The sequence below is a fragment of the Myxococcus xanthus genome (assembly GCF_013116825.1).
In the GTDB taxonomy this organism is placed as follows: Bacteria; Myxococcota; Myxococcia; order Myxococcales; family Myxococcaceae; genus Myxococcus; species Myxococcus xanthus_B.
In genome coordinates this window covers 1-55,810 of sequence record NZ_JABFNS010000001.1, presented here as the reverse complement: position 1 = coordinate 55,810, position 55,810 = coordinate 1, and the positions used below count along the sequence as shown (strand labels likewise).

Here is a 55,810-nt window from a genome sequence, read left to right as displayed (position 1 = left end):
CCAGGGCGACGCACTGGCGCTCCCCTTCGACGGCGCGTTCGACGTCGTCACCAGCTTCGGCGCCTTCGGTCACATCCTCGAAGAGGACGAGCCAACGCTCGTGAAAGGCATCGCCCGCGCGCTGCGCCCCGGGGGCCGCTTCCTCTTCGTCACCGCGCACCCGCCGTCGAAGCTCCGCCCGGGCTACTGGATGGCCAAGGGCTTCAACGCCGCCATGCGCGCGCGCAACGCGCTGTGGAAGCCGCCCTTCGTCATGTACTACCTGACGTTCCTGGTGCCCCGGGCCCGCGCGCTGCTCGAAGCGGAAGGCTTCACCGTCGAGGTGCGCGACGGCCTGATGCCGGAGCCCTTCTCCGTGCTGAGCACCGTCATCGCCACCAGGCGCTGAGCCAGGCTCAGGGCGCGGCGTAGTCCACGGCCGTCACCGTATACTCCACGGGGCCGCGGGGGCGCTCCACCACCACGGACTCACCCACCTCCTTGCCCAGCAGGGCCCGGGCCAGGGGCGACTCCACGCTCAGCCGCCCCGCCTTCACGTCGGACTCGTCCGGCCCAACGATGCGGTAGCGCACCAGGCCGCCGTCCTCGTCCTCCAGCTCCACCCTTGCGCCGAAGAAGACGCGGCCGGCCTGAGAGGCGTCGGGCTCCACCACCCGCACATCCTCCAGCACCGCCGCCAGCTCCAGCACGCGCCGCTCGCGCTCCTTGCGGCGCACGCCCGCCTCCAGCTCCGTGAATTCACCCGCCTTGGGGTCCGGCCCCTGCGCCGCCGCCAGCTCCTCCTGGAGCGCCCGGTACCCCTCCGGGGTGATGTAGCGCTTCTCCCCGGAGGAGGCGCGCGGGCGCACGGGCATCACGCTGTCGTCGCCCGAGTCCTCCTTCGTGAATGCCTTCGACATGCGGTCCTCTGTCACGAAGCGGGCACGTCCGCCGGTTCACATGCGCGTGCGCGGAGTCGGCCGTTAAGCTGCGCCCCCTTCCACGACCTCGCAAGGGTGAAGCCATGACAGGACAGACGCAGCTCATCGGCAAGCAGGGACAGGCACTGGCGGGCTATCTGAGTGAAGCCCCGAAGGGCGACGCGCCCGGAGCGGTGGTGCTCATCCATGAGTACTGGGGCCTCAACGGGCACATGCGCGACGTGGCGGACCGGCTGGCGCGAGAGGGCTTCACCGTCTTCGCGGTGGACCTCTACGAAGGCCGCGTGACGAAGGACGCCAACGAGGCCAACGCGATGCTGAAGGCGATGGCCTGGGACAAGGCCGCGGCGGACCTGCGCGCCGCGGTGGAGGCGCTGCGCGCGCGAAAGCCCGGCGCCAAGGTGGCCATCATGGGCTTCTGCATGGGCGGCGCGCTGACGCTGCTGGCCGCGGCGAATGAGCCGGGGCTCGACGCCGCCGTGCCCTTCTACGGCATCCCCCCGGAGGAGGCCGCGGACGTGTCACGCATCCGCGCGCCGGTGCTCGGGCACTACGCGAACAATGACGAATGGTGCTCGCCGGAGCGAGTGGACGCGCTGGAGAAGAAGCTGAAGGGCGGCGGCGTCCCCATGGAGATTCACCGCTACGACGCACAGCACGCCTTCTTCAATGACACGCGTCCGGAGGTCTACTCACCGGACAACGCCGCGAAGGCGTGGCAGCGCACCGTGGACTTCCTCCACGCGAAGCTCGGCTGAGCCTCGCGCGGAAGAGCGAACGGACTCAGTTGCCGGTTTCAGGCGCCGCGGCGGAATCCTCCGCCGCCGGCGTCTCCGGCACGGCGGGAGCCTCGGGCGTCGCGGGAGCAGCAGAGGCCTCCGACGCCTCGGGCGCGGCGGCATCCGTCGCGGGCACCACCTGCAGGCGGTAGCTCCGAACGCCCCTGGGCAGCACGACCTCCACCAGGGGGTTCTCCTTCAGCAGCGCCGGCGTCACGTCGAAGGACACGCGGCCGTCCTCGTCCGTGACGTAGGACTCGCGCGAACGGGAGTCCTCACCCCAGAGCACCTTGGCGCCCTTCACGGGCTGGTTGGTGTCCGAGTCCAGGACGATGAGGTCCACCAGGGAGCCGGCCGTCACCGAGGAGCCCGCGGGCTGGACGACGTCGCGATAGAACGGACGCTGCACGACGCAGGCGGCCAGCAGGGAGGAAGAGGCAAGGGCAAGGGTCAGCAGTTTGCGGCGAAAGCTCATGGAGAATTCCGTACGGGCAGAGATGAGGGTGCTGCCGGGCGCGGCAGCATAGCCGGAGGCCACCGTCCGCCAAGTCCGGCGCGCATCTTCGGGCCCCTCGACTCGGGTATCCAGGGACTCCGCGAGTATTCCGGAGGGAGGATTCCAGGGCCCGGCAGGTGGCCCGCCCCCCGATGCGGCCAGCGGCCCTTCCGCGCACCCGCTGGCGTCACAAACTCATGGCCATCAGGCACACGTTGATTTGCCCCCGAGGGAGGTAGCCAGACATGCCCGAGCGCTTCATGACGCAGGACCCGGAGAAGGCCCTTGCCGGTCCCAAGCCGCGCTACGAGTACATCCGCCGGGAGATTCCCGCGGACCTGACCTTCAAGCCAGACACCATCAATCCGGTCCACAACCGGTTCATCGTGAGCACGCTGGTGATGGCGTTCATCAGCCTGGCCCTGTTCTTCCTGCCCATGTTCAACGGGCTCCTGGCCGGCACCTTCGGCGGCTTCCACGCCCGAAGGCTGCCGCGCGCGCTCGGCGCGGCCGCCCTCTCCGCCATCGCGGTGCCCGCCGCCCTCGCCTTCTTCCTCTTCATCGGCTCGGCGACCCAGGGCCACATCTTCTATGGCCTGGGCTTCTGGGGGTACACGGCGCTCTACGTCATCGGCCTCTTCATCGGCGCCGTGACGGGGGCCATCAGCCACCCGTTCTGGACGAGCTACGAAATCGGCGAGCCCGCCTCTGTCAGCGCACCTCGAACCCAAGTGCCAGACGCCGCTCCGCCGAGCCGGCCAACCACGTAGACGGCGACAGGGCCTCCCAGTGGGGCGTGGGCGCTATCGCCCCCTCCCACCGGACCTGCGCGCGGGGCGTGAGGAGCACGCCGAAGGGCCCCGCGCGCCCCAGCCACACCTCCAACTGGAGCGCCGCGCCCGCCTCGTGGGTGAAGTGTGTGTCCCCCAGCCTCCAGGTGGGCGCGTAGGCCGCCTCCAGCCGCACCGCGTTGGCACCCGAGCCGAACAGCCCCATCCGATGCGCCAGTGACAAGCGCGGCCCCGCGGCCGGCGTCAGCACATCCCGGTTCCAGTGCACCGCGGCCAGGCCGCCCACGCCCACCGTGGTGAAGCGCGAGAAGCGCGCGTCCTCGTCCAGCACCATCAACGCCTCCGCCTGCACGGACGCGCGATAGCGCAGCAGGCGCGCGTCGCTCGACGCCACGCGGGCCTCGGCCCCCCAGCCGAGCGAATCCCAGAAGGAGTCCCGGAACGGGGGAAGCTCGCGCAGCAGCGTGCGGTAGCCCAACAGCGTCAGGTCCGAGGCCACCACCTTGGGCAGCCCCCAGCGCGGCAGGAGAAACAGCTCGCCATCGAGCACCCGCAGCTCACTGCTCGGCTGGAAGCCGTGGAGCCGCGCATCGCCCAGCGCCTCGGCCATGCCCGCGGTGCGCAGCCCCACCAGGGTCCGGGCCGCGGCCCCTTCGGGAAAGTCCACGCCCAGGGCCACCATCACGCGCCCCGCTCCGGACTCCCGCAGCGCGCCTTCCGCCCAGGCCGTCTCCGCCGCCACCTTGCGGCGCCGGTCCTCGTGCAGGAAGGCCACCGGGTCCACGGTCGCCAGCAAGCCGTCATTGAGCGCGCCCTGCACGTCGGTGGCACGGTGGAAGGTGGCCTCGGTTCGCTCGGCCCACACCAGCGTCCGCAGCTCCTCGGGCGTGGGTGGGCGGCGCTCCGCGGAGGCCAGCGCGTCCTTCAGCAAGGTGGCGCGGTCCAACACCGCGAGCCTCCGCTGGAGCGCGTCCTCGGTCTCGAAGACGCGCTGACGCTCGGCCGTGCCGGCCCTTGCCGAGCCCGCCACCGACGCCTTCATCGCGAGCAGCCGCTCGCGCTCGATTCGCAGGCGCTCGCCGTCGGCGCGGTCCACCGCGGCGCGCTCCACCCGCACCGCGTGCGCCACGTAGGCATGCAGGTGCGCGCGGACCGTGTCACGGGACGCGGTCTTCGCCGAGTGCATCAGCGCGGCCACCACTCCGGGCAGGTCGTCATAGGCCAGGGCGCGGACCCGTGGCTCCGGCGACTCCAACCGGGCATGCACGCCCCGGAGACGCGCGAGTTCATCTGCGCCGACATGTCCGGCCAGCGCGTCCAGCGCCTCCTGCTGTGCCGAGCGCGCACGCACCGCGCGGTCCCCGGTGGACTCGAGTGCATCCGGGATGTGCTCCAGGAGGGAGGACGTCTCGCCCCCAGGCTCCTCCACCTGCACCCGGGCCAGGGTGTCCAGCGTGGCGGTGGGCAGGACCCACAGCGTGCCGGGAGCACGCAGCTGCCGCCCCCCCTCCAGCGCGCCGTTGAGCAGGAAGACGAGCGCGCTCGCGCAGTTGTCCGTGAAGAAGTAGTAGCCCATGTACCCACGGCGCTCGAGCTCCCACACCCGCTCCAGCATCCGGGCTTCCTCGCCGGGCTTCAGGCGCAGGCGGAAGCGGCGGATGGAGCGCTGCTCCAGCTCCAGCGCCTCGTGGGACAGGTCGCCCATCGTCCCCGTGAGGAAGACGGTGTCGTAGGCCCCCGTCATTCCCTTCACCACGTAGCCCAGGCCCTTGGACTCCATCCCTGTCAGCGCGACCAGTTGCACCACCCGTTCGAAGGTGGGCCCCCGTGGGACTTCGCCCTCGTTCCACACCGGGCGCAGCAGCAGGTGTCCGAAGAGGGACTCCGGCTGACGGCCCGTGGAGGCCACCAGCAGCACCTCGAAGTGCGACAGGGACTCCTGCTCCGCCCAGGCCTCGAAGGCGGGGCAGTCACCGCGCGGCGGCAGCGCGCCCAAGCCCGACGCTTCCAACTGCTCCGTCAGCGCACGGGCCTTGGAGAACTCCTGGCAGCGGACGTGGTCATCCACCGGCAGCGCGTCCGCGCGCAGGGACTCCACGGGCACGAGCAGTTCCTCGGCGAACGTCACCCAATCCAACGAGGCGCTGCGCTGCCCCATGGCGCGGCTGAAGGCTCCGGCGTAGCGAAGGCGGACCTCCTCCTTCCACACCAGGGGCCGCTCGAAGGGCTTCAGCCAACCCGATATCCGGCGCCAGGCCGGGGTGCCGCTCCAGCCCTTCGCGTCATCCCAGCGCTGCATCACCGCGTGCACCACCGCGCGCCGGCGCCACAACCGCTCCGCCTCCGCGTCCGTCAGTCGAGACAGACGCAGCGTGGCCCGGCGTTCCTCCGATGGGACGTACTGGTAGAGGTGGAACCGCGCGCGGCCCTCCGTCCAGTCGGGACGCTGGGGGGAGCCATCGCCCAGGCCCAGCGGCGCCGCCTCCGGGTGCAGCACCAGTTCCAGGGGTCCACCGGGCGGACGCCGCATCGCCGGGGGCAGCGCCTCCAGCCCCGCCTCCACCTCCGTCACCAGGTCCGCGTCGGCCGCCGCGGCGCCCCGCAGGACCACGCCCGCCTGTTCGAGCGCGTGGACGCGCGCGGACAGGGCATCTTCGGCGTGCACCGGCAGCGCGAAGACGAGCGCGAGCAGCCGCAGCCAGCGCATCAGTGCGCCACCGTCGCGGTGCCCTCCTGGACCTGCGCCGCGAGGAACGCGCGGCGATCTTCCTCCAGCCGCGGCTCGGCCCGCGCCAGCTCGCCCACCCGCTCCAGCCACGCGAGCGCGCGGTCCGGCGTGAGGGTGTTCGCCTCGGCCATCTCGAGCAGCTCCTTCCGGTTCGCGCGCAGCACGCGCCCGAAGAGGCCCAGGTGCTCACGCCGGATGCGCGCCGCCGCCGCCAGGTCCTCCACCGTCGGCCCCGCGCCCAGGGCGAGGTCCTCACGAAGCTGGTGCGTGCGCGCCCGCAGGTACACCTGGGCGGCGCGGCCCGCCTCTTTCGGAGACACCCCTCGGCGCCGCGCCCCCGCGGCATACGCCTGCCAGATGATGATGCCGAGCCCCACCACCAGCGCGGCCACCGTCACCGAGGACGCCACGTCGTTGTTGTTCGACTGACTGCTGTTGTTGCTGCGGGAGCGCGACGCCTCACCGTCCGCCTTCTCCGTTCCCGCGGAGCCCTCGCTCGTGCCGCCTTCCTCGGAGCTTCGAGAGGCGACCTCCGTGGACTCATTGTCGCTCGACTCGGAGTGGCTCGTGCCCTCTTCACCCGAGCCGCTCGACTCCGACTGGCTGGAGCCCTCTCCACTGGAACCGCTCGACTCCGACTGGCTGGAGTCGCCCGAGCCCTCCGACGACGCACCTGAATCCGACTGGCTCGATTCACCCGAGCCTTCGGACGAAGCGGCGGAATCGGACCCCTCGGAGGAAGCGGCGGAGTCGGAGCCCTCTGAAGCGCTCATGCCGCCTCCAGGCCCCAACGCCGCGGGCGCCCTGCATCCGGAGACCGTCATCACCACTGCCATGCACAACGCGCGCTTCACGGACTTCTTCGCCTTCATCGAACGCATTTCCAGGTGTCCATCCGTTCTTCACGTGGGCCGGCCGTCGCACGGTGGAACAATCCATTGGCAGCCTAGCCAGCAGCGTGCCGAGCGGAAGGATGTTGCGATTTCACGCCTTTGCGCACGACACCACGCGGCATGCCGCGAAGCCCACGAACCGAAGGTGCGTTACGCGCTACGCGCTCGGTGAGCACCTTTCCCAGGAACAGCCACGGAGTAAGCCATGACCCTGGGACTCGCGATTCTCGGACTCTTCACGGCGCTGCTATCCATGGCGGCCATCTTCCCCGTCCAGGAGCCAAAGTGGTTCGGCTTTGGCGTCATGGCGGCCGCCTTCTGCGCCCTGGGCGGTGCTTTCAGTCCGCCCCACCTGCGCACGGCCATGCCCTGGGGCGTGGGCACGGCGCTCGCCATCTGGGCCCTGGTGGGCCTGGGCACGGGCGCCATCAGCGCCTGGCTGGGCTGGGCCGCACTGGCCCTGGGCATGGCCTACCTGGGCCTGGGCATGCTTCATTTCCTGAGCAGGGTGGTGCCCTCCGGGCGCCTGCCTCGCTTCCTGCATGTCCCATGAGGTCTGGTGGGCCCACAAAGGCAGCCATCCTCGTGGGTTGGAGCGCGGGCGCGAGGCGTGTGGGAAAGGAGCGGCGCACCGGGTACCCGAAACCGAGCGCCCGGCGCGCGCTCACAGTTCACCGCGGCGGCCCTCCCCCCGGGGGCCGACATGGGAGTGTTCCGCCACTGCCCCATGTCCGGCTATTGGGGAAATCCCTGGGTCAATAAAAACCCACAACCTTTGAAAGCCAAGAAGTCCCCGTAGGGACAATTCTGAACGTTCAAGACGTGCGTGAAGAAAGGGCAAGGACTGGGCGCAAACCCTGACGGGCGTATACTTCCAAAACCGTGATTCGTTTGAATTCCGAGGAGCAAGGCCTGCTGACGGACCTTGAGGCAATGCTCGTGGAGGCCGAGCCCGGGACAGAATCCCTGCCCCCGGTGCTAGGCGCTTTACGAGAGGCTTTGCGGGCCGAGCGCGCCGTCGCCTATGGCGTGGACGTGGGCCCTGAGCGCTACCACGCCAGCTACGCCCATTGCGCGGGCTTCCCACTCCCCGCCACGACAGTGCACGCGGCCATCGAGAACCAGGTGTCTGCCTGGGGAGAGCCTTGGGGCTGGTTCAATCCCGCCCGGCCCGAGCCTGCTCAGCGCAACCGCGCGCTGCATTTCCGCTCGCTGGCGGAAACCGAGACGGCCCACCAGCTGCCGCTGCATGACTTGTCAGCCAGCGAAGTGGGACGCCGGCTGGGCATGAGCGAGGAATCGCTGGAGAGCACCCGGGAGCGCATCAGCGCCCGCTCCGCGGCGATATTCCGGCAGCTCGGCGTGGAGAACATGCAATGGCTGCGCACGCTCGTCTGTGATGGGCCGGTGCTCCTGGGCTGGGTGGGCCTGGCCCGCGCCGAGCCCTTCACGGAGCGCGAGCAGCGCCTGCTCCAGGCCCTGACGCCCGCGCTCCAGCGGCGGCTGACCATGGAGACGCGGCTGCGCGAGTCGGGCCTGATGTCCACGGCGCTGCAGGTCGCCATGGAGGCGCTGGGGCGCGCCGCCTGGATTGTCAGCTCCAGTGGCCGCGTGGTGCACGCCAACAACGCCGGCCGAGCGCGGCTGGAACGGCATGACCCGGAGCTGATGGAGTCCCTGCGCCGCGGCGCCCAGGGCAATCCCTGCTCCGGCCCGCTGACCATGACGCCGCTGCTCACCACCGGCCTGCCACCGCACTACCTGGCCATCGACACCGGCACCGCGTCCAGCGCCGCCGCGCGCGTGCAGGCACTGTCGGCGCGCTGGTCGCTCACCGCGCGCGAGTCCGAGGTGCTGACGCACATCATCCAGGGCGAAACGAACAAGTCCATCGCCGGCCGGCTGGGCTGCGCCGAGCGCACGGTGGAAGTCCACGTCACGCATCTGCTGAGCAAGGCACAGGTGGAGAGCCGCTCGGCGCTCATCGCCCGGTTCTTCCAGAGCTCGTGAGCAAGACGTCATCCATCCAGGCCGCGCTCGCGCGGGCCACCGAGGCCGCGGAGGAGGCGCCGCGCTCCGTCCCGGCGGAGGACCATGTCTGGCGACGGCGGCTCGTCATGGGGGACCCGCAAGCCGGCCTGGACCAGGTCCTGGCCATCCTGGCGCACCACGGACTGCTGACCGGCGAGGGCTGGCTTCGCTCCGACGTGCAGCTCATCTCGGTGGGCGACCACTTCGACTGGGGCAAGCCCCCCGAGCGTGAGTCCGCCGCCGCCAGTGGGCTGGCGCTGGTGGCGTGGCTGGCCGCCCACCCGGCGACCCAGGCGGTGATGCTGCTGGGCAACCACGACCTGGCGCGAGTGGGTGAGCTGGCCGGCTTCACGGATGCGCGCTTCGCCGAGGCCCAGGCCGAAGCGGATCGCATCTACCAGGACGGCGTGACGGACGAAGCGGCGGAGCAGGCGTTCCTCGCGCGCTGGCCCGAAGTTCCTTCCGCGGAGCTGGTGGCCCGCGACTTCGGCAACTTCCGCGCGGCGCAGCGCACCTGGATGGAGCACCTGCTGCGGGCGAAGCGCTTCCGCGTGGCCCATGCCGCGGCCCCCGACCTGCTGGTGCTGCACGCGGGCGTCACGCAGGAGGACCTGGACGTGACGCGCCTGCCTCCCGCCCAACGCGAGGACGCGAACCAGGTGGCGGCGGCGCTGAACGCGGCCCTGGATGCGGCGGTGGCGGGCTGGACTCGGGGCCCGCTCGTCATTCCGGGACTGCACCACCCAGGCGACGCGGCCCAGGGCGAGGGCACGGGCATCTTCTACCAGCGCCCCAGCCTGCTGCCCGAGGACGCCGAGCGCGTCCGCGGCACGCCCCGGCGCCGCTTCGACCCGAGGCGGCTGCCCACGGGCCTGACGCAGGTGGTGGGCCATACACGCGACAAGCGAAGCCGCGCGATGCTGGGGATGCCACCCACCGGCGCCCGCGACGGTGTGCTGCGGCATCTCGTCACGGATGGAACGCGCGTGGACTACGCCCACGGCGCGCCGCCTCCACCAGCACCCGGCACCGCGATGCTGGTGTTCACCGACGGAGCCATGCGCGAGTGCCAGGCCCCGGACTACGAGCTGTTCGACCTGGACACCCGCGCGGCGGCTACCGCGCCGAGGCCTGAAGACCGCTGAGCTTCTTCTCCAGTCCGGCCACCGTGCGCGGCGACACCTGCGAGGCGGGCAGCGACTTCGCGAAGGTGATGGCCTCTTCCAGCGTCTTCTCGGCAGACGCCGTGTCCTGGCGCGCCACGAGGATGTCCGCGCGGCCCGACAACACCGACAACCGCCGCGCGCCCTGGACGCGCGCCAGCGCACGGTCGCTGGCGGCGAGCGCGTCATCCAGCCGGCCGACGAGCCGGTACAACGTCGAAAGGCGCGCGGGCGGGTTGTAGTCCTGGGGCAGGTCCTTCTCGCTCTGCTCGAGCGCGGGAATCGCCCGGGCGGGCGTCTCCAGCTTCATGGCCGCGAGCATGCGGTGCGAGTCGAACACCGTCCTCGCCTGGGGATTGGGCGCCTTCGCGGCCTCGGCCTCCAGGAACGCCAGCCACTCCTCAGACAGGGCCTTCACGGCCGCCATGTCCTTCGCCACCTCGCGCGCCTGCACGCGCACCTCGTACAGGCCGGAGCGGTCATCCGCGGACATCTCGATGGCCGGGGGCGCCAGGGCCTCGGCCACCCTGGCCTCCAGGCCGCCGCGCAGCTCCGCCCCCGCCGCGTGGTCCTCCGGCAGCGACAACACGCAGTACATGCCCAAGAGAGCGCCATTGGCCCAGGACAGCGAGCGGGGCGTCTTCGGGAGCTCCTCCAGCGCCTTGCGCGCGCACGCCTCGTGCTGCTTCGCGCCGTACATCGCCGTCAGCAGCGACTCCACCGCGCGGCCCCGGCGGGACCAGTCCGCGGGCGCCTCGGCCAGGGCCTCCACGAGCGTCTCCGCGGCTTCGGCCGAACGCCCCTCCGCGTAGAGCATGTCCCCGCGAGCCAGCAGGGCCTCGGCGCCGGTGACGCCGCCCTTGTACGCGCGCTCACCGTCCTCGAAGAGCTTCTCCAACTGCGCCACGGTGGCGCTGCCGGCGAAGCGCAGCAGGGCCTTCTCCTGGCGCGGGTCGATGACGTACAGCGTGGGCCAGAACTCCACCGGGTACTTCTCCTGGAACGCCGCGTTCGACGTCAGGTCGGTGTTCACCTCCAGCCACACGAAGCGGTCCGCGTGCCGGGCCAGCGACGCGTCGGACAGGACGTAGGCCTTCATCGACCGGCACGTGTGACACCAGGGCGCCCAGACGTCGACGAAGAGGGGGAGCCCTTTCGCCTGGGCCTCGGCGAGCGCGCGGGCGTAGTCATCCTCGATGAAGGGCAACGGGCCCTTGGCGTGAGACACGGCGGCCGCGGGGGCATTCGTATTCGCGGCGGTGCAGGCGACGAGCCCCGACAGGAGCAGGCAGGCGGCGAGAAGGCGCATGGGACCACCCTACCGCGCTCCCCCCGCTCTGTCCCCGGCCGACACCTGATGGGACAAGTGCCTGGGCACGGGGCGTCCCGCGTGCTGTGGTGCGAGGACTTCTGGTGATGAGAGACCCGTATACCCTGCGCACCTGCCTCGCGTCCGCCCTGGACGCCCTGCCCGCGCCCGAGCGCTTCCCGGACGCCTCGGATGCCGAGCTCGCGCGCCGTCTGGCCGAACGCCTGCGCCGCGACCTGCTCCCCCGCCTGGGCTCCGCGGACGCCCCCCTGCTGCTGGTGGCCATCGCCGGCCCCAACAACGTGGGCAAGTCCACGCTCTTCAACTCGCTGGTGGGCGCGGCGCTGTCCCCCGCGAGGCCCGAGGGCGGGCTCACGAAGCAGTGCCTGGCGGCGGCCCACCCGGAGACCTGGACCGGGCCGCTGAAGGACTTCCTGACGCGGCGCTATGACATCGTGCCCGTGGCCTCCGGCGACGCGGCGCCCGTGGACCAGGCGGGGCCTCCGGGCCGACTGTACCTGACGCTGTCGGACGCGGTGCCTCGCGGGCTGCTCGTCATGGACACGCCGGACTTCGACAGCGTGTACCGCGACAACCGCGAGCGCGCGGAGGCGTTGCTCGTCACCGTGGACGTGCTGGCGTTCGTGGTGAGCCGGCAGACGTACCAGAACGCCGCGCTGGTGGACTTCCTGCGCGCCGCCGTGGGGCATGGGCGGCCGTACCTGCTCGTCTATAACGAGGCCACGCGCGAGGAGGTGGCCCGTGGGCACCTGGACAAGCTCGCCGAGGACGTGGGCCACCCCGCGTTGGCCCGCTACCTGGCGCCGCACCAGCCCGACGTGGAGGCGGGACTGAAGCCCCTGGCCACGGCCCCCCTGGACGGGAAGCCCGCGCTGGGGGCGCTGCTGGGACAGGCCGAACACGCGCGCGAGCTGAAGGCCCGGGCGCTGGAAGCCTCGCTCGCGGATGCGCGCGCGGAGATGGAGGCCGTGTCGCGTGCGGCCTCGGAGGCGGCGCGGGAGCCCGACCGGCTCCGCAAGCGACTGCGCCACGAGTTGGACGTGGTGGGGGCGCACGCGGCGCTGAAGGCCGTGCCCGCGGACGTGCTCATCGACGCCTTCCGCGACGAACTGGATGCGCGCAGTCAGTTCCACAAGTGGGTGCGCCTGCCCTTCCGGGGGCTGGCCACGGCGCTCACCTTCGTCACCCGCAAGGTGCGCGAGTCCTTCACCGCGCCCGAGGCCCCGGGCGCGGACACGCCGACCCACGCGGTGGACGAGTCACTGAAGGACGGGGTGCGGCGGCTGGTGGATGCCTTCGCTCCGGAAGTGGCCGCGTGGCGTGCAGACGCGCAGACGCGGACGAAGCTGGAGGAAGCCTTCGGTCCGGTGACGCTGACGAAGCTGGAGGAGCCGCTGGGCTTCGAGCCCCTGCACGCGCACGCGGCGGACCGGGCCACGCTGTATGCGTACTGCCGGGAGTTGGTCTCCGCGGAGCTCCAGGGCGGCATGCGGGAGGAGATTCTCCAGACACTGACGACGCTGGTGTACTCCGTGCCGTCAGGCGCGGCGGCGGCGGTGACGGTGGCCACGGGCGGCATGGGCCATGACGCGGTCGTCTGGGCGGGCACGCTGCTGTCCACCCCGCTGATGGAGCGCTTCGTGGACCTGCTGGGCGCCCAGGTGCGGGCTCGCGTCACGAAGAAGTGGGCGGACGCCCACGGCGCGACCCTGTCGAAGGCCCTGGAGACGCGGTACTTCTCCGACATCCTGAAGCAGCTCGACGGGCTGGCCAGCGACTGGAACCAGACGGCGGCCCGCCTGGACGAGGCCCGGACAGGCCTGTCCTGACAGGCCGTGTGCCCCGAGCGTACCCAGCGACGCTGACACTCCGCATCAGCCGGGGCTGGACCTGCGGACACCGGCGCGCCATGACGCCTCGGCGAGGGAACAAGCCTCCTGGCACGCTGTCACTCCGTCCGTGCGTGCCCGGCGGCAATACGCCATGCTGAGTGTCTCATGAACGGCTCGGACCCAGCCGGACTGGGCTCCCCACCTCTCGTCCTGTCCTTCCGCCACCTGCTGACCGACGCCGTCAGCACGTTCCTGGACGAAGCACGCATGTCCTGCGCGCTGACGGCGGACGCCATCGGAGAGCTCATCGTCACCCTGTCGCGCTATCGCGAGGAGGGAGCCCCGCTGTTTCCCATGGCCTTCGTGGGAGACGACCTGGGACAGATGCTCGAACACCTGGGCGGGCATGACCCGATTGCCATCGGCATCGGGCCGCGTTCGCGCGCCACCATCCAGCGCGCGCTCAAGCAGTGCGCGCCGCTGGGCCAGGGGCGCTGGTGGGCCCTGTACCTGCTGCGCGTCCCGGAGGGCTTCGCCTACGGCGTCTTCCGGACGGACCCCTTCCCACTGGCGGAGACGCCGCTGGAGCGGCTGCGCCGCGTGGAGGACAAGGGCGCGGGCGTCGTGGGCGTGCTTCAGCTCGCCGACAACATCTTGGAGCTGCGCTCGGGCGGAGGGCTGTGCCGGCACGTGTACCTGTCCGGCGCCAGGGTGGAGTCAGCCTCGCCTCCAGAGGTGATGGATGAGCTGGCGGACGTCGTCACGGCCGGCGTCACCACGCCCAGTCGCGAGCGCGCGCGAGGGTTCTTCCGCCGGGTGCTCTTCGAAGTGATGCAGGGCTCCCACGGCGCGCTCGTGGCGGTGCTGCCCCGGGAGCGCGCGGGCTCCACGCTGTTCGTGGACGGCATCATCCTGCCCCGTCCGCTGGACATCGTGGCGTTGCTGGAGCGCTACCACGCGGACCCCACCGACAGCGCGGGCACCGCCGTGCGCGCCGCCGCGCAGTTGCTGCGGGGGATGATGGCCACGGATGGCATCACCGTGCTCCGCGCGGATGGCTGCATCGTGGGCTACAACATCTTCGTGCGGCATCCGGAGACATTGGCCAGCCAGCCGTCTGTGGTTGGCGGCGCTCGGCGGCGGACCTTCGAGGTGCTGTGCGCGGCCCTGGGCACGGAACTCACCGCCGCGTTCATCCGCTCCCAGGATGGGGACGTGAGCTGCAAACGGGCCTGAGCGCCCCAATCTCCGCCAGTGACGAATGTCCGTCCTGCGGCTCCGCCGAACTCACGAGAGCAGAGCGCTCAGGGAAGCCACCAGCAGCCTCCCCCCCAAGAAATCCCCTCACGCCGTCACAGCGCCATCTCAACCCCTCACAATGTCCACCACGACAACAATGGCGCTCGCAGTCCCCAATGCCATCGCCGCGCGTCTCGAAGGAGCCCCCATGACATGCACGAACGGGTATGATTGCCCCGGCCGCATCTGTGACATGACTCCCGGCATGGGCGTGCGCTTCAATCTCAATCAAAGCCAGTGACTCGGAGCCATCACAAAGAGTGAATCCACTGACACGGCCTTTCCTGGGCCGAGCATGTACGGTCGCGGTTCCTCTCGCAGGCAACGGGCACCCATGATGCTCTAGCGCCATGAACTTCGTTTTTGTCGGCACCAGCGCGGGCGCACGGGGCACGGAAACCCACCTGGTTTCCATGGTCCGTGCGCTGGCTCAGGCAGACCATCAGGTCGCCACTGTAGCCCGACCGAACAGCTTCATCAGCCGGGAGCTGATGGCGAGCGGACTCCCCGTAGAGCCGGGGATTTTCCGCAACGCAGCGGACGTCCGCGGCGTGAGAGGCGTGCTGCGAGCAAGCCGGCGCGTCAGGCCCGATTGGCTGGTCGGCAGCTTCGGGCACGAGTACTGGCCATTACTCACCCTTGGCCGGTTGACTGGGACTCGCGTCGCACTGTTCCGCCACCTCAACAGCCGCCTCAAACCGGCATCTCGAGTGCTCCTCCCCCGCTGGGCCGACCGCTTCATCGCGGTCTCCGAGTCGATGCGGGCGGACCTCGTACGGCAAGGGGTGGCTCCGGAGAGGATTCAGCTGCTCTACAACCCTCTGGACGTGGAGCATTTCCGTCCGGACGCCTCTCTGCGGACGAAGACACGCCAAGCGCTGGGCATCGGAGAGACGGAGGTGCTCGTCGGCTTCGCGGGCGCCCTGAAGAGGGAAAAGGGTGCCTTTAGTCTGGTGCAGTCCTTCAACCAGGCGATGGCGCAACGACCGGCGCTCCGGGCCCTTTGGGTCGGCGAAGAAACGGCACATGCACGGCTGCGGGAGTCCATCTCCCCGGAACTCCAGGCACGGCATCTCCTCCGAGGATGGACGCGCGACATGAGACCACTCTACGCCGCCATGGACGCCGTCGCCGTCCCATCGGAATGGATGGAGCCGTTCGGGCGGGTGTCCATCGAAGCCCAGGCCTGTGGCGTTCCGGTCCTGGCAAGCCGCATTGGCGGCCTCCCAGAGACCTTGAGCGATAGTGAGAGCGGGTGGCTGATTGCCCCCGGCGACGTGGCGGCCTGGCGCGACGCCCTCACCGCCTTCTGCGACCTTCCTCCTGCACGCAGGAAGGAGATGGGCACCGCGGGAACTCGCTTCGTCCGCGAGCGCTTCTCCCTGGAGCGCATCGCTGCTGAGTTCATCACGATGCTGGAGAGCCCCACGCTCACGCTCCTCCCCAGGTGACGACACAGAGCGCGCTCCACTCTGTTTTTTCTGACTATCCACAGTGCCAGGGCGACACACTGACTCTCCGCCGTTGAGCGGCCTCCGAAGGACCCGCGACGTCGTAGCGGAAAGCCGCACGTTGCCGGAATTGCGGTTGTGGGAGATATCCCGCATTGTTGCGGGGCTTTGAAATCGCCCGTGTCCCGCATCGCGCGTACCGCGCTCACTGTCCTGACGGTGTGCCTCGCGGCATCGACCGCCTGGGGCCAGAAGTTGCCCGATGTCGTCATCCAAGGGCCCCCCATCGCCCCCGCACTCGCTGGTGATGGGCAAGGCCTGTGCGTGGCGTCCAATGTGTGGACGCGCCCCTTGAATGAGTTTCCGCAGTCACGCGGAACGTACATCGACGGAATCAACGGGTTCCTCGAAGAACCCGCCAGCAGGCTGAGCCGTGTCACAACGGTGCTGCGTACGCCCTTCGACCTGTCCAACAACCTCAATGACGGACGCACGCTGAGCTATGGCGACTTCGCCAACCAGGTCACGGCCCCCGGATGCTCGACTGGCGGATGCACCTTCAACGTCATCGAGGACAACGACGCCTTCACGCCGTTCGCGTCGCGATTTCGCGGTTACCTGAACGTCACCGCGGATCTAGCAGGTCAGCCGATTCACTTCGGCCTTTACGCAGATGATGGCATCAGCCTCGTCATCTACGACCGCAGCCAGGGTTATCAGGTCATCAACCGGCCACCGATGCTCGGGTTCCCAACTTGGCGAACCACCAACAGCGTCACATTCAACGCGCCCGGGCTCTACGCAGTAGAAGCCCTTTATACACAGGTCGGCGAGCACGCAGCCCTTGAGATGTCGATGCACACGGGCGCATTCACTGACTTCGAGCGCGCCGCGAACCAGCCGCCCGTCATCAACCTCTTCAGCTCCGACTTCCAACTCCTCCGTCCCGCGCAGTTCTTCCAGACGGAGAACGGCATCCTCTCCTTCGAAGGCCAGCCCGACCGCTGCGAGCAGTGCAACCGCGGCAACGCGAACTCGCCCGGCAACGGAGGCTGCGGCTCCTTCTTCCACTGCAACGCCGCGGCACTCTGTGCACCTTGCGACTCCTCGCTCTTCTGCGGCGAGTACTGCTCCCCCTGCGGCGAGTCCGCACCCCACTGCGCCAACGTCAACGGCCGCACCCAGTGCGTGCAGTGCACCGAGGACAGCCAGTGCCCGAACGGCCGCTGCGACCTCGAAACCAACCAGTGCACCGGCTGCAACGAAGACAGCGACTGCGCCACGGGCGCCTGTGACACCGAAACATTCACATGTGTCGAGTGCAACGACGACAGCCAGTGCACCAACGGCGAGGTCTGCGCCACCGACCTCCACGAGTGCCGCGAGTGCACGCAAGACGCCCACTGCCCTCAGGGCGAGTCCTGCACCAACAACGTGTGCTCGCCCTGCGCCACCAATGATTCATGCGCCGGCAACTCCTGCAACTGCTGCCCCAGCGGCACCCAGTGCGCGGCGCTGACTCCCGGTGCCAAGCCGACCTGCGTGGAGTGCACCACCAGCAGCCAGTGCGCCGCCGGCCAACAGTGCGACACCGCCAACGGCCGCTGCGTGGACAGCGTGCCTTCGTGCAACACGGCCGACAGCTGCGGCCCTGGCTGCGTGAAGTGCCCCGGCGAGCGCCCCTACTGCCTCGACGGCGAAGTCTGCGTCCAGTGTCGCAACGACTTGGAGTGCGGCGACGGCCAGTTCTGCCTCAGTGGCGAATGCGCGTCCTGCACCACGGACAAGCACTGCGGCCCCCGCTGTGGCGCCTGCGATGGTGACACCCCCTTCTGCCTCTCCAACGGCACCGCGCAGGGCAGCACCTGTGTGGGCTGCACGGATGACGGGGACTGCGGCAGCGGCGTGTGCAACCCCACCACGCGCACGTGTGAGAACTCGGGCGCGTGCGCGGTGACGTGCGAGCCGGGCACGGTCTGCGACGGCACCTCCTGCGTGGAGTGCTTCGCGGATGCCCACTGCCCCTGCGGCGGCTCCTGCGACACCGCGACCAACACCTGCTCCACCGCCTGCTCCGACAGCGGAGACTGCCTGGGCGTGGAGCACTGCTCCGCGAAGACGATGGAGTGCGAGCGCGGCCGCCGCAAGCCGGGCACCGAGCCCCAAGGCGGCGCCTTCTGCTGCGGCACCACCGCCGACGCCACGCCTGCTGGAAGCACCACCTTCCTGCTGCTGCTCGCCGCGGGCCTCACGTTCCTCCGCCCCCGGCGCCCTGCTCGATGAAGCCCTCGCACCTGTTCCTCATCGTGGCGCTGGGGGTGTCCACCGCCGCCACCGCGCAGCCGGACGCGCGCTTCAACGTGCAGCTCTTCCGTCCGTCCGGCGCGCCCCAGGACCTGGTCGTGGTGCAGCAGTCGCGTCCGCTGTCACACCTGTCCGTCTCGGCCGGGCCGTACCTCAGCTACTCGCTCAACCCCCTGTCGCTGATTCCCGAGGGCGGGGACCTGAGCAAGATCAACCTGGTCGGCAACCGCCTTCAACTGGACGTCATGGCCACCGTGGGCCTCTTCGACTGGGCCGAGGTCGGCGTGGACATGCCGCTCATCCTCGCCCAGGGCGGCGCCAACCTGGAGGTCATCGGCACCGAGGGGAGCGTGGAGAGCTTCGTGCTCGGTGACCTCCGGCTCACCGGCAAGGTGGCCATCCCGGGCCTGCGCCGGCCCGCCGAGGGCAAGGGCTGGGGCGGCGCGGTGACGCTCAACGTGAGCTTCCCCACCGGCGCCCAGGACGCCTTCGCCGGAGACGGCGAGCTGACCTGGGCCCCGGGGCTGGTGTTGGACTACCGCTTCGAGAACGGCATCCTCCTGGCGCTCAACGGCGGCTTCTGGAAGCGCCCGGACCGCGTCTTCAGCGGCGTGTCCGTGGGCGACATGATGCCCTTCGGAGTGGGCGCGGAGGTCCCCATCCTCCGCGGCAGCGGTGTCACCGCGGTGGGCATGGTGCACGGCGCGGTGGGGCTGCAGAAGCAGCCCGATGAGCCCCGGCAGATACCCGCGGAGGCGCTCTTCGGCCTGCGCTGGTACAGCTCCACCGGGCTCACCTTCACGTTCGGCGGCGGCATGGGCTGCGGCTGCTCCATCGCCTCGCCCTCGCTGAGCTTCTTCACGTCCATCCTGTGGATTCCGGCGAAGACGCGCGAGTGGGAGGCCCTGGAGCGCTTCAAGGAGCCGCCCGAGCCCCCGCCGCCGCCCATCGACCCGGATGGTGACGGCGTGATTGGCGAGTCGGATGCGTGCCCCGACGTGGCCGGCCCCGTGGCCAACATGGGCTGCCCGGACACGGACAAGGACGGTGACGGCGTGGTCGACCGGCTCGACCGGTGCCCGGACCAGCCCGCCGGCCGCCGCGGCAAGGACGGGTGCCCGCTGGCCCGGCGCGATGGCAACCGGATTGTCATCCTGGAGCAGCTCAACTTCGCCACCGACCAGGACATCATCCTCTCCGAGTCCTTCCCCATCCTGGAGGAGGTCGCGCGGGTGATGAACGAGAACACCGAGGCCGACCGGGTGCATATCGAGGGTCACACCGACTCTCGCGCCAGCGATGCGTACAACCTGGACCTGTCGCGCCGCCGCGCGGCCAGCGTCATGCGCTTCCTGGTGGAGAGCGGCGTGGCGGCGGAGCGGCTGTGCTCGCAGGGCTTTGGCCGCTCGCGGCCGCTGGCGGACAACGCGACGGAAGAAGGCATGGCGCTCAACCGCCGTGTCGACTTCACCATCCAGCCGCCGAGCGACGGACCGCGTCCGCCCTGCCCGGAGGACGCGGAGGACAAGAAGCGCAAGCGCCCCACCAAGAAGGCGCCTGCCACGCCCAAGGCGAAGTCGAAGGCTCCCGCGTCTGCGCCGAAGCCGTAGACGCGGGGAAGACGCGCCTAGGGGACGACGAACTCCGCCGCCGTCCGCCGCCGGCCGGCGACCACGGACACCACCGCGCGCCCGGCCCCCACCGCCGTCACGCGGCCTTCGGGCGACACCGACACCACGGCGGGGTCCGAGGTGAAGAACTCCAGCGGCACCGTGTCCAGCACGACGCCGCTGCGGTTGAAGGCTCGCGCCTGGAGCTGCACGGACTGCCCCCTCCGCTGGAAGGCGTGGTGCGTGAGGTTGAGGCCCAGCCGCGCGAAGTCCGCCGGCACCACCTGCACCGCGATGTGCCGGCTGAGGTGCCCCAGTGTCGCGCTCAGGGTCGCCTTGCCCGGGCGCACGGCCACCAGTTGCCCGTCCTCCACCCGCGCCACCGTCTCATCCGAGGAGCGGAACGTAGGAATGGCGTCCTGCAACGAAGAGCCCTGCTCGTTCCTCGCCACCACGCGCAGCTTGATGACACGCCCCACCTCGAGGAAGTCCGCGCCTGGGGCACGCACGTCCAGCGAGTTGAGGATGGTCAGCTCCAGCGGCAACGCCGCGCGGACCTTGCCGCCCGTCGCGCCGATGGTCGTCTTCCCCGACTTGCGCACCGTCAGCAAGCCTTCCTGGACCTGCGCCACGTCCGGCGCGGAGCTGGTCCACCGCAGCTTCGGGTCGGACATGGGCTGGCCCTCCGCGTCGAAGACCTCGTACGCCAGCTTCACGGTCTGCCCAGGCGTGCGGAGGTACTTCGTCTCCAGCGGCTCCAGCTTCATGGTGGTGGGCGTGGGCCCGCAGGCGCTCAGCAGCCCGATGACGGCGACAAGGGGGAGGCAAATAGGAGTGCGCGGCGTCTTCACGGCGTCACGACGGCGGAGATGGGTGGGAAGCCCCCATTGTAGCCCCACCCCATCGGCGGCGTACGAAAAGGGACCTCCAAGGTTCAGGGCCGCACGCCTGCTCCCACCCGCCTCACGCCCCGGCATGCCATTGCAGCGCGGGTATGCGTCCACGAGGCCGGGGCCCGGGCGCCAGCGAAAGGGGTGGCACGTAGAGGCCCAGCCGCTCCCGCCGCCACCAGATGCCCGTGCGCCGCCGCTCGGCCACGTCCGTCATCCGGTAGTCGTACAGCACCGCTCGCACCATCCGAGGCGGCCGGTCCGGGAAGGGGTTGCTCGCCAGCAGGCCCAGGACGTCTGGCGAGCCCTCCAGCAGCCGGGCCAGGAACGCGACGAACCAGCCAGGGGGCGAGCCGAGCGCGGCGAACCACATCTGCCAGTCCAGCCGCGGCTGGTGGGGAGCCACCTGCCGGGGAGGCCGGGCCAGGTCCCCCACCTTGTAGTGGAAGGAGTATGCCTTCCACTGCACACCGTCGTCGGAGCCCTCCACGAGGATTTCCGGCCGCTGCACCGTCATCACGCTGAAGAGGCCGTAGGGATTCACCGAACGCATGGGCCGCGCCTGGGACTCCAACCACGTCAGCATCGCGCCGACGCGCTCGGGCCGGTACCGCTGCCACCCTTCGAACCTGCGAAGCACCTCCGACGCCCCCAGCGCCAGCAGCGGCGACACCACCAGCGCGGACACGCCGGTACGCCACCACGGCCGTGGCTGAGCGGGAGGCCCGTCCTTCAAGGGCAGCACCCGCCGCAGCGCCGCGTCATCCAGGAGCCACACGCCCAGCACCCAGGCCTGGACGTTGAAGAAGCCGTAGTTCCCGGTGGCGGCGATGGCGGTCTGCAAGCCACTCAGACTCCAGAAGGCGAACTGCCGCAAGCGCCGGGGCCCGAAGGCCAGGAAGGGCACCACCGTCTCGAGCCAGAGCACCGCTCCGGTCGAGGCCCGCTGGAGCCGACGCGGCAGATGATGCGCGTACCAACCACCCCGCGTGGGCAGCGGCGCCGTCTCGTAATAGTGCTCGCACGCGCTCAGCTCGCGCCAGGTCTGGTCCCCTGACTGGAGCTTGCTGAGCCCCGAGCCGAAGTAGAGCCGGAATACGAGCAGCCGGAAGAGGAACACATCCAGCGCGGAGGGCGCGTCACGGCCCAGGCCCGGCCGCAGTCCTCCGGGCGCGGTGAGCGCCGCCAGCAGCCCCATCTCCAGCAGCAGCACGTCCCACTGGAAGGAGAGGAACTCACGCCCCACGGCCACGTAGGAGAGGTACAGCGCCCACAGCGTCGACACGCTGAAGCGGGGCGCTACATTGAGGAGCAACGCCAGGGACAGGACCTGGCCCTTCCAGCACCCACGCACCAACGCGGCGTCCGAAGCGTCCAACCAGAACAGCGACGGAATGCGCCGCCACCTCACGAGCGCCGAAGCCTCCTCGCGACGCTCCGCGGCCAGGCGCTCCGCCACGGGCCGGATGCCTTGCGTCCCATACAGCCCCCGCACCTGCCGCCCCAGCGAGGTGAAGGCGATGAGGAACGTTCCTCCCAGCAGCCGCAAGAAGGCCCAGCGCACCCACCGGTATTCGTGTGGCACCACCGCGCGCCCGAAGAGCCAGCGGTCCATTCCCGCCGCCTGACGGCGGTGCCGGGCCACCACCGCATAGACGCCCTGGGCCAACTGCAATACCCCCGGCATCAGGCCCAGCCTCGCGGCCACCCGAGTCCCCCGGCGAGGCGACGCGGCGAGCGCGCGGAAGAGGGCCTCCGCGCCCTCGGATACGCGGCCGGAGGGCTCCACCAGTTGCATGGCCCTGCGCATGTCCGCCTTCGGGATGCCCAGCAGCCAGCGGCGCCACCCGCTGCCCGGCCGGTAGCGGACACGGTCTCCGGTGCGCCACTGCCAGCGCGCCGCCCAGCGCCGGCAGAACGCGCAGTCGCCGTCGAAGAGCACCAGGGGCCGGGCCAGCAGCACACCGCGAGCGATTCGCGCCATCATGCGAGAACGTTGTGCTGTCCCACGGACGACGTCCCCGTCTCCTCGGGCGCCCGCCATGGAGGCAGCGGAGCATCCAGGCTGTGGCCTCCCTCCCCGCCCACGTGACAACGGCTGGGAGTGCCTAGCTTTGTCCGCATGAGCGAGCCCAAGGGGAAGGCGAAGCGGACAAGCGAGTTGGTGCCCGGCGTCCACCACTGGACCCTCTCCGATGACCGCATCGGCGGCGCGCGCAGTGACGCGTACGCCGTGGTGGACACGGATGGCGCCGTCGTCCTCATCGACCCGCTGCCCATCGACGAGGCAGCGCTGCGCAAGCTGGGGAACATCTCAGCCATTGTCCTGACGGCGGGAAACCACCAGCGCTCCGCGTGGCGGCTGCGCAAGGCCTTCAAGGTGCCCGTCTGGGCACCCGAGGGAGCACAGTCGCTGGAGGAGCAGCCCGACTTCTTCTACGTCGCGGGAGACACGCTGCCCGGGGGACTCATCTCGTTCCACACCCCCGGCCCCACCGAGGCGATGTACACGCTGTGGATGCAGCAACACCCGCGCGCAGTCGCGTTCCTCTCCGACCTGCTCACGCATGAAGAAGGGGAGACGCCGGAGTTCATCCCCAGCGAGTACCAGGACGAACCGCTGCGCACCCGGCACAGCGTCCAACGCATCCTGGACCACCTCCCCGTGGAGACGCTGTGCTTCTCCCACGGCGCGCCCATCCTCCGTGACGGCGCCCGCGCGTTGCGGCTCGCGCTGGAAGAGGACATGGAGTCGCCCGCCGCGCCAGCCCCCTGAGCCCGCCCGCGCGCGTCAGCCGAGGGGGCCTTCGCGTACCAGCACCTGCCCCGCCTCCAACCCTGGAGGCACCAGGTGCAACACCTCGCCCGCCTCCGCGCGGTCGAGCAGCGCGCTCAGCGCCGAAAGGTCCGTGGCGGGGACACGCAGCGACGGCGTCAGCGAAAGGCGCCGCACCATCGCGTCGCCCAGCCGCGTCCGGTCCGTCAGCTCCGACTCGTAGACGAAGGAGCGTTCGCCATACTCATGCCCCCCGGGCACGCGCCCCACGAGGCGCAGCGGGCCCAGCCTGGAATGGACACGAACGCTGGGGTTGTCCCACTGGGCCACGCCTCGCAGCCGCCGCGCGCGCAGCATCTGCAACGTGAGCAGCTTCACCCACGGCGACGCCCCTGTTCCCGGCAGCACGCTCAACAGCGACACGCCAATGACCAACCCCGGCGTCACCGAAGGCGCCGCGTAGTAGGCCGCGCCAATGGCCGGGTCCTCGTCGGCCAGCCCCAATCGCTCGCGCACGGGGGCCGCCAGCATCCGGGCCGGGCAGCGCAGCAGCCCGATGGCGCCCGGCAGCAGATACAGGTCCGACAGCACCCAACGCGGCACGCCGATGCCACCGAAGGCGAGCTGATTCAGCGCCAGGTACTGCATCGCCAGGTCCGCGTTCCGCTCGGCGGGCAGGAACGTCACCGGCACGCCCAGCGGCGACAAGTCCAACGAGCCCGCGTGCTCACCCGAGCCCAGCGCCACCAGCGACGCGCCAGGGTGCGCCGCGAGGAAGTCCTCCGCCTGCCGAGACAGCGTGTCCGCGTCACCCATCGGCATCGATGTCCTTCGCGATGGCCGACAACCGGAACGCGTCTGGGATGTTCAACGTCGCGGCGTCCACCTCCGCGCGCGACACGAGGCAGCGTGACGAGCCGCCTCCCTTCTCACACAGCTCGCGCATGGTGAGCGACACCACGCGCAGGCCCAGCGCCTCCAGGCGCTCCCGCACCGAGTCCGGCACCACCGAAGGCGCCAGCACGTCACGCCCCACGGGCAGCCCGTTGGTGGCGTAGCGGCGAATCTCCGCCTCCGTCACGAGGAGCAGCCGGTGCTCGCCGAAGCGCTCGCGCAGCAGCGCATGGGACTCCGGCGCCATCACGTCCGGACACACCATCAGCCGGTCCACCGCGGGCAGCGGAAGCACCGCCATGTTGCCGTGGAAGGCGGGCTCGCGGACCTGGATGCGCAGCACCTCTCCGGGGAAGTACCGCGCCGCGGCCTCCAGGCCATCCAACGTCGTACGGCCGCCCCAGAACAGCAGCGTGACGCCGTCGAAGGTGGCCACGTCGCCGTGGGCCTCCCAGATGCCCACGCCCGGGTCCACCACCTCCATCCCCAGCGACCGGGCCAGGGGCGCCCAGTGCTCGCGCTCCGCCTGCCGGTGCGCGCTCATCATCCGCGGCAGCACGAACAACGGAGCGGCGCCCTGACGCGCCACCACCTGTCCACATTCGGCGGCGTACGGCATGCCCGTCAGGAGCTCGGAGGGAGACGGCAACGCGACCACCGTGCCGCCACGCGCTTCGATGTCCCGGGCCAGCGCCAGCCATTCCCGCCGGGCCTGACGCGCGTCCACGGGCGGCGCCTCGCGGCTGCGGAAGTTGCTGCGGCCACGCAGGGCCCACGTGCGTCCCGGCGGCGACATGAGGAAGAGGTCCATGGTGATACTGCTTCTACTCCTCCAGGCATCCCCGCTGCCATCCGGTCCCCGCCCCACCCTCGCACCCGACGTCTCCGGTAGGGCCCCCGCCGGAAACTGCACGCTGGCGCACCCTCCAGGCATCTTCTTCGTAGTCACGCGGACGAAGCCGGGACAGGCTCTCTCCACGTGGACGAGACGAGCCTGCCTGAACCCGATGCCCTGCGTTCCCTGCTGAAGACGGCCCTGGAGTTGCCCGCGCTCCGGCCGCATGCCGCGCGCCTGGAGCGGCTCGTGGACGACTATGCGCGCGGCGTGGCGCGCAAGGACGCCCCCCTGAGCGTGGCGTTGGTGGGGGCCACCGGCGCGGGCAAGTCCACCCTCCTCAACGCGCTGGCGGGGCAGGCCCTGTCGCGCGAAGGCGTCAACCGGCCCACCAGCACGGCCGCCACCGTGTTCGCGCCTGAAGGCACGCCCACGGACGCGCTGGCGGGCTCCGGCGCGCGGGTCATGACGTATGCCCCCGGCCCCCAGGGCCTGTGGGGCGGACAGGTCTTCATCGACACGCCGGACCTCAACAGCGTGGCCACCACGCACCGCGAAGTGGCCCGCGCGGCGCTGGAGCGCGCGGATGTGGCGCTCGTCGTCATGCACCGCGGCAGCGTGGCGGAGGCCTCCCAGGTGGAGTTCCTCACGGAGTTCGCCCGCCGGCGCGCGCTCGTCTTCATCCTCAACTTCGCGGACGAGCTGTCTGCCGAGTCGCGCGACACGCTCAAGGCCCAGGTGCGCCGCGTGGCCTCCGAACAGTACGGCCTGGCCCAGGAAGACGTGCCCGTCTTCGCCATCAGCGCCCTGTCGGCGAAGGACGGCCGGGACGTGTCCGGCGAGTTCGGCGCCCTGCTCTTCCACCTGCGCGGGCTGGCCACGCAGGCGGTGGCCGCGCGCGTGCGCAAGACGAACGCGATGGGCGCGCTGGAAGAGGTGCACACGCGCGTGGAGGCCGCGCTGAAGGAGACGGACGCGATGCTGTCACGCACGCGCGCCGCGCTGGACTCGGGGATGGAGAAGGCGGCGGAGGGCCTGCGCGCGGACTTCGACGCGCGGCTGCGGCTGGCGCACGGCCACCTGGCGGCGGAGGTGCGGCGTCAGGCGGGAGGCCGCTTCTGGGGGCCCGCGGCCTGGGGCCTGCGGCTGTCCCTCTGGGGCGCCAGCGGGCTGGGCGCGGCGGCGCTGGTGGGGCGGAGCAGTCTGCCCGCGGGGCTGGCGGTCGCGGCGGCCTCCACCGTGGTGGACGTGGTGCGCGGACACACCCGCGCCAGGGCCGCGGAGTCCGCGGTGGTGGAGCCCTTCGAGGACGACTTCAGCGCCCAGGCCGCGGCGCGCACCGCGCTGGCGGAGGCGCGCAGCGTGGCGCGCGCGAGCGGACTGGAGCCCGCGCTGCTGGGCGTCCCCGACGTGGACACGCTGTTGGAGGAGGTGCGGATGGCCAGAGCGGGCGCCTGGCGCTACACCGCCACCACCGGCGTGGCGGAGGCGGTGGCCGGCTGGTGGCGCACCGCGCGCTGGCTGGTGCTGCCGCTCATCAACCTGCCGCTGCTGGCCCTGCTGGGCCATGTGGGCTACCGCGTGGTGCGGGCCTACGTGGAAGGCCCCCTGCTGCCGTTGGACTACTTCGTCAACGCGGGGGCCCTCTTCATGCTGCTCGCCGGAGCGGGCGCGCTGCTGGCCTCAGCGAGTCTCGCTGGGGCCGCTCGCCGTGCGGGCACCACCGGGCGTGCGCGCTTCGTTGAGGCCCTGGCCGCCCTGGGCGGGAGGCTGGGAGAGACCGTCGAGGATGCTCTGCGCCCCGGGCGGGAGGCCGCGAAGGGCCTGCTGGCGCTCCGGTGACATGGACACCACCGGCTGCCCCGGGGTGTGCGTGCCGCCGTTGCTCGCCATGAGCGCCTGCGTGCCGTTGTCCTTGCAGAGGGGCGCGGCCACGCGGGTGTCGCGCACCGGGTCTCCGTAGCCAGCGATGCGCGCCGGCACGGACGGGTTGTTCCAACCCTTGCCGCTCTCACGCGCCACCTTGAAGTGCAGGTGCGCGCCGCAGGCCCAGCCGGTGGAGCCGGAGAAGCCGATGAGCTGGCCCTCCTTCACCACGTCACCCGGCTTCACCACCACCGCGCTGAAGTGGAGGTACTGCGTCTCCAGTCCATCGCCGTGGGAGATGACGACGTAGTTGGCGTAGGGCGCGAACTTCTCGTCACAACCACCCTTCGTGCTGTCACCGCGAGACAGGCGCACCGTGCCGTCGCGCGCGGCGACGATGGGCGTGCCATCCGGCATGCGGAAATCCCACGCATGTGTGTCGTTGTGTTGGTGACTTCCCGTGTCATGTCCCTGGCTCACCGTGTGGATGCGACCACAGGCGAAGGGAACGCCAACCTCGGGCACGTCGCCCGCATCCGTGGCGGAAGAAGAGGAAGGAACCGCAGGGGCCGAAGCCAGGAGAGAACCAAGGAGGAGGGCTGAAAGGTTCATATCGGGGCGGGGCGGAAACGGGGGCAAGTGGCGCGGGTATTTCCCTGCGGATTTTCGCCGCGCCTGTCTGCTGTACGGCGCGGAGGGCCTCGGCACGCCCACCCTCCCGGGGGGAGTCATACCCGAGTCCCGAGCGAAGGACGCGCACATGGCGGCCGGGCCCCTGCCCGCCCGGCCGCTGGTGAAGCGGGCCTGGCGCGCCTCGTGCGCGGCCACTTCCCTTTCGACGTGCCCATGTACGGGGACAGGTGGCGGCGCACGCCTCTGTGAGGAGCGCTCACCCCCAGCCACACAAAGTGACTGGTCACTCACTAAGTTCGACATTATCCTGCAAGTCGAATGGCCGCGAAGAACACTCCATCGGACGCGCCGGCCCGGCCTGTCCGCCGCACGCAGCAGGAGCGCCGAGAGACGACGCGGCGCAAGCTGCTGGACGCCACCATCGAAACGCTGGTGGAGCAGGGCTACGCCCGCCTGACGACGGTGGAGGTGTCCAAGCGGGCAGGCCTGTCACAGGGCGCGCTCTTCACCCACTTCGATACGAAAGAGGAGCTGCTCGCCGCGGCGGTGGAGCACCTCTTCCCGCGGCTCATTCAGGACTACCTGGCCGGGGTGGGGGCCCGGCCGTCGGGCAGGGACCGCATCGCGGCGGCGGTGGACATGTTGTGGGCCGCCTTCCAGCGCCCGGAGCTGCAGGCCGCCATCGAGCTGTACGTCGCGGCGCGCACGGACGCGGAGCTGCGCGTGGCGTTGGCGGCGGTGGACGGGCCGCACCGGGAGAACCTGCACCGCGTGGCGCGCGAGCTGTTCCCCGAGGCCTCCGCGCACCCGGACTTCGACTCCATCGTGGAGCTGGCGCTGGACGCGGTGCAGGGCGCCGCGGTGGGAGGCAGCGCCCGGCCCAACGACCCGGCGCATCGGCGCATGCTGGATGCGCTCACCCACTTCATGCGCAACGCCTTCCTCCCCGCCTTGGCGCGGCCTCGCCGCCGCGCCCGCTCCTGAGTTCGCCGACACGGAGGGTCCCACCATGGACGCAGCACACATCCCCGACCTCATCACCCCGGCCATCCCGGTGTTCACCCTCACGGTGATTGCCGAGGCCCTCTGGGTGAAGAAGCAGCGGGACGAAGGCCGTCCCATGGTGGGCCACACCTGGAAGGACACGATGGCCAGCATCTCCATGGGGCTGGGCAACGTGGCCATCAACGTCCTGTGGAAGGGCGTGGCCTTCGCCGGCTACCTGGCGCTCTATCACCTGACGCCGCTGCGCATGGGCACCGGCGTGCTGGCGTGGGTGCTCATCTTCTTCGCGGACGACCTCTGCTACTACGCCTTCCACCGCGTCCACCATGAGAGCCGCTTCTTCTGGGCGTCCCACGTGGTGCACCACTCCAGCCAGCACTACAACCTCTCCACGGCGCTGCGGCAGACGTGGACGCCGCCCACCAGCTTCGTCTTCTGGGCACCACTGGCGCTGCTCGGGTTCCACCCGGTGATGATTGTCGTGCAGCAGTCCGTCAGCCTGCTCTACCAGTACTGGATTCACACCGAGGCCATTGGCCGGCTGCCGCGCCCGCTGGAGTGGGTGCTCAACACGCCGTCACACCACCGCGTGCACCATGCGTCCAACCCGCGCTACCTGGACAAGAACTACGCGGGCATCCTCATCATCTGGGACCGCCTCTTCGGGACGTTCGAGCCAGAGGGCGAAAAGCCCGTGTACGGCCTGACGAAGAACCTGGAGACGTTCAATCCCGTGCGCATCGCCTTCCACGAGTTCGCGGCCATCACGCGCGACGCGGCGAAGCCCGGCTCCCTGAAGCAGCGCCTGAGCTACGTCTTCCGCAACCCGGCCTGGAAGCCCGACGCCCCAGAGGCGCCCCGGCCGCCCGGAGTACAGCCCCCGCCCGAAGCGGCACGCCCCTCCGTGTGAGGTGTTGAGCACCCGGCCGCCCGCGGCCCCGTGGACGCGCACCGACACCGCCGTCCAGCTTCCCACCCGCGCACGGAGGCGCTAAGCCACCCGGCACCTATCGCGACGCGAGAACTGCCAGGAGGAGCCATGACCGAGCGAGAACTGTGGGAGCGGTACCAGCGTTATCTGTGCGTCGTCCCGGCCTTGGACTTCACGCTCGACGTCTCGCGGATGCGCTTCCCGGCGGACTATCTGGAGCGGATGCGCCCCCGCCTGGAGGAAGCCTTCGGCGCGATGGAGGCCCTGGAGAAGGGCGCCGTCTCCAACCCGGACGAGAAGCGCAAGGTGGGCCACTACTGGCTGCGCGCGCCGGAGCTGGCGCCCGAGCCCGCGCTCCGGAAGGAAATCACCGACACGGTGGCCGCCATCCACGCCTTCGCGAAGGACGTGCATGAGGGCCGGGTGAAGCCGCAGAAGGCGCAGCGCTTCACGCACGTGCTGATTGTCGGCATTGGCGGCTCGGCGCTGGGGCCGCAGCTGGTGGCGGACGCGCTGGGCACGGCGAAGGACCCGATGCAGGTGTCCTTCTTCGACAACACGGACCCGGACGGCTTCGACCGCGTGCTGGCGCAGTTGGGCGAGCGGCTGTCGGAGACGCTCACCCTGGTCATCAGCAAGTCAGGTGGCACCAAGGAGACGCGCAACGGCATGCTGGAGGCCGAGCGCGGCTACTCGGCGCGCGGCCTGGACTTCAGCAAGCACGCGGTGGCCGTGACCGGCGCCGGCAGCGAGCTGGACAACCACGCGAAGAAGCAGGGCTGGCTGCGCACCTTCCCCATGTGGGACTGGGTTGGCGGTCGCACGTCGGTGACGTCCGCGGTGGGCCTGCTGCCCGCGCGCCTGCAGGGGCTGGACATCGACGCGCTGCTGAAGGGCGCGCGCGACATGGACGCGGCGACGCGGGAGCGGGATGCGCTGAAGAACCCGGCCGCGCTGCTGGCGCTCATGTGGCACTACGCGGGTGACGGCCGGGGCCACAAGGACATGGTCATCCTGCCGTACAAGGACCGGCTGCTGCTGATGTCGCGCTACCTCCAGCAGCTCGTCATGGAGTCGCTGGGCAAGGAGACGGACCTGGATGGCAAGGTGGTGAACCAGGGCATCGCCGTCTATGGCAACAAGGGCTCCACGGACCAGCACGCCTACGTGCAGCAGCTGCGAGAAGGCGTGCTCAATTTCTTCGTCACCTTCATCGAGGTGCTGAAGGACCGTGACGGCGGCTCGCAGGAGGTGGAGCCCGGCGTCACCAGCGGTGACTACCTGCTGGGCTTCCTGCTGGGCACGCGGCGCGCGCTCTACGAGAAGGACCGCGAGTCGCTCACCCTCACCGTGCCGGACGTGAGCGCGCGCACGCTGGGCGCGTTGATTGCCCTGTATGAGCGCGCCGTGGGCTTCTACGCCACGCTGGTGCACATCAATGCGTACCACCAGCCGGGCGTGGAGGCGGGCAAGAAGGCCGCGGGCGTGGTGCTGGAGCTCCAGCGCAAGCTGACGACGCGCCTGCGCGAGGCGCGCGCGGAGGCGCGCACCGCCGAGCAGCTCGCGGCGGACATCGGCATGCCGGACGAGGTGGAGACGGTGTTCAAGGTGCTCCAGCACCTGGCCGCCAACCCGGACCGCGGCGTCACGCGCACCCCGGGGGCCACCCCGACACAGGCGCGCTTCCAGGCGAAGTAGGACGCGGCCACCGAAGCCCGCGGCCGAAGCCCCCGGCCGCGGCACCGGTCAACGGCAGCAGGCCCCCTCCCAGGCGATACCTCCCGGACTTGCGCACAGGACTCAACGCCCCCGCGCCATGAGGTCCCCATGAGCGGACAGGCGCAGTAGAACGCCCGTCCATGGACCTGGAGCTCAGAGGAAAGACGGCCCTCATCACCGGCAGCAGCCGGGGCATTGGCCGGGCCATCGCGTCGGTGCTGGCCCGCGAGGGCGTGCGGGTGTGCCTCAGCGCTCGCGGCGCGGAGGCCCTGGAGGCCACCGCGGCGCAGCTTCGCGCCGAGGGCGCGGAGGTGGCCACCGTGGTGACGGACGTGGCCACCCAGGCCGGCGCAGTAGAAGCGGTGGACGCGGCGGTGCGCGCCTTCGGCCGGCTGGACATCCTGGTCAACAACGTGGGCGGCAGCGGCGGCGCGGGCGCCTTCCATTCGGCCACTGCCGAGCAATGGACATCCGTCCTGGACCGGAACCTCCTGTCCGCCGTGTGGTGCAGCCAACGCGCCGTGGAGGCCATGCGCGCGCAGGGCGGCGGCTGCATCATCCACATCAACTCCATCTTCGGCCGCGAGTACGCCACCAGCGCGCCCTACACCACCGCCAAGGCCGGCATCACCGCGCTCACCAAGGAGATGGCGGTGGACCTGGCGCAGTACCGCATCCGCGTCAACGGCGTGGCCCCCGGCTCCATCCTCTTCCCCGGCGGCAGCTGGGACAAACGCCAGAAGGCGGACCCAGAGAAGGTGGCCAGGCTGGTGCGCGACGAGCTGCCCTGGGGCCGCTTCGGCGCCCCCGAGGAAGTGGCCGACGTGGTGGCCTTCCTCTGTTCGGAACGCGCACGCTGGGTCACAGGGGCCACCCTGCCCGTGGATGGGGGCCAGGGCCGTGCCTTCTGAGCGAAAAGCCCCCCGGGCTCCGTGCTATGCAGGGGCCCTCGAATGAGACTCGAAGCGTGCTGAAGCTCTACAAGAAGGAAGGCAACCGGCTCCGCTACTGGGAGGCCTGGGTGCATGACGGCGCACTCACCGTGCACCAAGGCCTCGTGGGCGAGACGGGCGAAGACCATCAACTGCCCCTCCCCCCGGATGAAGACCCGGACATGGTCATCGCAGAGGCCGCGGGCCCCCTGGTGGACCAGGGCTATGACGAGCCTGATCCCACGGCGATGATGACCCTCATCGTCCAGTACACCATCGAGGGCAAGGGCACCGGCCACGACGTGGAGAAGCGCGTCGCCGTGGAGGAGCTGCTCACGGACGCGCTCGGCTGGACGGGCAATGGCGAGGTCGAAGGCGGTGAGCTCCAGGCACAACAGCTCCGCGTCTACTGCCGGGTGATGGACGCCGACGCAGGCGTGCGCACGGCCGTGGAAGCCCTGGACTCCGAGGACCTGCTCGAAGGCGCCACCCTGCTCACCGCCAGGGACGACGAAGAACCGCGGGCCGTCTGGCCCACGCAAGACTGACGCACACCTCGCGGGCACCTCCGCGGTGAAGGCGGGCTTCTACGGCTGGTGTAGAGGATTCCGCCTTCCGCGCGTTGACAGGACACCCGTCAGGACGCAAAGTGCCGCTCAATTGATATTGATTCGCAAAGTCATACGCAGCACCTTGCGACTTCCGCGGCGGCGGGAGGGCCTTGCTCGAATCAGTACCCGCGGACGCCTCGGGCGGAAGCGGAACGGGGGGAGTCCGGCAGTTCAGACACCCACATGAGGAGAAGGACCTTGCGCGCCGTTCACCGTGATGACGTTTCCCCCCGACCTTTCCGTGGTCCCCGTCTGTCTGTGACGTGGAAATGGGTGGGCTCTGCCCTGCTGCTCACCACGACGCCCGCCTGGGCGCAGGACGCGGCCACGCCGCCGCCGGACTTCACGGCCACCGAGCCGCAGGCCGAGCAGGCGGAGGCGGCGCTGGAGGACAACATCTTCCAGATGGCCCCCGTGGTGGTGACGGCGACGCGCACCGAGCAGGACGTCACCTCCGCCCCTGCCTCCGTCACCGTGGTGACGCAGGAGGACCTGAAGCGGGCGCCCGTGGGTGATTTGACGGACGCCATCCGCCTGGCGCCCGGCATCAGCCTGACGGCCGGCAGCCAGGGCCGCCGTGGCATCAGCATCCGCGGCATGGATTCGAGCTACACGCTCATCCTGGTCGACGGAAAGCGCGTGAACTCGATGGAGGCGGTGTTCCGCCACAACGACTTCGACATCGGCCTCATCCCCACGGAGGGCATCGAGCGCATCGAGGTCGTCCGCGGCGCCATGTCCTCCCTCTACGGCTCCGAGGCGCTGGGCGGCGTCATCAACATCATCACCAAGCCGATTGCGCCCAAGTGGACGGGCGGCATCGACCTGAAGGCGCAGACGCCCACCGTGGGCGCCAACGGCGAGGAGCTCCGCTCCAGCGTCTTCCTCAGCGGTCCGCTCATCGAGGACACGCTCTCCTTGAAGGTGACGGGCGGCTTCAACCACCGCCAGGCGTGGAATGGCGCGCGCAACCCGGGCTCGCCCGTGCTCAACGCGGACGGCGCGCCGGTGACGCGTGAGGACGGCAGCGTCGTCAACCACGGCGACCTGGCCACGCTCGAGGGCCGCAATGACCACAACGGCCGGCTGTCGCTGAGCTGGACGCCCACCGCGCAGCAGACGATGACCGCCGAGTACGGCCGCGCGAACCAGAACCGCATCGGCGAGTACTACATCGGCGGCTCCTACGGCGACGCGGACGCGGTGGTCCACCGCAACGACGCGGTGCTGGGCCACAAGGGCAAGTGGGACTGGGGCAACTCCGAGGTCCGCGGCTACTGGGAAGGACTGGAGAGCGGCGTCGATGGCCTCACCCAGGACAACATCGTCGCGGAGGCGAACGCCACCGCGTACCTGGGCATCAACACGCTGACGGTGGGCGGCGAGGCGCGCTGGATTGACCTCAAGTCGGACGAGTTCACCAGCGGCGGCGCCAGCGTGCACCAGCAGGCCCTCTACGCGCAGGACGAACTGGCGCTGATGGACAAGCTGACGCTGCTGCTGGGCGCGCGCCTGGACAACCACGAGAACTTCGGCCTCCACTTCACGCCGCGTGCCTACGCCGTCTACTCGCCCATGCCCCACCTCACGCTGAAGGCGGGCGTCGGCACGGGCTTCAAGGCGCCCACGCTGCGTCAGATGAGCACCGAGTCCCTGGTGACGAGCTGCCGAGGCCGCTGCGGCATCATCGGCAACCCGGACCTGGCGCCGGAGAAGAGCACCAACTTCGAGGTGTCCGCCAACTGGACCATGACGTCGTGGGCCCTGTCGGCGACCGTCTTCCAGAACAACATCCGCAACCTCATCGACACGCCGCGCGGCACGGGCGTGGAGCCGGTGGGCACCGACCCGGCGACGGGCCTGCCCCTGTACGTGCCCCGCAACGTCAACCGCGCGCGCCTGCGCGGCGTCGAGGCGACGGCGAGCAAGGCCTTCGGCAACGTGGTGCGCCTGAGCGCGAACTACACCTTCCTGGAGAGCCGGGACCTGGAGAACGACGTGCAGCTCGCCTACCGGCCCAAGCACACCCTCAACGGCCAGATTGACCTGACGCCGGTGGACAGGCTGAAGGCCTTCGTACGCGGCCAGTACATTGGCCCGCAGCTCAGCGGCACCGAGGAAGTGGAGGCCTACGCCCTCTTCGACGCGGGCGCCAGCTACGACATCAGCAGGAACTTCGGCGTCAACGCGGGCGTGCTCAACCTCGCCAACACCCGCACCGAGGACGAGGAAGGCTACGTGTTCCAGGAGCGCGGCCGCACCCTCTACGCGGGTGTGAACGCGCGGTTCTAAGGCGCCGCTTCGTCCCCGCCACGCATTGCGCGTGGCGAGGGGCGCCCGCGCGACTCACACCTTCGAGCCGGCGCCCGGCAACGGCGCGGGCCGGAAGACGCGGAACAGCAACACCAGCGAGGGCACCACCACGGCCGTGCCCACGCCCAGCGCCACCAACAACCAGCGCTGCACGCCAGGGCTCGCCGCCGCGCCCTGCAGCGTGACGTCGGGCACCACCAGGTACGGGTACTGCGAGGCGGCCCACCCCAGCACGATGAGCCCCGCCTGCACGGCCGCCGCGACACGGACCCATTGAAAGCGGCGCGTCCACAAGAGCGCGAAGGACGCCACCGCCGCCACCGCCGTGCCCGCATGCAGCGCCACTGCGAAGGGCGAGCCCAAGAGTCCCTCCCAGACGCGCGGCGCCCCCTCGCGTGCCAGCAACAGCACCGCCAGCGCCGCGAGGAACACGGCCACGCCCGCGCCCATCGCCCGGCGGCGGAAGTCCTCGCGCAGCGTGGGCTCGGGTGCCTCGTGAGTGAGGTATGCCGCCGCCAGGAAGGCGAAGAGGCTCAACGCCAGCGCGCCCACCGCCCATGAGAAGGGCGCGAGCCACGACGCGAAGAAGCCGCTCACCACCACCCGCCCTTCCACGCGGATGGTGCCGCTCACCACGGCCCCCACGCACATGCCCAGCAGCACCGGCGCGATGACGCTGGCGCCACTGAAGACGAGCCCCCACTTCCGCTGCACGGCGTCCCCGCGCGTGTCGTAGGCCCGGAAGGTGAAGGCCGCGCCCCGGAACACGATGCCCAGCATCAGCAACGTCAGCGGCACGTGCAGCGCCACGCTCAGCACCGCGAAGGCGCGCGGGAAGCCGGCGAACAGCAGCACCAGGCCCACGATGAGCCAGATGTGATTCACCTCCCACACCGGGCCAATGGCGCGGGCGATGAGCGCGCGCTGCTCCGCCTTGCGCGGCCCGGAGGCGAGCAAATCCCAGACGCCGCCCCCGAAGTCCGCCCCGCCGAAGAGGGCGTAGAGGACGAAGGTCCCCGCCACCGCGAAGCCCAGAATCGCGTCAGTCGACATGAGCCTCACCTCCCATCAGACCACCGTCGCGCGTGGGCAGCGTGCCCGCCACCTGCCGCACCAGCAGCGTCACCACCGTCACCCCCAGGAACAGGTACACGGCGGTGAAGGTCCAGAAGGGCGCGGCCAGGTGTGGCACCGGCGTCACCGCTTCCGCCGTGCGCATGACGCCGCGAACAATCCACGGCTGTCGTCCCCACTCCGTGACGAGCCAGCCCGCCTCCATGGCCACCACCCCCAGCGGCCCCGACAACAGCCACGCCCACATCATCTTCCGCCCGTGGGGCCAGGCCTTCTTCCGCCACCGCCAGCCCAGCGTCACCAGCGCCAGCAGCGCCATGGCGCTCCCGGTGCCCACCATGACTTGGAAGGCCACGTGGACCTTCGCCACCGGCGGCCACTCGTCGCGCGGGAAGGCATTCAGGCCCTTCACCTCCGCGTCCGGGTCCGCGAAGGCGAGAATCGACAAGCCCTTGGGGATGTCCACCGCGTAGGGCACCTCGCCCGTCTCCACGTTGGGGAGTCCGCCCAGGCGCAGCGGCGCGCCGCGCTCCGTCTCGAACTGACCCTCCATGGCGGCCAGCTTCACCGGCTGCGCCTTCGCCACGTGCTTGGCGGACAAGTCCCCCACCACGGGCTGGAGCAGCGCGGTGACACACGCCAGCGGCAGCGCCACAGAGAGGGCCTTTCGGTGGAAGGCCGCGCCCGGGTGGCGCAGCAACACGAAGGCGTGGATGCCCGCCATGGCGAAGGCGCTCGCCTGGTAGCAGGAGAGCAGCACGTGCGCCGTCTGGTACTGCCAGCCGGGGCTGAACATGGCCACCAGCGGCTGCACGTCCACGGGCCCCGACGCCGACGGCGTGAAGCCCGACGGGTGGTTCATGAACGTGTTGACCAGCGTGACGAAGAAGGCGCTGGCCGCGCCACTCACCGCCACCATGACGCCGGAGAACATGTGCATCCCTGGCGACACCCGCTCCCGCCCGTACAGATAGATGCCCAGGAAGATGGCCTCGGTGAAGAAGGCGACGCCCTCCAGGCTGAAGGGCAGCCCAATCACCTCGCCGTACTGCCCCATGAACTCTGGCCACAGCAGGCCCAGTTCGAAGGACAACACCGTGCCACTCACCGCGCCCACCGCGAAGAGGATGGCCGTCCCCTTCGCCAGCTTCTGGCTCAGCTTCTGATAGTCCGCATCACCGGTACGCCGGCCCTTCCAGTCACTGAGCACCATGAGGACGGGAAGCGCCACTCCCGCCGCGGCGAAGACGATGTGGAACGCGAGCGACAAGCCCATTTGGGCCCGCGCATAGAGCAGGTCCGTCATGAGCATCAGAATGGTTTATGCCTCATTTTGATGCAATTATGTATTCTTATAAATCCCCTGAGTGGAAGCGGGGACGCGGCGCGCGGGAACCAGTGTCATCACCGCGTTTCGTGCAACCGCGGTGGCGAGCGTACTGGCGAAGATGAGGACGAGCTTTCTCCCCAGCTCCGCGCCCAGCGGGCGCGGCTCCGCGCTGGAGGCCACGCGGTCCGGGTGCTCCCATGCACGCGCCAGGGCCTTGCGGCGCTTGCGGCGCAGAATCTCGTCGCGGTTGCGCGCGCGGTACACCGCGTAACCCACGCCCAAACCTACCGCCGTCAACAGCGCGGCGCACGCGGCCATCAACTCGGCGCGGTGCTGCCGCGCGTGGTAGCGAACGTCGAGCGCGCGCATGCGTCGCCTGTCCAACTCCGCCAACGTGAGCATCAGCTCGTCTCGGATGCGGTCAGCCGTCTCCTCCACCTGCTTGCGGTCCCCCATGCCCCGGGTGATGCGGTGGTCCTCATGCCGCCGCTCGATGGCAGAGGGCTCGCCTGCGTCGCGGTCGTTGCCATTCATTGCAGCGTCTCCCGCGTGAGCTGGTAGTCCGTCTTCAAGCGCTCCTGTGTGTGCGGCAGCGGCTTCTTGGGCACGCGCTTGCGGCCCAAGAAGAGCAAGACGCCGGCAATCGCCAGGAGCACCACCCCCACCACCAGCACGCCCAGCGCCTGGGCCATGGGCAGGGCCAGCCCCAGCGCGACGAAGAGGACGGCCAGCGCCGTGAGCGCCAGCACCGCGCCCGCCCCCAGGAGGATGCCCGCGGTACGCGCGGCCTTCAGCTCCTCACGCAGCTCCTTCTTGGCGTGCATCACCTCGGCGCGCACCAGCAGGCGCGTCTCCGCCAAGGCATGCCGGATGAGCTCCGCCGTGGAGAGCGTCTCCAATTGACTTCGCTCCAGGCGTTCCGATTCGAGATCCACGACGTGCGCCTCCTGCGATGACTCCGCGGGCCACACGTGCGCTCCCATGCCTGCCTGGCATCCTTGCGGCCCGCTCCTCCGCACAAGGTGGGCAGGACGCTCCCTCCAGTGAAGCCCCGGGGCAATGCGCGCCGGCGCCCGCCTGCCTGCCCTGCCCTCGCGCTCAGCGGCGACGGCGGTGCGACAGGGCGGTGGCCAGCGTCTCGCGGACCTGATGGGCGCGGAAGAGGCGGTCCGCCGTATCCATCAGGTTTTCGGAGTACAACACCTGCTTGCGCAGCCGCGCGGGGATGGCGCGCGTCCCCAGGTGGGCGCCCAGCAGCGCGCCCGTCAGCGCCGCGGCCACGTCCGCCTCGCCGCCGCAGCGCAGCGTGAGGGCCACCGCCTCCCGGAAGTCGTGCGGCACCTTGAGGATGGCGAACAGCGACGTCAGCAGCACCGGCACCACGTGCGGCGGCAGCCCGTCCACGCCCTTCAGCTCGCTGGGGGGCACGCCCACCTTGCGCAGCTGCGTCAGCGCGCGCGCGGTGTCCCACGTGAGCAGGCGCGGCAGGTGGCGCACCTCCTCGGCCAGCCCCTTGTCGTGCACGGCCGCCGCCAGCGCCAGCTCCTCGCAGAAGGCCGCGGGTGTCAGCGGCTCCGCTTCCATGCCCAGCGCCGCGGCCTGCGCGAAAGCGGCGGCCGCCGCCGCGCACACCGGATCCTTGTGCGTGATGATGGTGAGCACGCCCGCGTCATGCGGCAGGCGCGCGCGGTGGCCGCTCTCCAGCAGGCCCACCACCAGCGCGCGGCTGAGCACCGAATGGCAGCGCGTCCCCAGGGACGCGCCCGCGCTCATCCACGGCACGCCGCTGGCCAGCCGCTGCAGCGCTTCCGCCAGGCTCTTGGGCGGCTGGAGGATGATGCCCTCCTGCCACAGCCACGCCAGGTGCGCCGCCGCGCTGCGGCCGTCCACCTTGCCCTCGCGGATGACGCTCTCCGCCGCCGCGAGCAGCAGTTGCGTGTCGTCGCTGAACTGGCCCTTGGCGAACTTGCCGCGTGGACGAGGCGCGAAGTCTTCGGCAAGGCCGGGCAGCCGCGTGAGGCTCGCCGGTGGAATGCCGCGCAGCGGAAAGCCGAGCGCATCACCGATGGCGAGCCCCACGAACGCCGCATGGAACCTGTCCTGGCGCTCGGCGGGAGTCAGCGACATGGGGTCGTGGAGATTAACCGACGCTCAGGCCAGAACGGCCGAGAGAAACCCGTGAAACATCCGCGAGCCGGAGCGGGAAGAATCATGCCGGGGCTTGACGAGCGCGCTACAGCCGTCCTCGAAACTCCGCCGCTCGGATTCTTCACCGTCCACCCTCCATCCCTGGCGCCTCGTGGATCGCAGCGCGGGGTGGGCTGACTACCGCAACCAACACGGGCGCGGCAAGCCTCGGAGGGTGCACGCATCCGCGCACCTGTACACGTGTCCAACTCTCGAAGCTTCGCGCACGACGGGAATGGCGCACGAGGGACGCGCAGGTGGCACCAGCGCGCGGGTGTCAGCACACGCGCGCCCGTTGCTTCATGCGTCGTCGCGGCCCAGGTTGACGACGGCCTGCAAGCGCGCCATCACCGCCTGCGCGCCCTGATGCAGATGCGTGCCATCCCAGAGCGCGGGCGTGGTATGTCCGCCATGTTTGCGCCAGTCCGCTTCCGCCTCGTTGAAGGCCACGTTGCGGAAGCGCACGCGGTCCTCCAGCGCGTAGTCCACGATGTATCGCCGGGCCTGCGCGGAGGGTGCATCCGCGATGCGATGAAACAGCTCCAGCGTGCCGGACATCATGGCTCGGAGGAGGGAAGGAAGTAGTCCTGCAGGTTCGGGCGCGAGCGGCTGAGCAGGTCCGCCAGCGTGTACCGGTCCAGCACCGCGAGGAACGCCTCGCGCGCTTCGTCCAGGACGCCCTTGAGCCCACAAGCGGGAGCGATGGGACAGGCGTTTCGCTCCCGGTCGAAGCACTCCACCAGGTGGAAGTCCGGCTCCGCGGCGCGCAGCACGCTCCCCACCCGGATGTCCGCTGGCGCGCGCGCCAGCACCACGCCGCCAGAGCGGCCCGCTCGCGCGTCCACCACCCCCTGCCCGGCCAGCGTCTGCACCACGCGCACCAGGTGGTGCTTGGAGATGCCGTACGCATCCGCCATCTCCTGCGTGGAGACGGGCCGCCCCGTGCGCGTGGCCAGGTAGAGCAGCACCCGCAGCGAGTAGTCGGCATGGAGGGTGAGGTGCACGTCAGCGGGCTCCGGCGTCGGAACTACGCTGCCCTGTCGGAACGCTCGGCAAGAAGGCATCCGTGTGGAGGTCTTTCAGCGAGAGCCCGGCCAGGAACAGCTTCTTTCGAAGGGATAGCACCAATGGCCCGTCTCCGCAGAGCCATGCGCGCCAGCCCAGCGGCTTCGGGCATTCGGCGCGGATGAGCACATCGAGCGCGCCCTCGGCCACGTCCCGGCTGCCGCCTTCCAACACGCCCGGACGATAGCGGAACTGAGGATGCTGCTCCGCCAGCGCCCGCAGCTCGGAGGTGAGGTAGAGCCCCTCGGGCGTCCGAGCGCCGTGGAAGAGCCAGATGGGCCCCGAGTGGCCTGCGGCCAGCGCGTCGCGGACGATGCCGTACAGCGGCGCCAGCCCCGTGCCCGTGCCCGCCAGCAACAAGGGCTGCTCGGGCCGGCCCGGCACATAGAAGCAACTCCCCGCCGGGCCCTGCACCTGGAGTCTGTCTCCCGGCCGTGCGTCCTGCGCCAGCCAGCCACTCATCGCCCCGCCCGGCTGGAGCCGCACATGCAACTCCAAGGCATCTTCATGAGGCAGGCTGGCCAGCGAATAACTGCGGGCCAGCCCGTCCTCGCGCACCAGGGAGATGTACTGCCCCGCGTGGTACGCCAGCGGGCTGTCCGTCACCAGCCGCACACGAAGGACGCTGGTGGACAGCGACGACAGCGCCTGGATGCGCGCGGGGATGCGCAGCGCCTCCGCGCCGGTGACTTCCAGCTGCGTGCCCTCTGGAGGCCGGCAGGCACAGGCGAGGAAGTAGCCCTGTGCCCGGAGCGTGTCCTTCAGCCCCACCTGCGCGGCCTCTGGAACCGTCCCCGCCACGGCCCGCATCAGGCAGGACTGGCAGGCCCCCGCGCGGCACGCGTTCGGAATGGAGACGCCCTGGCGCAGCAGCGCGTCCAGCACACTCTCTCCAGACTCCAGCGGATACCAGTCAGACTCGTGCTTGACCTTGGCCATGGCGTGCTCCTCGGGTCAGCGTCCCAGGACGTCCGCGCGGGCGCTCTCCGCGATGGTCATCACCTTCGCCACCAGCGGCGCGGCCACGCCCAGCTCCTCCAGCGTCGCCTTCAGGTGGCCCGCCACCGCGTCGAAGTGCGAGTCATTCAGCCCACGCTTCACCAGAGGCGCGTGGCCCGCGCGCATGTCCTTGCCCGAGTAGTGGACCGGCCCCCCCGTCACCATCGTCAGGAACGCCTTCTGCTTCGCGGCCTGGCGCTCCATGTCCACGTCCTCGAAGAAGTGGCTGATGTGCTCGTCCGCCAGCACCTTCCGGTAGAAGACCTCCACCGCCGCCGCCATCGCCGGCTCTCCACCCAGCTGCTCGTAGACACTCTTCTCCGCCATCACGCTCATGGTGCCGCTCCTATCGCCCGGCATGGGCCTTAAGATGCATTGTAGATGCATCTTAAAATCCGGACCGTCAAATGGAAGCAGCACTGACAGTGGAGCTACTGCGACCGAGGACAGCCGCTGACAGGAGGCCGCCGCGCCCGCGCGAAGGCCCGGAGGCGAACGCAGCCAGGCCCCTGGGGGCATTGTGAAGCGAGGTGCGGACCGGGAAGCCTGTTCCGGAGGCGCCACCCCAAAGGGGGGGGGCACCGTCACGGAAACAGAAGCGGACACCGGCTCCGCTCAAGGGGAGCCCGGGTGCCACGCCAGGGACGCCAGGAGCGCGGGACGCTCCTGGGCGGTGAAGCGGGGGAGAAGCCTACGCGCGCGCGGTGCCGGCGGCGCCGATACGGGCGGCCTCGCGGCGCACCGTGGCCTGCTCGAGCTCGAAGCGCGCGTCCTCGGAGGACATGCCCTTCATGCGCTCCTGCGCCTCGGCCATGCGGCGACGGGCGCCCTCCACGTCGATGCCCGTGACGGGCTCGGCCGCGTCGGCGAGCACCAGCACCTTGTCGTTGCCCACTTCCACGAAGCCGCCCGCGACGAAGTAGGACTCACGCCGGCCACCCTCGATCAGCGTCAGCGCGCCCGGCTCCATCAGCGACAGGAACGGGGTGTGCCCCGGCCGCACGCCGAACAGGCCCCGGCCGCCAGGAACAACCGCCTCGTCGGCCTGCACCGACAGGATGCGCTTCTCGGGGGTGACAATCTCCACAGTCAGCTTGGCCATGAGGCTCCTCGCACAACCGAATCAGAACGTGAGCTGGCGGGTGGTTCCACCCACCGGCTCCAACTCCACCACCCCGGCGTCCGTCAACCGGGGCCCCTTGCCGGGGATGCCGAGCGTGCCCTCCAGCCACTTGAAGTGGTGGGTGAGCTGGCGCACCTCGGAGAGCTGCCGCGTGTTGAGCCACTCGGTCAGCCGCTTCTCCTGGAGCCGCTGGCCATCCCGCCCGTACTGCGCCGCCACCACCACGCGCGCCCAGGCGGGAGGCCCCTTGGGCTTCTTCGCCTTCGACTTCTTCGTCCGCGGCTCCGCCGCGGCCTTGCCCTTCTCCACCAGCGGCCACACCACCCAGACGCGCTCGCCGTCGTTGGAGACGAAGTAGAGGTCGTCCACCGTGCCCAGACACTGCGTCAGCGTCCAGACGGGGCCGCTCTCCTGCGTCACCTCCAACCGGCACTGGTCCTGCGCCGCTTCCACCATGCGGACGCTGTAGAGCCCGTTGGCGCTCACCCGAGCCCGCCCCCTGCGCTCCTCCGCCAGGGCGGAGGAGGGAGCCAGGAACATCAGGACCAGGGCGAGCGCTGCACGGCGCATGGGGACCTCTGCGGGAGGAGAAGCGCCCAGCTTAGCTCGCCGCGAGCTTCCGCGCGTTCTCGACCACCTCGTCGATGCCGCCCGTCATGTAGAAGGCGCCCTCGGGGATGTCGTCGTGCTTGCCCTCGGCGATCTCCTTGAAGCCCTGGATGGTGTCCTGGAGCTTCACGTAGCGGCCGTCCTTGCCCGTGAAGACCTTGGCCACGAAGAAGGGCTGCGACAGGAAGCGCTGAATCTTGCGGGCGCGGGCCACCACCAGCTTGTCATCCTCGGAGAGCTCGTCCATGCCGAGGATGGCGATGATGTCCTGCAGCTCCTTGTACCGCTGGAGGATGCCCTGGACCTTGCGGGCCACGCCGTAGTGCTCCGCGCCGATGACGGCCGGGTCCAGGATGCGGCTGGTGGAGTCCAGCGGGTCCACGGCGGGGAAGATGGCGAGCTCGGCGATGGAGCGGTTGAGCACCGTCGTCGCGTCGAGGTGGGCGAAGGCCGTCGCGGGCGCCGGGTCCGTGAGGTCGTCGGCGGGGACGTAGATGGCCTGCACGGAGGTGATGGAGCCCTTCGTGGTGGAGGTGATGCGCTCCTGCAGACCGCCCATCTCCGTGGCCAGCGTGGGCTGGTAACCCACGGCGCTGGGGATGCGGCCCAGGAGGGCGGACACCTCGGAACCGGCCTGGGTGAAGCGGAAGATGTTGTCCACGAAGAGGAGCACGTCGCGGCCTTCCACGTCGCGGAAGTACTCGGCCATGGTCAGCGCGGACAGGGCCACGCGGGCGCGGGCGCCGGGCGGCTCGTTCATCTGGCCGTACACCAGCACGGCCTGGCTGGCCTCCAGGTTGTCCGTCTGGATGACCTTCGTGTCCTGCATTTCGTGGTAGAGGTCGTTGCCCTCGCGGGTGCGCTCACCGACGCCGGCGAACACCGAGAAGCCACCACGCTCCACGGCCACGTTGCGGATGAGCTCCTGCAGGAGCACCGTCTTGCCCACGCCGGCGCCGCCGAAGAGGCCGATCTTGCCACCGCGGGTGTACGGGGCGAGCAGGTCGATGACCTTGATGCCCGTCTCGAACATCTGCACGCGCACGTCCTGCTCCGTGAAGGGCGGGGGCGCGCGGTGGATGGACCAGTACTCCTGCGCCTTCACGGGGCCCATCTCGTCCACCGGCTCGCCGGTGACGTTCAGGATGCGGCCCAGGGTGGCCTTGCCCACCGGCACCTGGATGGGGGCGCCCGTGTTCGTGACGGGCATGCCGCGGCCCAGGCCCTCCGTGGAGTCCATGGCGATGGTGCGGACGGTGTTCTCGCCCAGGTGCTGCGCCACCTCGAGGGTGAGGTTGTCGGCGTCGGCGTTCAGGTTCGCGTTGGTGACCTTGAGGGCCGTGTAGACCTCGGGGAGACCGCCGGGCGGGAACTCGACGTCGACCACGGGGCCGAGGACCTGGATGATTCTGCCTGCCGTCGGAACTTGAGCGCTCATGGAATCGTCTGCCTCGCACGGGGAGCGGACGGGCGCCGCCACCCTTGAAATTTCGGCCCGGCTGTGAGGGCGGGCCCCCTTTACCGGGGCCCCCCCGGGGGGTCAAGCCTCCCGGGCAACTGACTGGTAAGTCCCGCTTAGCGGAACCACATGCCGGGCGCCACCCCCTTACCTCCCATCCGGCCAGTACACCAGGGGCAGCCCGCTGTTCGGGCTACCGACCAGGACGACCTTGGCGTTCAGGTGAGCAGGTTGCCGGCGTACTTGACCCGGTCTGGGGATGCAGCTCGAAGCGCTTCGCTGCACCCTGGAACGCGAAGGGCCCACCTCGATAGTCGAGGCGGGCCCAGGAGACGGGGGCGCGGCTGCGCGAATGCCCTACTTCAGGGCCTCGGCGCCGGAGACGATCTCCATCAGTTCCTTGGTGATGACCGCCTGACGCGTGCGGTTGTAGGTGAGCGTCAGGCTGCCAATCATGTCGGTCGCGTTGGAGGTGGCGTTCTCCATGGCGCTCATACGGGCGCCGTGCTCGCTGGCCACGCTCTCCAGCAGGGCGCGGTAGAGCTTGATGTTGACGGCCTGGGGCACCAGGCGGTCCAGCACGGACTGACGGTCCGGCTCGTACTTGAAGTCCACCAGCTCGGTGGAGCCCGCCGTCGAGGCCTGCTCCTGCGTCCCCAGCGTCTGCAGCGGCAGCAACTGAGCGACCTTCACCGTCTGGGAGATGGCGGTGACGAACTCGTTGTAGACGATGTGAACCGCGTCCACCTCGCCATTGAGGTAGCTGGCCACCAGCTCCTCGGCCACCTCCGCGGCGGCGCGGTAGTTCAGGCGCTGGTACAGGCCGCCGAAGTCCTTGCGGATGTTCTGGCCGCGGTTGCGGAAGAAGTCGTGGCCCTTCCGGCCCACGGTGGAGAGGCGGATGCTCTCCAGGTTCGTGTTCTCGTAGAGGAACCGGTTGGCGCGGCGGATAACGTTGGAGTTGAAGCCGCCGGCGAGGCCACGGTCCGACGTGAGGAGCACCAGCTCCACGCGCTTCACCGGGCGGGCCGTGAGCAGCGGGTGGCTGAGGCTCTCATCCCCGGCGCGGGAGGACAGGTCCGCGATGATTTGATCCAGCATCGTCGCGTAGGGACGCGCCGCTAGGATGCCGTCCTGCGCCTTGCGGAGCTTCGCGGCGGAAACCATCTTCATCGCCTTGGTGATCTGACGCGTGTTCTTCACCGAGCGGATGCGCTTGCGAATGTCGCGAAGGGACGCCATGGACCGGGGAGCTCCTGTGGGGCGTTCGACCCGCTTTCTCCTGAAGGAAGGCGGGGCAGGGTAAGACGGGGGCCCCTATATAGGCGGGGCGAGGGCCGGTCAACGGATGCCTGCCGCCGCCGGGCAGACGATCGCCCGACCCACCACACACGGCAGGCGGCCGAGCCCCCTTGACAGCCCCTCCCCACAGTAGGACACGGACTTACCTTGCGGGAATGGTGGCTCAGACGTCATCCGGTCCGCTGCTCATCGTCGAAGACGACGTGGACATCTGTGAGGCCCTTCAGGCCTACCTGGAGCTGCACGGCTACGCGGTGCGCGTGGCGCGCAACGGCCGGGAGGCCCTGGAGCAGTTGGCCCAACCTCCCCGCCCCGCCCTCATGGTCCTGGACATGGCCCTGCCTGTCATGGACGGACACCGGGTGCTGACCACCCGCAAGACGAGTGAAGCGCTGGCCCAGGTGCCCGTCATCATCCTGTCCGCGGGCATGACGGAGATGAATCCGAGAGACCGGGCCGTCTATGCGTCTTCGTACAACGTGGCGGCGTTCTTGAAGAAACCCGTGGAACCCCGGCAGTTGCTGGAGGCCATCGAGCGATTCGCCCCAAAGCCGGCGGGCTCCCAGGCGGGCACGTTCTCCTGAGACAGGGATGTCGCTCTGGGCTTTCCCGAGGAGGGGGGCCGGAACACAATGGCCCCTCTACCGGTGTTCTCGGGGTCCATGAAGCCAGGCGGTGCGAGATGGGTGTGGTTGCGTAGAGGCCTCGCGGTCCTCGCCGCGGGGGGGCTGGGGCTGCTCGCCCTCTCCCACCTCGTCCGCCTCAGCTACCAGGACCGCATCGTCCCCCTGGAAGAGGCGCCCGAGGCGCCCGTGGCGTTGGTGTTCGGCGCGGGTCTGGCGCGGGGCGCGGTGCCCTCTCCCGTGCTGGCCCAGCGGCTGGATGCGGCCATCGCGCTGTGGCAGCAGGGCAAGGTGCAGATGGTGCTCGTCAGTGGAGACCAGACGAAGCCCTTCCACCACGAGACGCGCGCCATGCGGCGCTACCTGGTGGAGCACGGCGTGCCTGAAAGCGCGGTCCTGGGCGACGAAGCGGGCCTGTCCACCTATGACAGCTGCCTGCGGGCCGCCACGGTGTTCGGCACGAAGCGGGCGGTGCTCGTCACCCAGCACTTCCACCTGACGCGGGCGCTGTTCATCGCCAACTCGGTGGGCATCGACGCGTGGGGCGTGGCCGCGGACGAGGGACGGTCGACGCCGTGGCGCTACCAGGTGCGCGAGACGCTGTCGCGCGTGCTGGCCCTGGCCATGGTGGTGCTGGAGGTGGAGCCCGCCTACCCCTCCGGCCGCACCGTGCTCCCGGAGCGCTGAGGCACGGGCAGGCACGGCAGGCAGGCGGACGGCGAGAATTGCCGGAGCCACCGCGGGTTCTCATTCTTGAGACGAAGGCAGCCGACCCACCGCGCAATCCGAGGAGAGGCCATGCGATTCAAGAAGCTGGGGTCAGACGACGTGGGCGAGTCCACCTCTCGGCGTCACATGAATCCGGACACCGGTGAGGATGAAATCAACATCTCCGACCAGGACCTGGCGGCGACCCCACCGCTGGAGGAGGAGCCCGACTTCCGCGACATCCTCCCGGACGAGATTCGTGAGTTCCGGAGGGGTGATGAGGAGGAAGAGCCGCTGGAGCTGACGGCACAGCCCGGCTACCGCATCCGCCCCATCGACTTCGACAAGCTGCCGCAGGGATAGACGCGCGGTGAGGCGACATCGAGGCAAGGCGCGCTCCCGCGCCTTGCCTCCGCGCCCGTGACTACCGGCCGCGTGCCCCCTTCTTCGCCGCTGGCTTCTGGGCTGAGCCCTTCTTCGCGGCGCTCTTCTTCGCTCCGGACTTCTGAGCAGCGGCCTTCTTCACAGACGACTTCTTGGCTGCGCTCTTCTGAGCAGCCACCTTCTTCGCCGCGCTCTTCTGAGCAGTCGCTTTCTTCGCTGCGCTCTTCGGGGCACCGGCCCGCTTTGCAGCCCCCTTCTGAGCAGGGGCCTTCTTCGCCGCGCCCTTCCGAGCCGGAGCCTTCGCGGTGACGGACTTCTTCGCCGCGGCCTTCCGAGCCGGAGCCTTTGCGGTGACGGACTTCTTCGCCGCGGCCTTCCCTGCGGGGGCCTTTTCGGTAGCGGCCTTCTTCGCCGCGCCCTTCCGAGCCGGAGCCTTCGTCGCCCCCTTCGTGGTAGCGGAGGACGTCTTCGCCACGCCCGTCTGGGCGGGGACCTTCGCGGTGGCCTTCTGGGGCGCAGCCTCCGGCTCCGCAATGGCCTCGGCCGCTACAGTTGGGAGCTCCGCCGACGCCGCTTCAATCGCGGCCTTCTTCGTGGGGCGCGCCTTCGCGGGGCGCGCCTTCGCGGGAGCGGGCTCCGCAGCGGCCTTCTTCACACCCTGCACCCTGCTCGACGCACTTCTCGGGAACAGCACGCCAGCGCCACCGATAGCGAGCGGTATCTGCTGGGCCTGCGCGCGTGCCTTTCTCGAGCCGGCCCCATCCTCGTAACGGGAGGACGGGCGGACGTCGTCGTACTCGTAGGCGAGCTCGCGAACCGCCGGCTCCTCGGCCTCTTCATCGACCAGCTCCGCCTCTTCGAGCTGCTCGGCTTCTTCGGCGGCTTCAGCCTCGGCCGCCGCACCGAGCGGTGCCTCGCCGGCCTCCGCCGCTTCTTCGTCCTCCTCGTCAACCTGGACGCCGGATAGCGCCCCCTGAAGGACGGCATTCATCGCCCGGGCAAAGGTGCGCTCACCGAAGCTCTCCACCTCCGCGGGGGGCACGAGCACGTCGAGCATGTCCTTCAACGAGCGGTACAGCCGCATCTGCCGCTTCTCACCCTCCCAGGTGCCATAGACCCAGTCGTCGCTATCCAGCGCCTCGACCCAGGCCGGCAACGGACCGCCACCGTCGCCCTGCTCCACCATGGCCGACTTGCGCGAGGCGAAGAGGTGCCGGTGCTGCCCCTTCAAGCCGATGCGCCACAGCCCCGCCGCGGGAAGCCCTTCCAGCTTGAGGCGGGTCTTCTCCAGGACGCTCGGGTCCCCCTCCGCGCCGTGCAGACGGAAGAGGAGAACCTCACCGTTGAGTTCGCCCCCGTTGAACGCCTGATACAGGTCGGTGAGCTCATCGGGGAATGGAACGCCGCACTCCGTTTCGGCCCGGCGAATCTCCTCGGGAGAGACGCCAGCTGACGATGCCTTTACCGACTTGCGAAGTGCCTCCAACCACTCGTGCATGACCCCTCCACGACATCCAGTCGCACAACCTTACGGCGGCTGAGCGCTCCTGCGCAGTGCGGGCTTTGGCTTTTGATGACACCGCGCCAGAGCTGATCCAACTCGCTCCGGCTGACATGGCGGCCACCACCGCGCGCAGGCATACCTTGAAAACCCGTACCCACTGCCCAAGCCATCCCCTCCTCCGGAAAAACAGGACTCACGCACGGAGGTGATGCCCCTGGTGCCCGCTCCAGCCGCCCGCGTTCTGGAGCGCCCGGGGTGTTCCGCTGATCCATCCTCCGCCGGGTGAAGCGTCCCAACGCGGCAACAGCCCACTCGCCTGGCCCTCCCAGGGCCCGGCCAGGGCGCCCAATGGAGTGAGCCGCCCGGCCACACGCGCGGAATTTCCGGCCATGCCGGGCCTCCGCCAGACCGGACCGGGAGCACCGCGCTGGCGGCTCCAGGGACGCAGCAGGCTGCGAGGACTTCCAGCCGCGAGCCCCGTGAGCAGGTTGAACACGACACCCGAGCCCGTTAGGCAGGAGGCCATGGCACATCCCGTGAGCTACGAGGGGACGGCGGAGAACTTCGACCAACTGGTCCTGGAGCCCAAGGGCGAGCTGGTGGTCGTGGACTTCTGGGGTGACGGCTGCCCGAACTGCGAAATCTACGCGGCGGCCGAGCCCTCGCTGCTGGCGGAGCTGGATGACGCTCCGATGCGCGTCGTCAAGGTGAACGCGTACCAGTACGAGGACCTGGCCAGGCGCTTCGGACTCTTCGGCATCCCCACGTTCCTGCTGTTCCGTGAGGGCAAGCTCATCGGGAAGATGAGCCAGTACTACGGCAAGGAGTACTGGCTCGGCGTGGTGCGGGACCACCTGCCCAGGGCCTGACGCCGCTCAGGGATTCGAGACGGGAGCCCCAGGGCCGCGTCTACACCAGGATGGTCCCGACCTTGCGCAGCACGTTGAACAGCTTGTCCCGGTCCAGCTCCGACTTCGCGAAGGCCTTCGCGACGAAGACCTCCTTGAGCGCCGCGTCCGAAGCGTCGAACTCGCCGTTCTCGTAGTGGTGCTTCGCCTTCACCTTGGCCTGGATGTCGTGGTCGTCCGCGATGACCACGTCCGCCTTCAGCACGCCGCCGACCCGGAGCGAAGCGTCGTTGCCGTGGCCCCACACCACCTGCGCTTCCAGGTCCTCGCCCACGACGACCTCGCCGTCCGTGTCCACACCGGTGGCGCGCAGCGTGCCGCCCACCACCAGCATCCCTTCCATCCCCGCGTTGCGCAGCACACCTTCCACCGTGAGGTCTCCCGTCACGAGCAGCGGCCCATCGACGTGCACGTCGCCCTTCACCACGAGGTCCCCGCGCACGAAGCGCGGCAGCTTGGACAGACGAGGCGCCTTCTCCTCGGCCGGCAGCACGTCCCGCGCGAGCTGCACCACCGCCATGGCCGTCCAGGGGAGCTCGCCCTGGAGCGAGGCCGCGAGCTGGTCCCAGGACGTGGCACCTTGCAGCGCGAGCCCCTTCAGGACCTGTTCGACGCCGTCCACGTTCTTGTCCTCGAAGTACCAGGCCTTGAGCAGCGTCTTGCGCTGACGCGCCAGCGCCTCCAGCAGCGGCTGCACGTCCAACGCGCCGGCCTTGCCCGAGGAAGCCTTGGCTCCCATGAGCTGGGCGAGGGACGCGTGCTTGTGCTCCAGCGCCTCCTGCGCGGGTGTCTGGCCGCTGCCATTCTTCAGCGAGACATCCGCCCCCGCCTTGAGCAGGACTTCGATGACGGGGCCTCGCTCCTTGAAGCGTGCGTGCTGGTGCAGCGGCGTCCAGCCCTCGCCCGCATTGGGATTCGCGCCCGCGTCGATGAGCGCCTGGGCCACGTCGGCCTGACGCGCTTCAAAGAGCGCCGTCCGCCCTGACGCATCGAGCGCGTCCACGGGCACGCCGCCTTTCGCCAGCGGGGCGATGCAAGACACGCTGCCGTACTCGGCCGCGACATGCAGCGGCGTGGACTTCTTCGAATCGACGACGTCGGCGGAGACGCCCAGGCGGAGCAACTCCTTCACCAGCGCCGCGTCATCCACCATCGCGGCCAGGTGAAGCACGCTGTGCTTGCTGGAATCCCTCGCCTCCAGGTCCGCCCCCAACGCCACCAGGGCCAGCACCCGGCCCGTGCGGCTGTTCCCTTCGAAGCCAGGGCCAAAGAACGGCTTCGCATCCAGCCCCGCCGCCAGCAGGAGTCCGGCATCCAGGTCCTTGCCCTTCTTCCCCGCTGGGCGCGCCGCGGGCTTCTGCTTCCGCAGCCAGGCCAGGAAACCCTCATCGGAGTAGGCGCCCTCCAGCCCCTGGAAGTTGAGCGAGTCGGCATCGCCCATCACGCCCTGGGCGCACATGCCCGGAGACTCCTCCACCTTGGCGAGCAACTCGCGGTAGCCCTGCTCCGGCTTGCCTTGCGTCAGTGCGCGCCACGCCTCGAGCCCGCGGCGTCCACGCTGGTGGTTCGGGAGTTCCCGAAGGCTGTTGGCTTCGTTCAGCGCGGCCTCCGCTTCGTCGAGCTGCGCCACGGTCGGCTTGCGCCGCACCAGGTCCTCCGCCCACTGGCTCAGGGCCAGCGAACGTGCGCGATGGGCGAGCGTCAGCGCGCCGCCGGGCTTCGTCCCTCGCGTCAGCTCGAGGATGCGGTCACGCAGCCGCCAGTGCTCGGCCTTCAACTCCTGCTCCCAACGGTGCGGCTCCATGCTCCGCGTCGGGTCCAAACACCAGCTCAGGGAGTGGAGTCCCAGCAGGTGCTCGGGCTCCGCCGCCACGACTTCGCGCAGCAACGGAATCGCCTGGTCCAGCTGTGGCGGCATCTCGTCCAGCAGACTGTCCGCCTTCTTCATCAACGCAGCGACATCGACCTTCTTCGGAGCTTGAGCACGCGACATGGCGGGAGAACCTGCCATGAGACAGTGACATGCGCGCGCAAAAATCGCGGGCCGCGGAGACCCTCTCAATCCGAGAATTCTCACACGCCAAGCAGTGGAGCAACTCGCCGAGGAGTCCCGACTCCTGGAGCTGGAAACCCAGCGCAGTGAGGACGCCGAGCGCCAGCTCGCCGAGGCCCGGGCGGAAATCGCGCGCCTGCGTGGCGAGCGCGCCTGACGCTCAGTCCCGATAGCCGCGCGCCTGCAACCGGAACAGGTGCGCGTAGCGGCCGTCCTTCGCCATCAGCTCGTCGTGGCTGCCCAATTCGTCCACCTGCCCGTTATGGAGCACGGCAATCTGGTCCGCCATGCGCACCGTGGAGAAGCGGTGCGAAATCACAATGGCAATCCGGTCCGCCGCCAGCGCCTGGAAGCGCTCGAACAGCGCGTGCTCCGCCTCCGCGTCGATGCTGGCCGTGGGCTCGTCCAGAATCAGCACCTCCGCGTCGTCGCGCATGAAGGCCCGCGCCACCGCCAGCTTCTGCCACTGGCCCGCCGACAGCTCCTGCCCCTTCTCGAACCAGCCGCCCAGCATCGTGTCGTACTGCTGTGGCAGCGCCGTAATCACACCGCTGGCCCCGCCCTCCTCGGCCGCCTTCTCGATGCGGCCACGGTCCTCCAGCGCCGGCACGTGCCCCAGGCCGATGTTCTCCGCCACGTTGAACTGGTAGCGCACGAAGTCCTGGAACACCGCGCCGAAGCGGCTGCGCAGGTCCTCCACGTCCATGTCCTTCAGGTTGACGCCGCCGTAGAAGATGTCGCCGTCCACCGGCTCGTACAGGCGCAGGAGCAGCTTCACCAACGTGCTCTTCCCCGCCCCGTTCTCTCCCACCAGCGCCAGCTTCTGTCCCGGCTTCAGCGACAGCGACACGTTCTTCAACGCCCACGCCTCCTTCCCCGGATAACGGAAGGACACGTCACGCAGCTCGATGGCGCTGTCGTGCCCACGCGGCGGAGAGAGCGGCGGCAGCACCCGCGTCGCCTCGCCGCCGGTGGGGATGTCCAGGTACGCGAACAGGTTGCTCATGAAGAGCGCGTCCTCGTACATGGAGCCCACACTGGTCAGGATGCCCTGGAACGCCGCCTGCCCCTGACGGAACACGCTCAGGTACAGCACCATGTCGCCCACGGTAATCGTCCCGCTCGCCGCGCGGCCCGCCACCAGCAGGTAGCAGCCATAGAAGGCGCCCAATGAGAGGACGCCCAGCACCAGCCCCCAGGCCATCCGCCGGAAGGCCAGCGCACGGTCCTCCGCGAAGAACTTCTGGAAGAGCGTGCGGTAGCGCCCCAGCACCAGCGGCCCCAACCCGAAGAGCTTCACCTCCTTCACGTGGCTGTCCCGCGTGAGAATCCACTCCAGGTAGTTCAGCTTGCGGCCTTCGGGCGCGCGCCACGAATAGAGCCGGAAGCCCGCCATGGCCAGCCGCGCCTCGGCGATGAAGGCTGGCACCGACGCGGCCACCAGCACCACCACGCTCCACGGCGACAACGCCACCAACAACGCGGCGAAGGTGCCCAGGGTGATGGTGTTGCGGACGATGGAGAACGCCTGCGTCACCAGCGACAGCGGCCGGCTGTTCGCCTCGCGCCGCGCGTTCTGCATCTTGTCGTAGGTGGCCGAGTCCTCGAAGTGCCGCAGCTCCAGCGCCAGCGCCTTCTGGAGGATGCGCTCATTGAGCAGGTTCCCCAGGTTGGCGCGAAGCAGCTCGCGCGTCAGCGTCAGCCCGCGGTCCACCACCGCCGAGCCCAGCATCAACCCGAACTCCAACCCCACCAGCCCGTACACCCGCGAGCGGGCCTCCACCGAGCCCTGCGCCGCCGCCACCACCGAGTCCACGATGAGCTTGCCCACCCAGGCGATGGCCGCCGGCAACAGCGCCGCCACCAGCGTCAGCGCGCCCAGCACCACCGCGCCGCGAGGGCTGGCCTGCCAGAAGAGCCGGAAGGTCCCCGGCAGCTGCTTGAAGAGACTGCCCGCGTTCTGGAAGCGGGCCTTGAGCGACACCGGGGCGACAGGGGCTGTTGTAGGACGAGGAGACACGGTCCGCGTTCATAACGCGGAGCGCGCCCTCCTGCTTCAGGATGCAGGCGGAGGGTGACGCGACACCAGCACGTCGCAGCCCGCGCGCGCCAGCACCTGCTCCGTCAGCGGCGTGCGCGCCTCCACGGCGGACATGGCCAGCGCCAACAGGTCCGAGCCCCGCTCCAACGCCTCCGCCAGGATGCCCTCTTCGGCCGGCTCGCCGCAGCGCACCCTCACCTCCAACTCGCGGCCCGCCTCCCGGTAGGGCGCAAGGAAGCGGCCAAGCGCCACCCGCGCCTGATGCTCCCGCTCCTGCCGCAGCAGCAGCCACCGCTCGGCCGGCGCATGGGCGCGGCGCAGCTCCGCCTCCTGCGCTGCCGTGTCCACCACGTGCAGCACGTCCACCAGCGCGGGCGCCGGGCACAGGCGCAAGGTCAGCTCCAGCGCCCTGCGCGACTCGCGTGAGAAGTCCACCGCCACCAGGGGCCTGCCATAGGGACGGACCGGGTGCGGCACCACCACCAGCACGGAGACGCCCAACTGGCGCACCATGCGCCGCACCGTCGAATCCTCGGCCAACGCACGCACCGGGTACGTCACATGGGGACGCCCCAGCACCACCAACTCCGCGCCCGACATCCGCGCCACGGCCGACGCCACCTCCACCGGGTCCCCTCGCCCGAGCTCCTCGCGCACGTCGATGTCCACGCGGTTGCGCAACCGCCTGCACACGGCGCTCACCGCCTTGCGCAGGCAGCGTCCACCCGACAGCGTCCCACCTGGCCCCTCCTGCCCGTCCAGGACGGGGGCCACGTGCAGCACGCAGAAGTCGCTCCCGTGCGCCAGCGGAAGGCGCAGCGCGCGCGCCAGCGCGAACTCGGAGCGCAGCGAGAAATCCGTTCCCACCACCAGGCGCGACACGCCCCGCTGCCCCCGGGCGAGCCCAGGAGGGAGCAACGGCACTGCCGTCCTCGAAAGTTGTGACGGCCTCATCTCCATCCCTCCTTCCCTTCCACCCGACTCACCTTGTGAGTATGCGTTTAGCGGTGAAGGTGGCACCTTGCAGCCTCCCGGAGGCAGGCGGTCGCTCCACCGCTCCGTGGACGGACGCGCGGCGCATGGCGTCATCCACACCTCGAAGATTCAGGCGTCGCGCGCCAGGCGCCACCGGGCTCGGCGTGTCGCAAAGTCCGCGACCGGGCAGGCCTCCGGAGCAGGCCCACCTCCGCCCAGGGAACACTCCGCGGGGTGCAGCGGCGCCAAGGAGCGGCGCCCTGAAAAATCTCCAGCAACCCGGCGGCCGTCCCCACCGAGAAGAAGGGAGGGCAGGCGTCCTTCACGAGGCTTGGCCTGCTTGGCATGTCCGAAGTCCGATAGAAGGTCCGAGCGAGGCACGGCCGGTGCTTTGCAGAGGGGTCCGGGCGGGCAGCGACAGGTGGGGTGGGTGG

At 70.1% G+C, this 55,810-nt stretch carries 50 protein-coding genes and 1 pseudogene (1 of these 51 cut by a window edge); 24 read left to right on the top strand and 27 right to left on the bottom strand.

Going from position 1 to position 55,810, the window contains the following annotated elements; genetic code table 11:
- On the top strand, nucleotides 1-388 hold the 3' portion of the coding sequence (locus tag HNV26_RS00255) for a class I SAM-dependent methyltransferase (RefSeq protein ID WP_171440315.1). Its footprint begins 329 nt before the window's first position; 388 of the gene's 717 nt are visible here — the last part of the coding sequence; its start codon lies off the left edge, out of view; the stop codon is at nucleotides 386-388.
- A gap of 7 nt (nucleotides 389-395) precedes the next feature.
- Here the strand turns inward: HNV26_RS00255 and HNV26_RS00250 are convergent, their stop codons facing one another.
- Complete coding sequence (locus tag HNV26_RS00250) at nucleotides 396-899, bottom strand: GreA/GreB family elongation factor (RefSeq protein WP_171440314.1); 504 nt, start codon at nucleotides 897-899, stop codon at nucleotides 396-398.
- 104 nt (nucleotides 900-1,003) lie between these two features.
- Between HNV26_RS00250 and HNV26_RS00245 the strand changes: the two genes are divergently transcribed.
- Nucleotides 1,004-1,678 carry a dienelactone hydrolase family protein gene (locus tag HNV26_RS00245; protein WP_171440313.1) on the top strand — a complete coding sequence of 225 codons (675 nt, stop codon included), beginning with the start codon at nucleotides 1,004-1,006 and terminating at the stop codon, nucleotides 1,676-1,678.
- A 25-nt stretch (nucleotides 1,679-1,703) separates the two neighbouring features.
- On the opposite strand, the gene HNV26_RS00240 is transcribed toward HNV26_RS00245, so the two are convergent.
- Nucleotides 1,704-2,174, bottom strand: coding sequence for a transthyretin-like family protein (locus tag HNV26_RS00240; protein ID WP_216611665.1), 471 nt, complete (start codon nucleotides 2,172-2,174; stop codon nucleotides 1,704-1,706).
- Between the two features lie 266 nt (nucleotides 2,175-2,440).
- On the opposite strand from HNV26_RS00240, the gene HNV26_RS00235 reads away from it, so the two are divergent.
- Complete coding sequence (locus tag HNV26_RS00235) at nucleotides 2,441-2,965, top strand: hypothetical protein (protein ID WP_171440311.1); 525 nt, start codon at nucleotides 2,441-2,443, stop codon at nucleotides 2,963-2,965.
- Here the strand turns inward: HNV26_RS00235 and HNV26_RS00230 are convergent.
- Complete coding sequence (locus tag HNV26_RS00230) at nucleotides 2,907-5,693, bottom strand: Lnb N-terminal periplasmic domain-containing protein (protein WP_171440310.1); 2,787 nt, start codon at nucleotides 5,691-5,693, stop codon at nucleotides 2,907-2,909. The two genes, HNV26_RS00235 and HNV26_RS00230, sit on opposite strands and share 59 nt — an antisense overlap.
- Complete coding sequence (locus HNV26_RS00225) at nucleotides 5,693-6,487, bottom strand: hypothetical protein (protein ID WP_253816008.1); 795 nt, start codon at nucleotides 6,485-6,487, stop codon at nucleotides 5,693-5,695. Before HNV26_RS00225 ends, HNV26_RS00230 begins: the two co-directional genes overlap by 1 nt.
- A gap of 325 nt (nucleotides 6,488-6,812) precedes the next feature.
- Between HNV26_RS00225 and HNV26_RS00220 the strand changes: the two genes are divergently transcribed.
- The 3 genes from HNV26_RS00220 to HNV26_RS00210 all read left to right on the top strand — a co-directional run bounded on the left by HNV26_RS00220 (nucleotide 6,813) and on the right by HNV26_RS00210 (nucleotide 9,783).
- Nucleotides 6,813-7,160, top strand: coding sequence for a hypothetical protein (locus HNV26_RS00220; protein WP_171440308.1), 348 nt, complete (start codon nucleotides 6,813-6,815; stop codon nucleotides 7,158-7,160).
- 329 nt (nucleotides 7,161-7,489) lie between these two features.
- Nucleotides 7,490-8,617: a LuxR C-terminal-related transcriptional regulator gene (locus tag HNV26_RS00215; RefSeq protein WP_171440307.1), complete on the top strand. Its 1,128-nt coding sequence runs from the start codon at nucleotides 7,490-7,492 to the stop codon at nucleotides 8,615-8,617.
- Nucleotides 8,614-9,783, top strand: a complete 1,170-nt coding sequence (locus HNV26_RS00210; protein ID WP_171440306.1) for a metallophosphoesterase — start codon at nucleotides 8,614-8,616, stop codon at nucleotides 9,781-9,783. The genes HNV26_RS00215 and HNV26_RS00210 overlap by 4 nt, the downstream gene beginning before the upstream one ends.
- On the opposite strand, the gene HNV26_RS00205 is transcribed toward HNV26_RS00210, so the two are convergent.
- Nucleotides 9,755-11,110, bottom strand: coding sequence for a thioredoxin family protein (locus tag HNV26_RS00205; RefSeq protein ID WP_171440305.1), 1,356 nt, complete (start codon nucleotides 11,108-11,110; stop codon nucleotides 9,755-9,757). The two genes, HNV26_RS00210 and HNV26_RS00205, sit on opposite strands and share 29 nt — an antisense overlap.
- 107 nt (nucleotides 11,111-11,217) lie before the next feature.
- On the opposite strand from HNV26_RS00205, the gene HNV26_RS00200 reads away from it, so the two are divergent.
- From HNV26_RS00200 to traB, 5 genes are all read left to right on the top strand, one after another.
- Complete coding sequence (locus HNV26_RS00200; protein WP_171440304.1) at nucleotides 11,218-12,960, top strand: GTPase domain-containing protein; 1,743 nt, start codon at nucleotides 11,218-11,220, stop codon at nucleotides 12,958-12,960.
- Nucleotides 12,961-13,128: 168 nt separating this feature from the next.
- A complete protein-coding gene (locus HNV26_RS00195; RefSeq protein ID WP_171440303.1) occupies nucleotides 13,129-14,199 on the top strand; it encodes a hypothetical protein in 1,071 nt (356 codons plus the stop codon).
- Between the two features lie 413 nt (nucleotides 14,200-14,612).
- Nucleotides 14,613-15,713, top strand: a complete 1,101-nt coding sequence (locus HNV26_RS00190) for a glycosyltransferase family 4 protein (protein WP_301338439.1) — start codon at nucleotides 14,613-14,615, stop codon at nucleotides 15,711-15,713.
- A gap of 180 nt (nucleotides 15,714-15,893) precedes the next feature.
- Nucleotides 15,894-17,996, top strand: coding sequence for an outer membrane exchange protein TraA (gene traA / locus HNV26_RS00185; protein ID WP_366816709.1), 2,103 nt, complete (start codon nucleotides 15,894-15,896; stop codon nucleotides 17,994-17,996).
- Nucleotides 17,993-19,627 carry an outer membrane exchange protein TraB gene (traB, locus tag HNV26_RS00180; RefSeq protein ID WP_171440300.1) on the top strand — a complete coding sequence of 545 codons (1,635 nt, stop codon included), beginning with the start codon at nucleotides 17,993-17,995 and terminating at the stop codon, nucleotides 19,625-19,627. Before traA ends, traB begins: the two co-directional genes overlap by 4 nt.
- Nucleotides 19,628-19,644: 17 nt before the next feature.
- Here traB and HNV26_RS00175 read toward each other — a convergent pair whose 3' ends face one another.
- Nucleotides 19,645-20,478: an Ig-like domain-containing protein gene (locus HNV26_RS00175; RefSeq protein ID WP_171440299.1), complete on the bottom strand. Its 834-nt coding sequence runs from the start codon at nucleotides 20,476-20,478 to the stop codon at nucleotides 19,645-19,647.
- Nucleotides 20,479-20,590: 112 nt separating this feature from the next.
- On the bottom strand, nucleotides 20,591-22,504 hold the full coding sequence (locus HNV26_RS00170) for a lipase maturation factor family protein (RefSeq protein WP_253816006.1): 1,914 nt from the start codon (nucleotides 22,502-22,504) through the stop codon (nucleotides 20,591-20,593).
- Nucleotides 22,505-22,639: 135 nt separating this feature from the next.
- Here HNV26_RS00170 and HNV26_RS00165 point away from each other — a divergent pair, with 135 nt between their 5' ends.
- Nucleotides 22,640-23,293 carry an MBL fold metallo-hydrolase gene (locus HNV26_RS00165; protein WP_171440297.1) on the top strand — a complete coding sequence of 218 codons (654 nt, stop codon included), beginning with the start codon at nucleotides 22,640-22,642 and terminating at the stop codon, nucleotides 23,291-23,293.
- A gap of 15 nt (nucleotides 23,294-23,308) precedes the next feature.
- On the opposite strand, the gene HNV26_RS00160 is transcribed toward HNV26_RS00165, so the two are convergent.
- Both HNV26_RS00160 and HNV26_RS00155 read right to left on the bottom strand, forming a co-directional pair.
- Nucleotides 23,309-24,115 (bottom strand): hypothetical protein, encoded by an 807-nt coding sequence (locus tag HNV26_RS00160; protein ID WP_171440296.1) that lies wholly within the window; start codon nucleotides 24,113-24,115, stop codon nucleotides 23,309-23,311.
- A complete protein-coding gene (locus HNV26_RS00155; protein ID WP_171440295.1) occupies nucleotides 24,102-24,998 on the bottom strand; it encodes a dimethylarginine dimethylaminohydrolase family protein in 897 nt (298 codons plus the stop codon). Before HNV26_RS00155 ends, HNV26_RS00160 begins: the two co-directional genes overlap by 14 nt.
- 168 nt (nucleotides 24,999-25,166) lie before the next feature.
- On the opposite strand from HNV26_RS00155, the gene HNV26_RS00150 reads away from it, so the two are divergent.
- The gene (locus tag HNV26_RS00150) at nucleotides 25,167-26,864 is read left to right on the top strand and encodes a GTPase (RefSeq protein WP_171440294.1); all 1,698 of its coding nucleotides are present in this window, start codon (nucleotides 25,167-25,169) and stop codon (nucleotides 26,862-26,864) included.
- A 180-nt stretch (nucleotides 26,865-27,044) separates the two neighbouring features.
- On the opposite strand, the pseudogene HNV26_RS38840 reads toward HNV26_RS00150, so the two are convergent.
- Nucleotides 27,045-27,500: pseudogene (locus HNV26_RS38840) on the bottom strand (M23 family metallopeptidase); the annotation flags it as partial.
- Between the two features lie 339 nt (nucleotides 27,501-27,839).
- Between HNV26_RS38840 and HNV26_RS00140 the strand changes: the two are divergent.
- From HNV26_RS00140 to HNV26_RS00115, 6 genes are all read left to right on the top strand, one after another.
- The gene (locus HNV26_RS00140; RefSeq protein WP_171440293.1) at nucleotides 27,840-28,505 is read left to right on the top strand and encodes a TetR/AcrR family transcriptional regulator; all 666 of its coding nucleotides are present in this window, start codon (nucleotides 27,840-27,842) and stop codon (nucleotides 28,503-28,505) included.
- 25 nt (nucleotides 28,506-28,530) lie between these two features.
- Entirely contained in the window at nucleotides 28,531-29,436 is a 906-nt protein-coding gene (locus HNV26_RS00135; protein WP_171440292.1) for a sterol desaturase family protein, read from the top strand.
- A gap of 129 nt (nucleotides 29,437-29,565) precedes the next feature.
- The gene (locus HNV26_RS00130; protein WP_171440291.1) at nucleotides 29,566-31,155 is read left to right on the top strand and encodes a glucose-6-phosphate isomerase; all 1,590 of its coding nucleotides are present in this window, start codon (nucleotides 29,566-29,568) and stop codon (nucleotides 31,153-31,155) included.
- A 161-nt stretch (nucleotides 31,156-31,316) separates the two neighbouring features.
- Nucleotides 31,317-32,087 (top strand): SDR family NAD(P)-dependent oxidoreductase, encoded by a 771-nt coding sequence (locus HNV26_RS00125; protein ID WP_171440290.1) that lies wholly within the window; start codon nucleotides 31,317-31,319, stop codon nucleotides 32,085-32,087.
- A 26-nt stretch (nucleotides 32,088-32,113) separates the two neighbouring features.
- The gene (locus tag HNV26_RS00120) at nucleotides 32,114-32,656 is read left to right on the top strand and encodes a hypothetical protein (protein WP_171440289.1); all 543 of its coding nucleotides are present in this window, start codon (nucleotides 32,114-32,116) and stop codon (nucleotides 32,654-32,656) included.
- A gap of 336 nt (nucleotides 32,657-32,992) precedes the next feature.
- The gene (locus HNV26_RS00115) at nucleotides 32,993-35,011 is read left to right on the top strand and encodes a TonB-dependent receptor domain-containing protein (protein WP_171440288.1); all 2,019 of its coding nucleotides are present in this window, start codon (nucleotides 32,993-32,995) and stop codon (nucleotides 35,009-35,011) included.
- Between the two features lie 54 nt (nucleotides 35,012-35,065).
- On the opposite strand, the gene HNV26_RS00110 is transcribed toward HNV26_RS00115, so the two are convergent.
- The 13 genes from HNV26_RS00110 to atpG all read right to left on the bottom strand — a co-directional run bounded on the left by HNV26_RS00110 (nucleotide 35,066) and on the right by atpG (nucleotide 46,120).
- Nucleotides 35,066-36,085 (bottom strand): cytochrome d ubiquinol oxidase subunit II, encoded by a 1,020-nt coding sequence (locus tag HNV26_RS00110; RefSeq protein ID WP_171440287.1) that lies wholly within the window; start codon nucleotides 36,083-36,085, stop codon nucleotides 35,066-35,068.
- Nucleotides 36,075-37,412 (bottom strand): cytochrome ubiquinol oxidase subunit I, encoded by a 1,338-nt coding sequence (locus tag HNV26_RS00105; RefSeq protein WP_301338437.1) that lies wholly within the window; start codon nucleotides 37,410-37,412, stop codon nucleotides 36,075-36,077. The genes HNV26_RS00110 and HNV26_RS00105 overlap by 11 nt, the downstream gene beginning before the upstream one ends.
- A gap of 36 nt (nucleotides 37,413-37,448) precedes the next feature.
- Nucleotides 37,449-37,970, bottom strand: a complete 522-nt coding sequence (locus HNV26_RS00100) for a hypothetical protein (RefSeq protein WP_171440285.1) — start codon at nucleotides 37,968-37,970, stop codon at nucleotides 37,449-37,451.
- A complete protein-coding gene (locus HNV26_RS00095) occupies nucleotides 37,967-38,371 on the bottom strand; it encodes a phage holin family protein (protein ID WP_171440284.1) in 405 nt (134 codons plus the stop codon). The genes HNV26_RS00100 and HNV26_RS00095 overlap by 4 nt, the downstream gene beginning before the upstream one ends.
- A 163-nt stretch (nucleotides 38,372-38,534) precedes the next feature.
- On the bottom strand, nucleotides 38,535-39,563 hold the full coding sequence (locus tag HNV26_RS00090) for an ADP-ribosylglycohydrolase family protein (RefSeq protein ID WP_171440283.1): 1,029 nt from the start codon (nucleotides 39,561-39,563) through the stop codon (nucleotides 38,535-38,537).
- A 360-nt stretch (nucleotides 39,564-39,923) separates the two neighbouring features.
- Nucleotides 39,924-40,184, bottom strand: coding sequence for a hypothetical protein (locus tag HNV26_RS00085; protein WP_171440282.1), 261 nt, complete (start codon nucleotides 40,182-40,184; stop codon nucleotides 39,924-39,926).
- Nucleotides 40,181-40,627 carry an RrF2 family transcriptional regulator gene (locus HNV26_RS00080; protein WP_171440281.1) on the bottom strand — a complete coding sequence of 149 codons (447 nt, stop codon included), beginning with the start codon at nucleotides 40,625-40,627 and terminating at the stop codon, nucleotides 40,181-40,183. The genes HNV26_RS00085 and HNV26_RS00080 overlap by 4 nt, the downstream gene beginning before the upstream one ends.
- Before the next feature lies 1 nt (nucleotide 40,628).
- Nucleotides 40,629-41,627 (bottom strand): 2Fe-2S iron-sulfur cluster-binding protein, encoded by a 999-nt coding sequence (locus HNV26_RS00075; protein ID WP_171440280.1) that lies wholly within the window; start codon nucleotides 41,625-41,627, stop codon nucleotides 40,629-40,631.
- 15 nt (nucleotides 41,628-41,642) lie between these two features.
- A complete protein-coding gene (locus HNV26_RS00070) occupies nucleotides 41,643-42,023 on the bottom strand; it encodes a group I truncated hemoglobin (RefSeq protein ID WP_171440279.1) in 381 nt (126 codons plus the stop codon).
- 355 nt (nucleotides 42,024-42,378) lie between these two features.
- Complete coding sequence (locus tag HNV26_RS00065) at nucleotides 42,379-42,789, bottom strand: F0F1 ATP synthase subunit epsilon (RefSeq protein ID WP_171440278.1); 411 nt, start codon at nucleotides 42,787-42,789, stop codon at nucleotides 42,379-42,381.
- A 21-nt stretch (nucleotides 42,790-42,810) separates the two neighbouring features.
- Nucleotides 42,811-43,380 (bottom strand): hypothetical protein, encoded by a 570-nt coding sequence (locus HNV26_RS00060; protein ID WP_171440277.1) that lies wholly within the window; start codon nucleotides 43,378-43,380, stop codon nucleotides 42,811-42,813.
- 31 nt (nucleotides 43,381-43,411) lie between these two features.
- On the bottom strand, nucleotides 43,412-44,857 hold the full coding sequence (atpD, locus tag HNV26_RS00055) for a F0F1 ATP synthase subunit beta (protein ID WP_171440276.1): 1,446 nt from the start codon (nucleotides 44,855-44,857) through the stop codon (nucleotides 43,412-43,414).
- A gap of 378 nt (nucleotides 44,858-45,235) precedes the next feature.
- A complete protein-coding gene (gene atpG / locus HNV26_RS00050) occupies nucleotides 45,236-46,120 on the bottom strand; it encodes an ATP synthase F1 subunit gamma (RefSeq protein WP_171440275.1) in 885 nt (294 codons plus the stop codon).
- Nucleotides 46,121-46,335: 215 nt separating this feature from the next.
- Between atpG and HNV26_RS00045 the strand changes: the two genes are divergently transcribed.
- The 3 genes from HNV26_RS00045 to HNV26_RS00035 all read left to right on the top strand — a co-directional run bounded on the left by HNV26_RS00045 (nucleotide 46,336) and on the right by HNV26_RS00035 (nucleotide 47,874).
- Entirely contained in the window at nucleotides 46,336-46,764 is a 429-nt protein-coding gene (locus HNV26_RS00045; protein ID WP_171440274.1) for a response regulator, read from the top strand.
- Nucleotides 46,765-46,812: 48 nt separating this feature from the next.
- The gene (locus tag HNV26_RS00040; RefSeq protein WP_171440273.1) at nucleotides 46,813-47,490 is read left to right on the top strand and encodes a SanA/YdcF family protein; all 678 of its coding nucleotides are present in this window, start codon (nucleotides 46,813-46,815) and stop codon (nucleotides 47,488-47,490) included.
- A gap of 111 nt (nucleotides 47,491-47,601) precedes the next feature.
- Complete coding sequence (locus tag HNV26_RS00035; RefSeq protein ID WP_171440272.1) at nucleotides 47,602-47,874, top strand: hypothetical protein; 273 nt, start codon at nucleotides 47,602-47,604, stop codon at nucleotides 47,872-47,874.
- 61 nt (nucleotides 47,875-47,935) lie between these two features.
- On the opposite strand, the gene HNV26_RS38835 is transcribed toward HNV26_RS00035, so the two are convergent.
- Entirely contained in the window at nucleotides 47,936-49,393 is a 1,458-nt protein-coding gene (locus HNV26_RS38835; protein WP_171440271.1) for a histone H1-like repetitive region-containing protein, read from the bottom strand.
- 530 nt (nucleotides 49,394-49,923) lie between these two features.
- Here HNV26_RS38835 and HNV26_RS00025 point away from each other — a divergent pair.
- Nucleotides 49,924-50,268 carry a thioredoxin family protein gene (locus tag HNV26_RS00025; RefSeq protein WP_171440270.1) on the top strand — a complete coding sequence of 115 codons (345 nt, stop codon included), beginning with the start codon at nucleotides 49,924-49,926 and terminating at the stop codon, nucleotides 50,266-50,268.
- Between the two features lie 40 nt (nucleotides 50,269-50,308).
- On the opposite strand, the gene HNV26_RS00020 is transcribed toward HNV26_RS00025, so the two are convergent.
- Nucleotides 50,309-52,318 (bottom strand): ankyrin repeat domain-containing protein, encoded by a 2,010-nt coding sequence (locus tag HNV26_RS00020; RefSeq protein ID WP_171440269.1) that lies wholly within the window; start codon nucleotides 52,316-52,318, stop codon nucleotides 50,309-50,311.
- A gap of 76 nt (nucleotides 52,319-52,394) precedes the next feature.
- Here HNV26_RS00020 and HNV26_RS38830 point away from each other — a divergent pair, with 76 nt between their 5' ends.
- A complete protein-coding gene (locus tag HNV26_RS38830; protein WP_301338436.1) occupies nucleotides 52,395-52,517 on the top strand; it encodes a hypothetical protein in 123 nt (40 codons plus the stop codon).
- 3 nt (nucleotides 52,518-52,520) lie between these two features.
- Here the strand turns inward: HNV26_RS38830 and HNV26_RS00010 are convergent, their stop codons facing one another.
- Together HNV26_RS00010 and HNV26_RS00005 are read right to left on the bottom strand one after the other, a co-directional pair.
- A complete protein-coding gene (locus HNV26_RS00010; RefSeq protein ID WP_171440349.1) occupies nucleotides 52,521-54,344 on the bottom strand; it encodes an ABC transporter ATP-binding protein in 1,824 nt (607 codons plus the stop codon).
- A 72-nt stretch (nucleotides 54,345-54,416) separates the two neighbouring features.
- Nucleotides 54,417-55,496 (bottom strand): universal stress protein, encoded by a 1,080-nt coding sequence (locus tag HNV26_RS00005; RefSeq protein WP_171440268.1) that lies wholly within the window; start codon nucleotides 55,494-55,496, stop codon nucleotides 54,417-54,419.
- Between the last annotated feature and the right edge of the window lie 314 nt (nucleotides 55,497-55,810).

Excerpts from the sequence above, each read along its gene's own strand:
- HNV26_RS00135 (WP_171440292.1), top strand. The coding sequence starts at position 28,531 with ATGGACGCAGCACACATCCCCGACCTCATCACCCCGGCCATCCCGGTG.
- HNV26_RS00140 (WP_171440293.1), top strand. The coding sequence starts at position 27,840 with ATGGCCGCGAAGAACACTCCATCGGACGCGCCGGCCCGGCCTGTCCGC.
- HNV26_RS00070 (WP_171440279.1), bottom strand. The coding sequence starts at position 42,023 with ATGAGCGTGATGGCGGAGAAGAGTGTCTACGAGCAGCTGGGTGGAGAG.
- HNV26_RS00075 (WP_171440280.1), bottom strand. The coding sequence starts at position 41,627 with ATGGCCAAGGTCAAGCACGAGTCTGACTGGTATCCGCTGGAGTCTGGA.
- HNV26_RS00085 (WP_171440282.1), bottom strand. The coding sequence starts at position 40,184 with ATGATGTCCGGCACGCTGGAGCTGTTTCATCGCATCGCGGATGCACCC.
- HNV26_RS00245 (WP_171440313.1), top strand. The coding sequence starts at position 1,004 with ATGACAGGACAGACGCAGCTCATCGGCAAGCAGGGACAGGCACTGGCG.
- HNV26_RS00220 (WP_171440308.1), top strand. The coding sequence starts at position 6,813 with ATGACCCTGGGACTCGCGATTCTCGGACTCTTCACGGCGCTGCTATCC.
- HNV26_RS00240 (WP_216611665.1), bottom strand. The coding sequence starts at position 2,174 with ATGAGCTTTCGCCGCAAACTGCTGACCCTTGCCCTTGCCTCTTCCTCC.
- HNV26_RS00035 (WP_171440272.1), top strand. The coding sequence starts at position 47,602 with ATGCGATTCAAGAAGCTGGGGTCAGACGACGTGGGCGAGTCCACCTCT.
- HNV26_RS00190 (WP_301338439.1), top strand. The coding sequence starts at position 14,613 with ATGAACTTCGTTTTTGTCGGCACCAGCGCGGGCGCACGGGGCACGGAA.
- HNV26_RS00100 (WP_171440285.1), bottom strand. The coding sequence starts at position 37,970 with ATGAATGGCAACGACCGCGACGCAGGCGAGCCCTCTGCCATCGAGCGG.
- HNV26_RS00200 (WP_171440304.1), top strand. The coding sequence starts at position 11,218 with ATGAGAGACCCGTATACCCTGCGCACCTGCCTCGCGTCCGCCCTGGAC.
- HNV26_RS00225 (WP_253816008.1), bottom strand. The coding sequence starts at position 6,487 with ATGAGCGCTTCAGAGGGCTCCGACTCCGCCGCTTCCTCCGAGGGGTCC.
- HNV26_RS00230 (WP_171440310.1), bottom strand. The coding sequence starts at position 5,693 with ATGCGCTGGCTGCGGCTGCTCGCGCTCGTCTTCGCGCTGCCGGTGCAC.
- HNV26_RS00045 (WP_171440274.1), top strand. The coding sequence starts at position 46,336 with ATGGTGGCTCAGACGTCATCCGGTCCGCTGCTCATCGTCGAAGACGAC.
- HNV26_RS00250 (WP_171440314.1), bottom strand. The coding sequence starts at position 899 with ATGTCGAAGGCATTCACGAAGGAGGACTCGGGCGACGACAGCGTGATG.
- HNV26_RS00065 (WP_171440278.1), bottom strand. The coding sequence starts at position 42,789 with ATGGCCAAGCTGACTGTGGAGATTGTCACCCCCGAGAAGCGCATCCTG.
- HNV26_RS00125 (WP_171440290.1), top strand. The coding sequence starts at position 31,317 with ATGGACCTGGAGCTCAGAGGAAAGACGGCCCTCATCACCGGCAGCAGC.
- atpG (WP_171440275.1), bottom strand. The coding sequence starts at position 46,120 with ATGGCGTCCCTTCGCGACATTCGCAAGCGCATCCGCTCGGTGAAGAAC.
- HNV26_RS00105 (WP_301338437.1), bottom strand. The coding sequence starts at position 37,412 with ATGACGGACCTGCTCTATGCGCGGGCCCAAATGGGCTTGTCGCTCGCG.
- HNV26_RS00170 (WP_253816006.1), bottom strand. The coding sequence starts at position 22,504 with ATGATGGCGCGAATCGCTCGCGGTGTGCTGCTGGCCCGGCCCCTGGTG.
- HNV26_RS00110 (WP_171440287.1), bottom strand. The coding sequence starts at position 36,085 with ATGTCGACTGACGCGATTCTGGGCTTCGCGGTGGCGGGGACCTTCGTC.
- HNV26_RS00155 (WP_171440295.1), bottom strand. The coding sequence starts at position 24,998 with ATGGACCTCTTCCTCATGTCGCCGCCGGGACGCACGTGGGCCCTGCGT.
- HNV26_RS38835 (WP_171440271.1), bottom strand. The coding sequence starts at position 49,393 with ATGCACGAGTGGTTGGAGGCACTTCGCAAGTCGGTAAAGGCATCGTCA.
- HNV26_RS00120 (WP_171440289.1), top strand. The coding sequence starts at position 32,114 with ATGCAGGGGCCCTCGAATGAGACTCGAAGCGTGCTGAAGCTCTACAAG.
- HNV26_RS00040 (WP_171440273.1), top strand. The coding sequence starts at position 46,813 with ATGGCCCCTCTACCGGTGTTCTCGGGGTCCATGAAGCCAGGCGGTGCG.
- HNV26_RS00060 (WP_171440277.1), bottom strand. The coding sequence starts at position 43,380 with ATGCGCCGTGCAGCGCTCGCCCTGGTCCTGATGTTCCTGGCTCCCTCC.
- traB (WP_171440300.1), top strand. The coding sequence starts at position 17,993 with ATGAAGCCCTCGCACCTGTTCCTCATCGTGGCGCTGGGGGTGTCCACC.
- HNV26_RS00235 (WP_171440311.1), top strand. The coding sequence starts at position 2,441 with ATGCCCGAGCGCTTCATGACGCAGGACCCGGAGAAGGCCCTTGCCGGT.
- HNV26_RS00130 (WP_171440291.1), top strand. The coding sequence starts at position 29,566 with ATGACCGAGCGAGAACTGTGGGAGCGGTACCAGCGTTATCTGTGCGTC.
- HNV26_RS00165 (WP_171440297.1), top strand. The coding sequence starts at position 22,640 with ATGAGCGAGCCCAAGGGGAAGGCGAAGCGGACAAGCGAGTTGGTGCCC.
- HNV26_RS00020 (WP_171440269.1), bottom strand. The coding sequence starts at position 52,318 with ATGGCAGGTTCTCCCGCCATGTCGCGTGCTCAAGCTCCGAAGAAGGTC.
- HNV26_RS00025 (WP_171440270.1), top strand. The coding sequence starts at position 49,924 with ATGGCACATCCCGTGAGCTACGAGGGGACGGCGGAGAACTTCGACCAA.
- HNV26_RS00195 (WP_171440303.1), top strand. The coding sequence starts at position 13,129 with ATGAACGGCTCGGACCCAGCCGGACTGGGCTCCCCACCTCTCGTCCTG.
- HNV26_RS00205 (WP_171440305.1), bottom strand. The coding sequence starts at position 11,110 with ATGCGCCTTCTCGCCGCCTGCCTGCTCCTGTCGGGGCTCGTCGCCTGC.
- atpD (WP_171440276.1), bottom strand. The coding sequence starts at position 44,857 with ATGAGCGCTCAAGTTCCGACGGCAGGCAGAATCATCCAGGTCCTCGGC.
- HNV26_RS00160 (WP_171440296.1), bottom strand. The coding sequence starts at position 24,115 with ATGCCGATGGGTGACGCGGACACGCTGTCTCGGCAGGCGGAGGACTTC.
- HNV26_RS00090 (WP_171440283.1), bottom strand. The coding sequence starts at position 39,563 with ATGTCGCTGACTCCCGCCGAGCGCCAGGACAGGTTCCATGCGGCGTTC.